We start from the raw sequence: 57,671 nt of genomic DNA on the forward strand, positions 1-57,671 counted from the left end.
AAATTATTCCGTCTGGTATATAATTTTTTTGGGATTTTATATTGATGAGAAGCATAGTTTATATACTAAATCTATAGAATATTTTGTAAATTTATTAGAAATAAACAAGAGCTAAGAAATATAAAAATTATAGAAGAGTATATTATTTTTTGGATATGCTAAGATTATGAGGGACAGTGTGATATGGTCAGCCTTGAGTCCTCAAAAAGCGAAGAAATTTTCTGCTAATAATATGACTTTATGTATAGACTTTTGGGAAAGAGGGTGATGTTATATTTATTAGAGCTTATAGCTTCGTATTCATGAAGTTCAAGTTTTGAATAATTCTATGCGAGATAAAAAAATATTACTTAAAAAAAAGCGGATTGGCGAATCGGTTCAAAAAGAATAAGGCCCTCGCGAGTCAAAAGTTTTGTGGTGGTGGCTATAAATATATTTGGGAGAAAGGGTCCTGCTTTCAAAGCAGTAGAAAAACAACTACCGTATTATCGTTTTATTATCCAACAAATGGAGGTGTTTTGCTAATTGGCTGGCTACAACTTTAGGTTCAGTGATGCAAATAGATAAGTGGTATTCTGGATTTGGAAAGTCTTTTTTTGCCATCAGCAATAACAATGGAATGTGGGCACTTCCTCTTAGAATAATGGTTTATACAATATGTATAAGTTGTTACGTCATTCAGTGTTCAAAATTTCACCATGATTCCTTGGTTTGGAATATAGATTTAGAGCACTACATTTTTCAACTTTTTTGAATGCGAATGAATTAATGCAAGGGCATTTTATAAAAATAAAAACAGTAATATAATATGGAATCACAAAAATTAGAGATCCAGATAAATGAGTTGGCGGATAAGATTGATGTTCCTTTAGGCTTGATCCCTAAGATAAATGAAGCGAACGACTACGCAAAACCATTTATAGATGTAGGCGTCGGTGATATTTTTTATTATGTAATTCGGGAGTGTGGGGTAGAATATGAAAGGATTCTTTACAAAGATAAAGATGAATTATTGTACAGAATATTTAAAGACATCACTTTTGAAATGGTTGCGAATGATGAATTAAAAAACAGAAATAATCATCAGGATTTTAGAATAATTTTATTTAAAAAGCAAGAAGAACTAATGAGATTACTAGACGATCATTGGGGAGGATTAATAAAATCCGAAAATGATAAATACATGGAATAAACCTTTGGTAAGTCTATTCTGGTTTGCTTTTTATAAGGTATTTTGGTCATTACAAAATAGCTTGCGGCTTATTTTGTTTTTAAGGAAGATATTTAGAAGAGTAAAGACAGAAGGTTGATGAGGGCGAGCAGGACCTAAAGTAGGAATGTTAAACCAAAAATAAATATGAACTCTGGTATGCTCAATGACAAATCCTTTAGCCTGTTTGGTATGGGCATCATTATAGGGATCAAAGGTAGAATATGTTGAATAGCAGTTGAGCTGCTGTAGATATATAAAATATGAGCATTCCTTACGGCAAGGAGTAAATCCTTTATATGGGAAAAACACTTTCACATAGTCAAAACTATTTTAAATTTTAATAATGTAAAGCTCACGCACTAATATTTTATATCAGAAAATAAAAAATATAAAAGTTCATATTAGATGATGAATGGTATTTATATATTGAAGCATATGGTATAAAATTGGATAGCTATGTTAAAATTACGATTCATCCTGAAGATAAGACTATGAAAAACATGGTGTTTACATGTATAAAAACCAATCACATTATTGTTTGATAAGTTGATCTGGTACAGGCCTAAATTGGTCTATATTTTATAGTTTTTACAAAAAAAATAATCCATTATCAAGCGATCTTTTACTATAAAAACTACAAGATTGGGCCTTATACAAATAATTAATATCCAGATTTAGGGCAATACCAAAGAGAAAATGAACACAGAGAAGCTAAAAGATTTAGGTTTAAAAGAGCATTTAATTTTTATACATTTATGAAATGTGAACAATGCACTCTCTAAAATATTCAGAGGATGTATTGTTCGTGTAAAAATTGAAAAATCCTGCCCATTCCCATACCCATTCGGGAAAAAGCAAACTATTTTGTTAAAATCTTTCAGTGAATCTCCGATATGCTAAAGTTCGCTATTTTCAATAATTAAAACTCCATCGAGAGCATCATATAAAACTTCAAGGGCGGGATATTCTATGAAAATCTAAAGCCTGATTTTCATAATATTTTATACATTTGTAGCCCGTAGTAATATGGCTAAAATGGAGAAATAAACAATAATCTGGAAGACCGTTTTATAAAATCTTTCTTTATTTTAGAATCTTCATATGGTGTAAATATTAAATTAGTTTTCCAGATTTAATTGAAAAGAGGATTTAGAATGAAAATATATGTGATAGCCATTCTTGGCGTGTGTGCCTTTTCGTGTGCGAAGGAGAAATATTCAGTAAAACATGTTGTAAAACAAACATCACCTAGCGAACTTCGAAATATAAAAGTTTTCAATGCACAAGATCCTATTTGCCAAATGAAGACTGCCGAATTTTTAAAAGATACCGCCATTTATAAAGGCCGAGTGTATGGATTTTGTAGTGACTATTGTAAAAAGGAATTTAAGAAAAATCCTAAAAATTATGCAACCTCCGAAAAATAAAAAATCCAAGTCTTCAAGGCAAACCATCATCAAGATACTCCTACTTATAGGGGGGCTTTTTGTGCTAATAACGGTGGGGGTGGGCTATTTTAAAAAGGATTTATATACCGTGATGAAGGTTCCTGACTTTCAACTCACCGATCAAAACAATCGGCATATATCTAATCGTGATATGTTGGGCAAGGTCTATTTAGTTGAGTTTTTTTACAGTTCTTGTCCTAGTATTTGCCCTATTATGAATAATAATATAAGGTATATTGAAGAGCGAATTAACTGCCCTGATTTCGGGGTCATATCCATTAGTATTGATCCTGCTCATGATACGCCCGAGTTTTTACGTCTGCATGCCCAAAGGATAGGGGTTAAGTCTCCTCATTGGCATTTTTTGACTGGTGACCGGGCTTATATTGAAAAGATAGCAGATCAGTTTAATATTTATATTGGAGACCAATCAGATGAATCAGAGAGTCTAAACCATAGTGGAATGCTTGCCTTGGTCGACAAAAAAGGAAATATTCGCTGTAGATATAAAAAAGATGGAATGCCGATGCTATATTATTCGGGGTTAAATTATCAAGATCCTCAGGGGAAAACTCCCAAACTTAATGGAGAATATCACCCCGATAGAGAATTTTTAATAGAGGATATTAAAAGACTATTACAAGAATAGTTATATTTTCTCAATAGCTTAAAGGGATCTTATAAGTTTAAGAAGTATTCTTGTATAGAAAATAATAGCTTAAAAAAAATGTAGAGGCGATCTATTATATTGCTTATTTTTACGCGAGTTAGATTTGTAGATGCTAACAGAATATAAAATGAATACACCATGTCAAAACTCTTCACACCTATAGAGATTAAAGGAGTAAAATTTAGAAATAGAATTGTAATGTCGCCGATGTGTCAATACTCTGCAAATGAAGGATATGCAAACCATTGGCATTTGGTACATTATACGACAAGAGCTATAGGAGGTGTGGGCGCTATTATAGTGGAAGCTACGGCTGTTAGCCCCGAGGGGAGAATTTCCCTTAAAGATTTGGGGATTTATAGCGATAAACATATAGAAAAGTTACACGAAATAGTTGCCTGCGTGGAAGAGTATGGAGCTGTCCCTGGGATTCAGCTGGCACATGCCGGAAGAAAAGCCGGAGTAGAGGTTTTTCTTCAGCCTGAATCGGAAGGGGAAGAAAGGCCTGTCGCTCCTTCTGAATTAAGGTTTAGTAATCGTGATCCACTGCCCAGAAGCTTGAATAAAAAAGACATAGAAAAGGTGAAGCAAGACTTTAAGTCCGCGAGTATCAGGGCGATAAAGGCAGGTTTTAAAGTAATAGAAATACACGCTGCACATGGCTATCTTTTGCATGAGTTTCTCTCCCCTTTATCTAATAAAAGAAGTGATGAATATGGAGGATCTTTTGAAAACAGAATTCGATTATTATTAGAAGTGGTCGAGGGAGTTAATCAAGCAATAGAAGGTCGCTTGCCTTTGTTTGTGAGGATATCTGCCACAGATTGGGTGAAAGAAGGAGGTTGGGATTTGGAGCAGTCTATAGCCCTTGTTAAAATATTGGAAAATAAAGGAGTAGATGTTATTGATGTTTCCACCGGAGCTATCGTTCCGGACGTTATGATTCCGTCTGGACCAGGTTACCAATTGCCCTTTGCTAGCAGTATTAAAAAATCTGTCGAGAAAATCTTGGTAGGTACGGTAGGGCTTTATACCACAGCCCTCCAAGGCGAAACTATTTTGAGAAATCAGGATGCTGATTTTATTTTCTATGGACGCGAATTACTCAGAAATCCTTACTTCAGCCTACAGGCTGCTCAGGAGTTGAATGAAGAGGTAGAATGGCCCCAGCAATACACCAGATCAAAAACAAGGCATTTTAGAAAATAACCTGCGATCTATGCCGAGGGGAGTATAATCCTTTTACAGATATTACGTTCCAGTAAACACCGTTTTTATGAGAAAAGAATTAAAAGCGCAGCAGAATGTTCGCCGCTTATCAAAATCCCCTCTCAGGAAAATGGCCCCAGCCTATATATAACCGGAGATTAATTTTAAATCAATTTTTAGCTACATTTAAACAAAGGGTTCAACTCTGGTTAGAGTCAAACCCTTATTTACGCGGTTTACACCAAATTCTGGAAACTGTCGAAACTTGAAAAACGTATTTCTTCACTCGAAGATTTGAACACTATTTTTAAAACGCTTTCTTTTACACAGAACAAGGAACTAATTATGGAGTATATAATCGTCTGCAACTTTTTTATTGAGTTATCGTTCCTTGTTACAACTCTACATGACGGCAGTTTCCAGTTTTATTAAGGCTTCATTGTAAATCTTTTCATAGGCTTTGAAGCTTTCTTATTTTTTCAAATAATCAAAGATATACCAACACTCTTTAAGATAAGTGTTGTAAATCTATTATGTATATGCTCAACCCATTTAAGTACCAGAACTATGACAGTATTTATATGCTTCTGCTATGGCGGAATCTTTATAATACTTTCCTTAATAATTGGGTTTTGCACGTTCCCAAGTTATTTTGGCTACTTTCATCTTCCCGTTAAACAGGAGAGGGCCATCCGTTTGAAGGTTAAGTATATTGTTCTCTATCTCCATTAATCTTTTTTGCTTATTTCCCAGCCAGTTTGGAAATAGGCTTACAGCCATTTCATGGGTAAGCGTTTTTTCCTTTTCGTCAACGAAGAAACGGCCCGAATAAGCCAGACAGCCGCTGGCTTCTTCTTGGTATTCGTCAGCTGTTCCCCTAAACATATTTGTTCTCGTAAATTTTTCTCTGTATTCATTTTATATTTAGAATGTTTCTTTATGATATTTTAGTTTGTTCTTCTGCCGGAATAGACTAGTTTATTCATAATATTTATAAGAATTTATTCATAAATATTTTGGAGGCCGCTAATATTACTTCCGGAACTTCCTTGTGTGGGGAATGTCCTGTTTGGGGGACGATATATTTTTCTGAGAAGCCCCTGACCTGGCTGATGGTTTTTTCTACCTGATCTAAAGTGCCGTACTCATCTAATTCACCTTGTATAAAAAGAAGAGGGCAGTTGATTTGAGGTAAAAAATGTTCGATGTTCCAATCTCTATAATCCTCTCGTGTCCAGGTATGTGTCCAGGCTTTGAAGAGTTTATCTACTTTATCTGCATGATATTTTTCTAAGCGCTGCGGTAAATTTGTATTTTCATAAGCGCTTATAGCATTCCGAATTCCGCTTAAAGTTATATCTTCCACGAAAATATGGGCAGCTTCACATATTATAGCCTTTATTCTCTGCGGAAATTTTGCTGCGCTGATTAAAGCGATAGACCCTCCATCGCTATGTCCAAAAAGAATGGCATCATCTATTTTTAGTGCAGATAACAGCTGGTTTAGCGTGTCTGCTTCTATCTCTAAATAGTGTTTGGATCTTTTGTGGCTAGGCAGGGCTTGGGATTTTCCATATCCCCATCTATCATATATCATCAGATTGCATTGAGTGGCTTCTGCAAGTCTTCGAGGGAAATCCCTCCATAGCTCAACGCTTCCTAGGCTATCGTGTAGGAAGACTAAAAAAGGTCGATTTTCATAAAGTGGATAAATCTCTGTATAAAGTTGTTGATTGTCTATCGTAACAAAGTCGATTTTACGGTGTTTCATTATAATTCAATAGGAGATTTTGTTATTTTCTTGATATATTTTATGGATGTTAAGGCAAATAATAGTCCCAAGCATGACCCCAATACCTGTGATCTGAGTTATTGTTACATGCTCTCCCAACATAATGTGGGTGCAAAAAACAGTGGCCGGCAATTCCAAAGCTAATAATATTGAACTCAACCCAGTACCTATTTTAGGAATAACGATGGTAAAGCAAATGGGGGGAATGATGGTACCGAAAAAAGTCAAAAAACCACCCCATTCCACAGGGTGTGTACTAGTGGTAATCGATTTTAGGTTGATTAACAGGAGGATATTATCCGGACCAGTAGAAATGAAAGCACTTTTCTCAAATATAAGGGTTTCATGTTTTAAAGTACGGGTTAATAATATATATAAGGTGTAAAGTAAGGCTGCCAATAAACCCAAAGCAATTCCCCAAAAAGGAAAATTGAAATGCCTTATATTGAAGAAATCTCCCGCTAAAATCGTTCCTACAATAATTAAAGCTGAGGTCAACAATTCCATTGTTGAATTTCTTTTCTGTAATACAACGTGTTCACCAATCATACTCATCCATGTCATTTGCATCAGTAAAACAATGGCTACTGAGGCGGGAATATATTGAACATAGAGGTACTAGGCGTAAGCAGCCATGCCCATTGAGGTTCCTGCCAAAAGAAGTTTTTGCTTGGTTTTTGAAGAGATCTTTTTGGAGGCAGTTTTTTTTAAATAAAAACAAAATCCAGAGGCTTATGGCACCTATAGCGGCTTGAGCGAAAGTGATTTCACGGGCCGTATAGCCTTGTAAATAGGCGATTGTTGTGAAATAAGAAAGCATAGCGTAGCTTAAAGCTCCTAACATTAGGATAATAATATATTTTTGCATATTATTTTTTATATTTAATTAACTATTAAAATAATCAAGTTAATATAATTAATTTATATAAATTTATATAAAAATAATATTATGTAAATTATTTTTTTTAAATATAACTAATAAAAATGGAAGGCCAGAGGAGTTTTATGAGAAATATTTTGAGTAAAAAAATAAAATAACCCGTAAAAATATGATAAAATAGAAATTTGATACTATACGATAGTTTTTAAGATCTTTGCCAATTGACAAAAATAAAGGCTATGATAAAGAGGCTCGTTGTTCAGAAAAGCAGAATGCACAATGAGAGATCAGGGGGTGATGTGAGGTTAATTATTGATATCAAACATTCAGTAGTCCGCTATGGTGTAGGGTGGTTTTAGGCTAAATGTTATAAATTGATTGATAATGGCATACATTCAGGGAGAAGTTTCTAAATATTAATGATGTAAAAAAGAAAAATGTTATTTACAGATATAGATTAGGATATTGGTATTATTCTTGTTTAAAAAATAGATTAATAAATAATTATTTATGAGAGAGAGATTTAATTTAGGCATGGGGATTTTAGTTATTTTCTTTGTATTACAGTGTAGCAAAAAAAATAAGGTGATCGCTGCTGGTCCAAATGATCAGGTACCTCTATCGTCTATGGTAGAAGAAGGTCCATCTCCTCATTCTACAGAAACAGAAGCGACGAAAAAAGATAGTGTACATACCTTGGGGGATGTACAAAATTTAACTAAAAAAACGATCACTTATCGTCCATGGAACATTAAGGGGAATGACTCTTTAAAGAAAGCTTTTTTAAAAACATATACAGGTTTAGATCTTCACAGTATACTGGCGCTTAATCGTTTGGATCGTAAAAACATGTATAGAGCGGATACGCTTATCGTCCCAGATCAGCTCGAACCAGACTTTTTAGCATATTCGCCTTTTCCTTATTCCGTACGTACAATCAATACTATTCCTAAAATAGCATTCTTTTCTTATCCTCTTCAGGCATATGTTCTGTATGAGTATGGAAAACAGGTTAAGTGGGGGCCTACTAGTATGGGATCTAAGATTTATCAGACTCCAAGGGGTTTATATTTTACCAACTGGAAGGGTAAGGAAATTATTAGTACGGTAAGTGACGAATGGAAATTAAAATGGAATTTTAATATAGCCAATTACGAAGGTATAGGCTGGCATCAATATAACTTACCCGGATATCCGGCTTCACATTCGTGTTTAAGACTTTTAGAAGAAGATGCAAAGTGGCTGTATAATTGGGCAGATCAATGGATATTGAATAAGGGGGGGGCAAGTGTAAGAGCCAAAGGTACGCCTGTAGTGGTCTATGGAGAGTATCCATGGGGTAAAAGGAAGCCTTGGAGACAATTGTTGGAAAATCCCACATCCAATGATCTTTCTGAAGAAAAACTCACACAAATCGTCTCTCCTTATCTCATTGAGATAAAAAAAGAACAGAACAATAGGCAAAAAGTTTTGGAAGAAATAAAAGAAGGAGCAGCTAAAAATATACAACAAGATAGTATTAAACCTGAAAAAAAGCTTTTAGGTTTCTTGTTTTATAGATAAGTATTCCGAAATACTCTCGACAAATTTTCTCAGCATTTGCATTTCTTCTTTTGCCAGATTTTGGCCTATTTGGGAAGCCATCCAGGTGAGAAATATGAGGAGAAGACATATAACGCTTATATATAGCGCCCAGGGGTAATTTTCAGTCTTTATTTTCAGTTCCACATAATATAGAGAAATAAAGATCATAAAAAAAATTCCAAAAATAAAATACAGAAACATAAAGAAAGTCCATACAGAGGAGCTGGGGCCAACTATGCAGTGTAGATGCGTATATCCCTGTGTTTCTTCGCTGCTTTCTATTCGTATAGATAGATAGGGCTTCCAATAAGCATCCCTCTGATTATTTACCCATAGCGTTGCTACTTCTCGATTAATTTTTCCACCAATAGTTGGGTTCGCTTTTAGTCTTTTTTGTAAATATATTTCACAATCGGAGGCCGAAAATTGGCTGACGAACTTAAAGCGGGGTCTGTTTCGAATGTTATTTAAGAGGGTTTCTTCCATATTTTTTTTTCAAATTATTAGCGAATTTTCATTACTTCCTGTTTTTTATTTCTTTATAATAGAATAAAGTTTTATTCTTTCATTCATAAAATATAAAAATACGCAAATTATAATATGGACTAGTTTAAGATCCAAAACACATCCTTGCCTAGAGTATTATTCACTCTTTTAAAAGTATGGTTGTCAATATAAATGACATAAAATGATCGATAGATTTTAACCTGTTCAACAACAGCTCCCGAGAAGATGAATAAACGGTAAAATTATTTCAAATAAGGACTGAGAGTCGACCTGGTATGGTTTAGGGACTTTTCTTCTGAAGTAGAAGCACTGTAAAAGTTATATTATCAGTATGGGATTCCTCTTCGTTTTTTAACATGATAAATGTTTTTATATTCTGAAAAGAATTTATTTGTTTAATGTATTACTACAATAACTATTTTTATAGTATTATTTTTAGTATATAAGTTCTTTGTTATAAAAAAATTAATTACTTAGCCGTGAATTAACCAATTATACAATCATGATCATTGATTTAAGACATTTAAATCTTGCGGCCGACACCTTTGTTAAAGATAAACAAGAGGTTATAGACATAGATCTGGAAGGAGAACTGCCCCAAACAAAAACTGAATTGGAAAGTTTAATTAGAGAAGAAAGCTATCCATACTCCAATGGAGATAAAATTGAGTTTTTACCGCTTCCAGGACTTAATTCTCCTCAGGAATTAAGCAGTTCTCTTAAAGCGGTGGAAGCGGTTGCCAAGACTGGAAAATTCACCAGTGGCCCCTATGTAAATTTACTCGAGAAAGAGTTGGAAAGCTTTTATAAGGTCTCTACCTGTGTAGCCACTAGTTCTGGGACAGATGCTCTAATGATAGCACTTAAAGCGGTGGGTGTAGGGGTTGGAGATGAGGTTATTATTCCCCCTAACTCTTTTGCAGCCACTGAAAATGCTGTTTTTGCAGTTGGTGCTAAACCTGTTTTTGTTAATATAGATTTTTCATACAACCTTGATGTGAGCGAAATAAAATTGGCGCTTACCTCTAAAACTAAGGCCATTATTCCGGTGTGTCTTTATGGTTCTGCCAGAAATATTGAGGAGATATGTGATTTTGGGAAAGCGAATAACTTACCCGTTATCGTAGATGCTGCTCAATGTTTTGGAATTGGGTCTTTGGCCGATATGGCGGAAATAGTATGTCTTAGTTTTAATCCCTTCAAAAATTTAGGGGCTTTTGGAAAATCAGGTGCCTTGTTAACTCATCATCAGGAATATGCCCATCAGGCCAGGCAATTTTCCTATCATGGATTTAGAGAAGGAGAAAAAAATGTAAAGTCGATGGATTGGGGGTTTAATAGTAGAATGGATAATTTACAAGCAGCCGTGCTTTTAGCCAAATTAGAATATTTTTCCCGAAATGCTTTAAAGCGATGTTATTTAGCGCATAAGTACCTCCGTGGGCTGGATCTACTCCAAAACCGTAATAAAATAAAACTTCCTTTAGAAACCCGCGACAATACTTGGCACCTTTTTCCAATCTGGTTGGAGGAGGGCGAAGTGTCTGATATGATAAGCTATGCTAAGTCTAAGAATGTTGAACTGGATATTTATTATCCCAGCTTGGGACACGAGTATCAAACTCAGTATGCTGCTAGCTTTTCACCTACGGGGTATTCTCTTCAGCAGAGCGAGCATATTCACGGGAAGCTTATTCATTTACCCCTTTACAATCATATGTCTCTGGAGCAGCAGGATAAAATTATATCTGTTGTTAGGGCTTATTTTAAATTATAGATTATGAAAGAATATCATTATCCCAGACAGATTAAGAAGGTGGTTTGTTCTGATCTCGATGAAACCTTCTTACCCCATAACCCTGCAGAGTATTCATCAAGTGGTGTGGCAGATCTTGAATCCTTCCTTCTAAGAGCAATTGATGAGCAATCTCTTATTTTCGGTTGGATTACGGGTAGCAATTTAGATGCTGCTTTAAGAAAAACCAAAGATTATATTAGCTATTTACCTCACTTTATTGCCAGCAGTTTGGGAACTGAGTTCTATTGGGTGAAGAATGGGAAAATGGTGGAGCCTTTAGAATGGAAGCAAAAGATTGAGAATTCTGGATACAGCAGTAGAGAGGTGAGCAGGGCTTTAGCTATCATCAAATTATCTGGAATAGAATTATTAGAGGAGCCTCAAGACTATCAAGGAAAATATAAATCTACCTTCTATTATTTTATAAGAGCCCAGATGGAGGAAGATTTTCAGATTATTTCTCAGATCGCAGCTGTTCATCATTGTAAAGTGCTTTTTAACAGATGCAATCCTGCGGCCGGAGATCCTGAAAACTGTTATGATGTGGAATTTATTCCCCATTGCTGTGGAAAGGGCGAAGTAATAGATTTTTTAAAGGAAAATCTTTCTTTGTCTTCTGAAGATTTTTATGCATTTGGAGATAGCTGCAACGATTTTTCAATGTTTTCCAGAGCAGGACATGCCTTTCTTGTAGGCAATGCAGAGACATCAGCTAAAGAAGATTATCCCGCTGTACTCAATGAAAATTATTGTGTAGGTATACGAAATAAATTAATAGAATTATTATGAAAGTAGGTATTATAGGATGCGGTAATATCGCAAAAGCACATATTGCAGCACTCACTCATATTGATGAGGTTTCTTCCTTTGTATTATACGATCTCGATGAAGAGAAAATGAACTCAATAGCTTCGGTATGTACTTTACCCGTAGCTAAGGTGAATAGTCTTGCCCAATTGGCCCAATTGGCTGATTGCTTTGTCGTTTGCACACCCAATAGCACGCATAAGAATGTTATTTTAGAAGTGCTTAGGGTACGAAAAATTCCTTTCGTGTGCGAAAAACCTCTATCTTCCACTTTAAAAGATGCGCTACTCATAGCAGAACAAGCTCCCTTAGGGAGCATGATTTCTTTTAATTATAGATATAATTATATTTTTCAGAATATTAAAAAATATATCCGAGAACACCAGCTGGGAGAATGTTTGTTTTTTTCTGCAGAGTTTAATAAAAATTCGGCTATTATCCGCGAAGAGTTTACATGGAGGGACTCGGGAGAAGAAGTATCCAGCTCAGGAGCCTTAGGCGATTTGTCCTGTCATTTATTGGATATGCTTTGTTGGATAGCCGATGATGAGTTCGATATAAATTCCATACGCACGGCAAAAGGAACCAGAGTAAAAGAGAAAAAGGGTCATGAAGTTGCAGTGGATGATAACGGCTATATTTTAGGTACTACCCATAAAGGCGTTTTGTGTAAAATAAAAACTTCAAAATCAGAGTTAGACGAAGAGTCTTTGGGACTATATTTACATTTGATCTGCGAAAATGCAGAAATTATGTATTCGACTAAAAATAGCCGCAGAATTTTTGTAAAATATTTTAATAGTTTTGAAAATGAATTATTAGAAATTAATCAGGGCAGTTGTCTTTCCGATCCTCAGAGAGAGATCCCATTTTGGTCAGATTCCTTCTTGCACATGCATTCAAAATGGATCAGGGGAATTGTTGAGAGTCAGTATGATGCTTTACCTAACATGCAAAATGCCCTGCATATCCAGGAGGTATTATCTCTTATCGCTGATTAAAAATTAAATCTGTCTCTATGATTGGGGCATCAGACATTATAGTATCCTTATTTTATGAAAAATATAGTGTTTTCATAAAATAAAAATCCCTCCAGGAGTGGAGGGATTTTAAAGCCTTAGAAATATTAATACCTGTAGTAGTCTGGCTTAAAAGGACCATTTACGGTTACTCCTATGTATTTAGCTTGTTCCTCAGAGAGCTTTTCCAGTTCTACTCCTAATTTTTTGAGGTGAAGAGCGGCTACTTTCTCATCCAAATGCTTTGGTAGGGTATAAACTTTGTTTTCATATTGATCAGCATTCTTCCAAAGTTCAATCTGGGCCAAAGTTTGATTAGAGAATGAATTAGACATTACAAAGGAAGGGTGTCCCGTAGCACAACCTAGATTAACTAAACGACCTTCGGCAAGGATAATAATATCTTTCCCCTTAAGGTTGTATTTATCTACTTGAGGTTTAATTTCTACTTTTGTATCCCCATAATTTTCATTTAACCAGGCCATGTCGATTTCATTGTCGAAATGTCCGATGTTACATACGATGGTCTTATCTTTCATTTTTTCAAAATGTTCGCCTCTTACAATACCAAAATTACCCGTGGTGGTAATGATGATATCTGCAATTTCAACTACAGAATCTAGTTTTTTTACTTCATATCCTTCCATAGCTGCCTGTAAAGCGCAAATAGGATCTATTTCGGTTACTGTTACAATAGCCCCTGTTCCTCGGAAGGATGCAGCAGTACCTTTACCCACATCACCATATCCGCAAACTACAACGCGTTTACCAGCAAGCATTATATCCGTGGCTCGTCTGATGGCGTCAACGGCGGATTCTCTACAGCCATATTTATTATCAAATTTAGATTTGGTCACCGAATCGTTAACATTGATAGCAGGCATGGCTAAGGTAGCGTTTTGCATTCTCTCATATAAACGGTGAACACCAGTGGTGGTTTCTTCCGAAAGCCCTTTAATATTTTTTGTTAATTCAGGATACTGATCAAAAACCATATTGGTTAAGTCACCTCCATCATCTAAAATAAGGTTGAGGGGTTTCCTGTCTTCTCCAAAAAAAAGAGTTTGCTCAATACACCAATTAAACTCTTCTTCGCTCATTCCTTTCCATGCATATACAGGAATTCCAGCTGCAGCTATAGCAGCAGCGGCGTGGTCTTGAGTAGAGAATATGTTACAAGAAGACCAGCTCACCTCTGCACCTAAGGCCACTAAGGTTTCAATCAGTACAGCGGTTTGAATGGTCATGTGAAGACATCCTGCTATACGAGCACCTTTTAGAGGTTGTTGAGGACCGTATTCCTCTCTAATCGCCATAAGACCAGGCATTTCCGCTTCTGCCAGTTCTATTTCTTTTCTTCCCCAATCTGCAAGAGAAATGTCCTTAACTTTGTAAGGGACATATTGTGTGTTGGTTTCCATTATATAATTAATTCGATTATTAATACTTTTGTAAAGTTACAATTATAATTTTATTAGCAAAATATGGGCTTGTACCAAGATTACTCCAATGATAAAGCCAGGGTATGGATTTGGAAATATGACGAAAATGAAAAAATGGATATTAATAAGCTTCTAACGGCTCAAGAATACCAAAAAACTTCGAGATATCATCCTAAGAAAATAGCGGAATTATTAATGGTGCGTCATATGCTTCATCAGCTTTTACCCGGGTATAAGATTTTATATAAAAAGAATGGAGAGCCTTATTTGGAACCTGCTGATTATGATATCTCTATCAGCCATTCTTTTCCTTTAGTTGCAATTGCTATTTCGGATAGAAAAATAGGCATAGACTTGGAAAGGGTACAGGATAAGATTTTGAAAATAAAACATAAATTTATCTTGGATGAGTTTTCTTTCATAGAGGATGATAAAGAAAAAGATTATCTAACAGCTATTTGGTGCGTTAAAGAATCTTTATATAAACTGCATCATTCTAAATTTTGGTCTTTGAAAAGAAATTATAAAGTAGAGGCTTTCGACTTACAGAATTTAGACTCCGTAGCCTGTAAAGTTTATGATGAAACTTTTTCGGATAATTTTTGTGCCCAACTCATCAGAGTAGAGGATTTTTTCTTTTGCATAGTGATCGACTCTCCAGGTGATTGAGAGAATAATCTTTTTATAACCTTCACTTGTTCTTCGCTTAAGTTATTAATAAGAGCAAAAAGCTCGGAAAGGCTTTTGAGTTCTGTTAAGCGGCTAACATCTTCTGGATTGAAGTTAAAACAAGCCTCTTTCTCTCTAATCTCTCTGCGTCGCTTTTCTAATAATGTTTCTATTTGATCTGAAGGCTCTTTGCAATTTGCATATTCCTTCAGATCATGAGGACTAACACCTTCTATATTAAGTAATAATTGTATTTTGGTAAATTCCAATAAGATTTTTTTCTTCCAGTTGGGAATATCTATTTCTTCATAAGTATCCGCACTTTTTGCATACATAGAAAGGGAGGCTATATAGGCCGTAAGTAGGTGAGTCGTATTCACAAAATGGTGAATACGCTTAATGTGAAGATGTTGTTGGAATTTAGGATCTGAAAGCATTCTCTGAAAGTTATCTGATAGGTTTGCTAACGCAATAAACGAGTCACTTCTCTTTTCTCTGAAAATATGAGAAAAGTCTTTATTTTTCTGCATCAGCATATCACATACCACTTCGAAATAAGCCTTGTTGCTATTTACCGCTTCAATAATATAAGATTTGTTTTGAGTTCTCTCCCATACAGGAAGTACAAAATAGGAAACCAAAAAACTAATGCTTCCCCCAATTATGGTATCAATAACACGATCTATGAAGATGATTTTAGAATTTCCGGGCGAAATAAAATTAAAAGCTATAAATACATAAATGGTCATAAAAAAAATAGCTGTCATATACTTATGCTTAAGAAAAGTGTAGCATAAAGTCATGCTCACCAGCAGAATACTCAGGAGCAGCATACTATTCTCAATGTAGTATAAAATAACCACACTCACTATTGCTCCTGCCAAGGTGCCACCCAAGCGGAGTATATTACGGGATTTGGAGATACTGAATGCAGGCTTTTGTATCGCTAGGATGGTAATGAGAATCCAGTATGAGTGGCCAATTTGTACAAAACCTGTCAGTGAGACCATATAACCGAGTAACAAGGCAATCGTAATACGTAAGGCATGTCTAAAATGGGCTGATTTTAAAGAAAGATTAAATCTTAGCAGTTTTAGACTGATTTTTTCTTTCTCGGGGGCAAATTTTTCAGAGTCTAATCCTACGGATAAACTCTTTGCCAACTTTTCATTATAAGAAGAGGATCTATAAATGGTTTTTATCTTTTTGGTAATTTCGCTCAGGTTTATCATATTTTGTCTGAGCATCATATAATCCTCAAAATTTTCATGATTCATTTCAGCATTGCGAAGGTCATAATACCGGTGGTAGCATTTTAATAGTTCTTTATCTAGGTTGGTGAGAGGAAAAGCTTTTTGATTTGCCTGTACCGAAATACCTATGTTGATCATCTCAGCGGCAAGCACCCTAATATATCGATAGATATGAGATAAGAGATTCTTATTGCCGAAATTTTTATGTAGTGTTTTATAGTCCTGTTGAGAGGTGAGTATTTGCTCAAAAAGATCAATACTTTCCAAAAACATTAAGGTAATAACACGACTGGTGGTAGTAGATTCGTTTACAACCCTACGGGTGGTAAACAGAATCTCGCGTAAGTATTCCTGGTGCTGTTGTAGTTTGATTTGTGACGACATCATTTCTCCAAACACTGCATTGAAATTAGGATTAGATTGGTAGAATTTAGATTTAATGCGTACAAAGTTTCCCAGTTCAATAAAGTTTTCTCCCAGTATCTGTTTGACGAGCATATAGGGATGAATTTTAGCGAGTACCAGAAATAATATAAAAGCCCATGCTCCCCCAAGACCTAAAGCTAAGGATGTTTCTACCACTTTTCCTTTTTCAAAATGACCGTCGATAAGTATCGCGAATATCGCCAGGGTTAGCGAACCCATTACAGATAGTCTTGTTCCATAAATGCCGATAAGAGAAAAGAACATTCCGAATATTATGATCTCTAAGGCGACCAAAAGAGGATATTGATAGGTGAATCCGATGATAAGTGATACAATAAAAAAGCAAATAATGCCAAGGATAAAAGTGTTTCTACGTCTTATAAAAGGACCTGGCTGATCCATAGTAGTCAGAAATACAGTACCTAGAGGAAAGGCAAAATATTCCTTCAACACACCATAATACACCATTATAATACAGGGAACAGCAACGGAAAAAGTCATCCTGATACCATAATAGATATACTGGCTGGTAATAAATTTTTTTAATTCATTCATTCGGTCCATCCCACAAATTTAGAAAAGCTTTATTAAGAATAAAAGCCTTTATACGCGCTTTAGTAATTATTTTCATGGATCTGCATTCGATTTAGAAGAGCGTAGATTTTTTTGTGCAAAACCGAAGAGAAATATAGCGTTAGTAAGTATTTTTTTTAATTTTGGTGTCATGAATAGAGAACACTTATACGCTATCTATAAAACTTGTAATAAAGTGGTTATAGATTCCAGGAAAATAGAAAAAGGGGATTTATTTTTCGCTTTTTCAGGAAAATCCTTTGACGCAGCTACTCAAGCCGAAGAGGCGATAAGAAATGGAGCGAAGGCTGTGGTGGTGGAAAATTCGAATTTTGAGAATCCGGAAAAAAATATTTTTTATTTTCCATCTACTCTCCAAATATTACAGGATTTAGCAAGAGAACATCGAAATCACCTAAAAATTCCCATTATAGGTCTTACCGGGAGCAATGGAAAGACGACTACAAAAGAGTTAATTTATGTTATTTTAGCACAAAAATTTAAGGTTCAGTATACGCTAGGAAACCTCAACAATCATATTGGTGTTCCTTTAACTTTGCTTTCTATAAAGCCTGAACATGAAATAGCAGTGGTGGAAATGGGCGCCAATCACCAAAAGGAAATTGAATTGCTCTGTAGCATCACCCAGCCCGATTACGGCTACATTACTAATTTTGGGAAGGCTCATTTAGAGGGTTTTGGAGGTATTGAAGGGGTGATAAAGGGCAAGTCAGAACTCTATGATTACTTAATGGATCATCATAAATATATTTTGGTAAACGAAGCGGATATACTCCAAAAGCAAAAAACTTTGGAGTATGCTAAAAAAATAACTTTTGGTACAGATACATCCGATTATCAGTACGAGATGTTTTCTGAAAACAACAGAATAGGTATTGGTTTGGAAGGGGAGAGGTGTTTATCCCAATTAACCGGATCTTATAATTTTAGTAACCTTTCCGCTGCGCTTTCTCTGGGGCTATATTTCGGGGTGGAAAGCATACCAATAAAACAAGCCATACAAGCCTATACTCCTACTAATATGCGCTCTCAGGTGGTAGAAAAAGAAGGTAAAGTTTTGGTGCTAGATACTTACAATGCGAACCCCAGCAGTATGGAAGCTTCTTTAGAGAACTTTAATCAATATAAGGGAGCTAAGACTGTTATTCTAGGAGATATGTTGGAATTAGGAGAAGAGAGTAGAGCGGAACATGAGAGGGTTTTAAAATTAGCCAGGCATTTTAATTTTGATGAGGTAATTACCGTGGGAGCCCTTTTTAAAGAAGTAAATCAATCTGAACTTGCCTTTGAAAGTACGGAAAGAGCGGGTCAATATTTAAGAAAAAATCCTGTTCAGACTCAAAACATTTTGTTGAAAGGTTCCCGAGGCATAGCTTTAGAAAATTTGATAGACCTTTTATAAATCTAGTGTTTCTTGTAAAATAAGATGTATGTTTTGAAAGGTATTGGGAAGAATCTTTGTCTTTATGTCTCTTTGAGGAACCCATTCCGCTTTTGTAATTCCTTCGATTTCTTGAGGGTGAGGTTTTTGGAGGCCGTGGTGTAGCATTTTATACCAATAGGTGATCTTAAGAATTCTATTTCCAACCTGATCCATGTACATATGGTAAGTAGGACTAATAAATTTCTCTATACTCAGATCGCTGATGGAGCATTCCTCTTCAACTTCTCTAAGAGCAGTTATTTCAGAAGATTCTCCTTCTTCCATTTTACCCTTAGGAAGATCCCATTTGGATAAGCGATGGATAAATAGAATGTCGTTGTTCGAATTCAAAACGATCCCGCCTGCTGCTGTTATATTTTTGAAAGTTGCTAAAAAAATACGCCATACCTCTTCAGTATCTCTTGCATAGATATTTACAGAAGAGGTTGGGCTATTTTCCAGGAGATCAATCGCCGTATGGAAGGTGTTATCATTCACAAATTTTAAATTTTTATCCGTTTTTTGCTGTGTATTTGTAAAGGATAATTTTCTTTCATTGATAAAAACTTTATACATTTGTTTGCTGTTTAAAAAGTAAGTACAAAAATATAAAAAATGAATTTAGAGGGAAGAAAAATTATCGTCAATAAATCGGTTTCAGAATTGAAAGAAATATTAAAAAAACCCAACGATTACAGATCCTTAATGCCCGATAACCTAAAAGCTTTTGAAGCAAAAGAAGGAGAGTTTAATTTTGAATTAAGTGGTATGCCTAAAATAGCGCTAAGGATTCAGGAAGTCAACGATCAACAGGTTGTATTATCTTCAGCCAGCTCTTCTTTAAACTTTTCTTTGAGGGGTACTATGAATGCATTGAATACGACTCAAACAGAAGTGCAATTATTATTCGATGGAGCTTTTAATCCCCTCATTAAAATGATGGTGGAGAAACCCCTGCAGAGTTTTATTAATTCAGTAACGGATAAAATAGAACATTTGTAAAAAACTCCATTCGGAGTTTTTTTTATGTTTTACTCTTACTAGAGGATTTTTATCTTCTTCTCATCTCATTCCCCAGGGATTTTTCTTACCCCATTTTCATAGCAATCAAAGTGTTTTGAGGTTTAATTATATGCTCAGAATAAAAAGCCACAGTTTTTATGAGCTACTGGTTAAAAGGCTATCGCGAATCAGAAAATGAAGAATATATGCTTTCAGATTATTTAGGGGGATAAGAAAATATTTTTCAGGGTATCAAACTACTCCTACCTCTAATCGTTTTAGACTTCGATAAACAAGAGGGAAAGAAAAAATATTCTCATCAACATAAGATTTCTTTATTTTTTAGCTTGCTGATCGGGGATGGCCTGGGCATTGCCTTCACCAAAACTACTATATAGGCTATATTCGCTAAAATCATCTTTTGCATTCATTCCATTAGCACCTATTAGAATATTGCCTTCTTTATCGGTTATGTATACGGTATCTTTGGTATACATTCTCTTGTTTTTTTTGTCCCAAAAAATACTTTGCATTTTAAAGGTTTGCCCCTCAGGATTGATGATTTTTACATCTCCTTTGGCAAAGTAAAATCCTTTTTCTTCAATCATCTTGGCATAATTCGCCCATAATTTCCCAGGTGTATTGGGTTTCCTTTTATCAATAAGTTCAATGTAAAGCCCTTTTTTGGTTTCAGCATAGGGCGTATCCACATATTCGTATTCTTCTATGAGCGGGGCATTGAACTTTACAGAAATCTTACCCGAATCTCGTTTGATAATCTGTGCATTATAAACAACTTTAGAAGGGAAGTTTGTTTTCTTTTTAGTATTCATACTAATAACATTCTCCTCACAGGATATGAATAGAAAAAAAATAGCCAAAGGAAAGACTCCGGCTAATTTTTTTAAAAACACTTGATATGTTTTTTTCATTTTAGTTATACAAATTTTTGATGAACCAACGATCCGCAAAATTAAAGCCAACTTTTAAATTGATAAATCCTTGTTGTACCAAATTATTTTGTGTAGTGCCTCTTTTTCCCAATTCTACTGAAACATCAATACTATTAAAAGAGTTTGAGGTCGGCTTTAAAGGAAAATTGGCACCTAAACTTAGTCCATATGAATCAATATTTTTACCATTAATATTTAAGTCTCCTTTTTCGTAAAACCCACCATATTTGTAGGTCACTCGAGAAAAATAATTTCTAAAATCATTGGAATTAGGTAAAAACCAGCCACCTGCAGAAATTTTGTAAGCATCCTGATACTCAAAATTTTGAAGTACATAGTTTAATTTTCGTCCTTTGGTATATTCCACCTGAGCAGAGGTAAACCACCGGTTATCCTTACCATAACCTAGACCCGCTGTAAATACTTGTGGAATTATATTCTTAGATTCACTATTTTTTTTCTCTATAATATTTATATCTCTTCGTACATTTTTAGTATAGAAATATGTACTGTTGGTATAAGTAGATTCCATAGTACCACTATTCCCGAATTGATAAGTAGCACCCAGCGTAAGTTTATTATCGGAAGGTGTTTTATATTGATATACCGATCCGAAGGTAAAATTAAAACTTTTGATTTTGCTGGAAGTTTCAAAACCGTTTATCAGTTCTGAATTAGAGAAGAAACTTTCTTCTATATCCGATATTTTACCAAAATGGAATTTTGTTTTAAAACCTAATCCAAAACCTTGAGCCACCTGATAAGATAAAGCCCCTTCTACCATATTGATGCTACCCTCTCCTCTGAATAAATTAAATTGTTGGTTCTCCTCTCCTAAATTCTTCTGGGTCATAATATTATAAGATTTAGTGCTGTAGGGTTGATAGGACAAGCCAAATTTAACTTTTGAAGATAATGGTAAAGCTATCGATATATTAGAGAGGTAGTTGGAATGTTTTGTTTTGTCGTATCCGGTTTGGTTAGATTTATAAAAATTATTTTCATTGCTTACCTGTCCCCTCAACGAGGTCAGTTCAAGATTGAAATTGGCAGCCGGATTAGCGAAATTAAAAGTATTAGAAAAATCTGGAATATAGGCAGAAGAGATACCTCCCATAGCGCTGATATTAAGGTCGTTATCATATTTAACATCTCCTAGTCCAAAGGAGGCATAGGGTGAATTACCTATAGACTGAGCACCAAGACTTGTTCCTAATGCAATAAAAGCGAAAACAAAAATTTTGTTCATGTAGTTTACTTAACAAAGCGCAAATATCATAATAAATAATGAAAGCTAAAAATTATTTAGGACTTAAAATAAGTTAAATAATGTAAAAAAGTCTTCATGAAAGCTTTTTCTATTCTGATTTTATAGTAGAGAAGGGTATAGATGAATAAGTTTATCTGGCTTGTATGGTGTTGGTATACGACCTATATTTGTACTATGCACTGGAACGATATTATAGGGCAGGAAACGATAAAAAAAACACTTCGAGATTCGGTAAAAGAAAATCGAATTAGCCACGCTCAGTTATTTGTAGGAAAAGAAGGCTATGGAGGGCTTCCACTAGCTTTGGCTTATGTAAAGGATATCTTGATGAAAGAGAACCCTTCTGTAAAGCATAAAATAGAAAATCTTAATTATCTAGATCTCCATTTTAGCTTTCCTACTTATACAGAGGGAGGAAAGGCATTGAGCAAGAATTTCCTTAAGCAATGGCGCGAGATGATTTTGGCAAATCCCTATGCCAGTGATGCGGATTGGATAGCCAAGCTTGATTCGGAGAAAAAGCAAATGATTATTTCTGTACATGAGGTGGAAGAAATTATAGAGAAATTCAAACTTAAAAGTTTTGAGGGTACCTATAAGATTCTGATTATAAGTAAGATTGAAAAAATGAACGATCAGGCTGCTAATAAATTCTTAAAATTTTTGGAAGAGCCTCCGGAAAAAACGATTATATTGCTTTTGGCAGAAAACATAGATTTTGTTTTACCCACTATTTTATCCCGTTGTCAGCTATTAAGCATACCCAATATACCACCTGATACGATACAGCATGCTTTGGTACAACGTTTTGCTATTTCGTTAGAAAGCGCTAGAACATTAGCTTTTCAAGCTCAAGGCGATTGGAATTTAGCGCTTAAACTCCTCTCAAAGGATACGGGAAATGATGAATTTGAAGCTTTATTTGTACAATGGGTGCGCAATGCTTTCCTGGCTAAAACGAAACCTGCTGTCATCAGGGATTTAATTCTATGGGCAAGGGAGATCGCTTCCTGGAATAGAGAAAAGCAGAAGCGCTTTTTAGATTATTGCGCTGAGATTTTTCGTTTGGCCTTACTCCATAATTATGATGCAGAGGATTTGGTATACAACTCTATTCGTAAAAATGGATTTAAATGGGAAGGATTTAGCCGTTTTATTCACGGGGCGAATATAGAGTCTATTTTGGAAGAGCTATCAAATGCGAATATGCATTTATACCGTAATGGAAATGCTAAAATTATTTGGACGGATATGGGAATTAAACTCACCCGATACATCCACAGGTCAGCAGTATAAGAATATGCATGAAGCTTTATTTTATTAAGGAGGCTGGTAATTACGAAGTGGGTGTCACATCTTTTTTCTTCGAAAATAAATAAATGTAAAAAGAGCGATTAGCGCCATCACGCCAAGGCAAATGTAGTAGGCATATTCTTGCTCTAGTTCTGGCATATTACGGAAGTTCATTCCGTATATACCGGCAATAAAAGTGATAGGTAAGAAGTATACCGAATACATGGATAGAAGCTTCATAGCCTCATTGTTCTTTTGATCACTAAGCGCCAGGAATAGTGATATAGTATTCGAAATCTCCTGATTAAGGTGTTCGAAATTTGCTATGGCATTCTTCTGTTTAACTATCAAATCCATTACTTCTACAGGGTCTAGAGATAATTTATCAAAATTATGCACCCAATCCGTAGAGATGTTGAGAATGCGAAGGTTTAGTCCCGTTTTTCGCTTTAACTTATACAAGTGCCTTATCGGATTGGGTTGCAATTTTTTTTTTAGAAATATGTCGGATTCAATTTTATCGAGCACATTAAGAATATGTTCACTTTCATGATCAAATGACTTAATGACTTTATAAGCGATCTTCAGCGCAATTTTATCGGGAGTAATCTGGTCCTGATTTTTAAGACTGTCTAATTCTTTTTTTGTATGAGTAATACTTTCCCTAGGTTGGAGGTGAATGGTAATAATCGTTTCATCCGTAATAAATATGCCTATTTTAGTACTGATGTCACTGATAGATTTTAGATTAGGTCGTTCTTGTATTGTATTTTCGCGAGTGAGAAAAAATTTTACATGTTGGGTTTCTTCATATTTAGGGAGGTGGTTGGAGGCGATGGTGTCTTGAAGTAAGAGTTTATTAATGTTATAAAGCGTTTGTAAAGATTTCAAATCCTCATCTGTAGGGGATGAGACATCTATCCATTTACAATTATCCTGTTGAAATAATACTTTAGTCGGCATAAAGCAAATGTAAATAAAATTTATTTTCTAAGAAATTGATTAGGCTTGTATATTTTTTTCTTTTTGTAATAGAGGAATATACCCCCCGATTTCTAAAATAAAATATAGAAGAGTTACCAATTAAGTAAAATGCAAAGAAGTTTTATGTTTTTTTGAAAATAAAATTTTAGACAGGGCCTAGAGTTCATAGGTTTTTAAGTTATCGTAATATTTTATAGTATTATTCAAACCAGGACGCCAAATATCCCTTGATCACTTGCCAGAAGTTTTTACCAAGAAAATAGATCAGTGTAGAGGTAATAATACCCTTTACGGTAAAGAAAATAATACCTCCGATACCAAATCTTTTAATCCATCTCTTCCATCGAGACGTTGTAGCTTCCGAATCTTGATACTTCATGGCTTGAATCTGTTTTTAACAAAAATAGGCAAATATTACCATATCGCAGTGCTGGTTTATGGTACATCTGTAAAAAAAATGTTAAAATTAATCCAATGTGAGTTGATTATATTCACTAATCTATAAAAATGATTATATTGGTTAATAAATACTTAACTATTATTTACAGGTATGACTAATAAGCATCAAAAATTTAAAATGGACCAAACGCTGCAACGGCTTGGCATTAGTAGAGACAACCAAGGGGGCTCTTGTGGAACACAGTTCTTTGCGTCGGGTGCATCAATAGGCTCTCATTCTCCGGTAGACGGTGAGCTGATTGCGAACCTTACAAAAGTATCGGAAGGGGATTATGATAAAATTCTTCATCAAGCCCGGAAAGCCTCAGCTGAATTTAGGCTATTGCCGGCTCCTAAGAGAGGGGAAATTATTCGGCAATTAGGCTTAAAACTTCGGCAATATAAGGATGATTTAGGTAAGCTAGTTTCGTATGAGGTAGGCAAGAGTCTTCAAGAAGGTTGGGGAGAGGTGCAGGAGATGATTGATATATGTGATTTTGCGGTGGGACTCTCCCGACAATTGCACGGCTATACCATGCATTCCGAACGAGTGGGACATCGTATGTACGAGCAGTATCACCCCTTGGGGATTGTAGGCATTATATCCGCCTTTAATTTTCCAGTTGCAGTATGGAGTTGGAATGCCGCTTTGGCTTTGGTATGTGGTAATGTTACTATTTGGAAACCCTCTGAGAAAGCACCTCTATGTGCCTTAGCCTGTCAAAATATAATGGCAGAGGTACTAAAGGAGAACCAATTGTCAGAGGGTGTTTGCAATTTGGTAATAGGTGGGGCAGAAATTGGTGAAAAAATTGTAAATCAACCAGAAATTCCTTTGGTTTCCTTTACAGGGTCTACAGCCGTAGGGAGACAGGTAGCTTCTAAGGTGGCAGCACGCTTCGGCAGGTCAATACTGGAGTTGGGTGGAAATAATGCGATTATTATTACCGAAAATGCAGATTTAGATATGGCCATAATAGGCGCTGTGTTTGGAGCGGTCGGCACAGCAGGGCAGCGCTGTACTTCTACCCGCAGGCTTATTATTCACCACAGTATCTACGCTCAAGTTAAGGAGAAGCTGGTAGAGGCCTATAGACAATTGAAAATAGGAAATCCTCTCGAGCACCAAAACCACATGGGGCCTTTGATTGATGTTCAGGCGGTCAAGCAATATGAAGATGCCATTGCCCAATGTAAAAACCAAGGGGGGCATTTTATTGTGGAAGGAGGGGTTTTAGTGGGGGAAGAATATAAATCCAAATGTTATGTAAAACCTTGTATCGCGGAAGTCGAAAATTCTTATCCCATAGTTCAGCACGAAACTTTTGCTCCTATTCTCTATCTTATAAAATATAAAGATATGGAAGAAGCCATTGCCCTGCAAAACAATGTTCCCCAGGGGCTTTCTTCAGCCATTATGACGCAGAATCTCAGGGAAGCAGAATTATTTCTTTCCTCGGCAGGATCTGATTGTGGAATAGCAAATGTTAATATCGGAACCTCCGGAGCTGAAATTGGAGGCGCTTTTGGGGGAGAGAAAGAAACAGGGGGAGGCAGAGAGTCCGGATCAGATGCCTGGAAATACTATATGAGGCGGCAGACCACTACGATAAATTATACCAAAGATTTACCTCTGGCCCAGGGGATTAAATTTGATATCTAATCTCAGAATAAAGCTTATTTACAAAATAAAAAATAAAAATCTATGATTACAAAAGAAAACAGTGTAAAGAAAACCTTACAGAAGCATATGCTTGCTGATGGATTAGATATTGTAATGGATTTCGAGAATTCTAAAGCTTCCCGAATTGTCGATAAACTTACGGGTAAAACCTATTTGGATATGTTCTCAATGTTTGCCTCTGGAGCCGTGGGATATAATCATCCCTATATCCTGCAACATCAGGCATGGCTGGCTAAGTATGCTACTTATAAGCCTACGCTCAGCGATATTTATTTTGAGGAATATGCTGATTTTTTAGAGGTATTTTCCCGGGTGGTCATTCCTCAAGAACTCCAGTATTGCTTTTTTATTGAAGGAGGAGCTTTAGCTGTCGAAAATGCACTAAAAACAGCATTTGATTGGAAGACTCGTAAAAATAGGCAACAGGGAAGCCGAATTCAGGCCTCTATGGTGATCCATTTTGAACAGGCTTTTCATGGGCGTTCAGGGTATACCCTATCGCTCACCAATACATCTGATCCTCGGAAATATGAGTACTTCCCTAAGTTTAATTGGCCCAGAATTATCAATCCAAAATTAAAATTTCCGATTTCCGAAGAGAGTTTAGCAACTACGCTGGAGCAGGAAGCTAAAGCATTAATGCATATTCAGGAAGTTATTTTAGCAAACCCCTATCAGGTAGCTTGTATTATTATAGAACCTATCCAGTCGGAGGGAGGGGATAATTATTTTCGCCCTGAGTTCTTTCAGAATCTGAGAAAAATATGTGATGAAAATGATATTCTGCTCATCTTTGATGAGGTTCAAACGGGAATAGGAATCACGGGGAAGATGTTTGCTTTTCAGCATATCAATGTTATTCCGGATATACTAAGTTTTGGAAAAAAAACTCAAGTTTGTGGCATTTTAGCCAATAAGGAGAAATTGGATCAGGTGGAGCAACATGTCTTTAAAGAGTCTTCTCGAATAAATTCCACTTTTGGGGGAAACTTTGTCGATATGCTGCGTTTAAAGCTGATTTTAGAAATTATTGAAAATGAAAATCTAGTGCAAAACGCACAAAAACAAGGTGAATTTTTACTCTCAGGTTTAATAAAGTTGCAAGAAAGCTTTCCAGACTATATTTCTAATGCTAGAGGTTTAGGTTTAGTGTGTGCCATAGACCTTCCTTCCACGGAGTTAAGAAATGAAATTCAAAACCAATTATTTATCGAAAAGCAAATCCTAATCTTACCCTGTGGTGAGAAATCGCTAAGATTTCGTCCGCATCTAAATATCCAAGAACCCGATTTAGAGGAGGTTCTAAGTGCTATAAGCGCAGTTGTAACAAAGGACCATTTATAAAATCACAATTGAAGACTGTGTATTTGCTGGTCATACAGAGGACAGAACTTGGCGAAAAACTATCCGGATCTGGAGGAATGTCATGAACAGTGAATTCAGGTCTTATGGGTAAATGTTTATGATTTATTCTGTTTTAAGACAATACTTGCTTTCAGCAATGCATTAGTTGTTACAATTATTTTGTTTATTCGATTGCGGATAATATTTTAGCCCATCTTTATGTATGCTGAGAAAAATAGGGAATATATAGGAAAATTTTAAAATCGCTACTCTAAGGGAGCCATCAAAGAAAAACATCATTTATCGGGCACTTGAGCTCAAAAAGGATGTATGCGAGCAATTAACCGCTTAAACCTTAAACAGGGGGCGTTGTGTGATGATATACATTCACAAATGAATTAGGTTTTGATGGCTTATATTTGATTAGAATAAGCATGATGAAAAGAAGCATTTTTTTATATAAGACTATTCTGTTTGCATCAGGTCCAGCTGTGTTGGCATTCAGCAAGGATTTTTAAAAAGAAACAGCTAGTATTCAGAAACAATTATCCTTTTTAACGAAATATATTGAGGTATATTTATTAAGAATAAAAAGATCTCCATCCATCAAGATTCCTTTGTTTTCAATAACTGACACTTGATCAATTCGGATAAAAACTTTAACCATTTAATTCAGTATATACTGTTGCATAATTTGCATTGTATTATGAGTAATTAACATTTTATTGCATTGGTGAATATCGTACTTTTGCGAAGTAAAGTAAAAGCTATACAGATATCATTAATGATAAAAAAACTATGAAAATCGAATATTTAGTAAAAGCATTTAGAGAATTGGATAATACAGAGCTTTATGAGATACTGAAATTAAGAAACGAAGTATTTGTGGTAGAGCAAAATTGCGCCTATCAGGATTTGGATGATAAAGACCAAAGATGTTATCACTTAATGTGTTTCGTTGATCATAAATTTGCAGGATATACAAGAATACTTCCAGGGGGTGTATCTTATCCGGAAACTTCTATTGGGAGAGTGGTTATTCGTTCTGATTATAGGGCATTAAAGTTGGGAAAGAAACTTATGGAGAAGTCTATGGAAGTCTGCGAAGATCTATTTAAAAGTTCTACCATTCGTATTGGAGCACAACAATATTTACTAAAATTCTATAACTCACTAGGATTTGTAGAAGTTGGTGAGCCATATGATGAGGATGGGATACCTCACATACAAATGATCAGGAAATAAATAAGGGACTATATAAATTCCAAGATCTTTTTCAAGATAGGGTTTGGATCGTCTTTTCTCCAATGTATATAAAGATCAGTTACAAATGGGATGGGAATAAATCTCACTGCCTTGTTTTCATGAAGTTGGTATGAATGCGGTAAAATCGAAATACCCAAGCCTTTTTTGATCAAGGAAATAATAGTTGAACCAAATTCACAATGTATATAAGTGTCCTGCGGTATTTTGTAAGATTGGAGAACTTCCTGGATGAGTTTATTATAACTACTGCTATGATCCTCGGTTGTGAGAATGAATTTTTGTCCCTCGAAAGTACTTTCAGAAATATCGGTTAAAGTTTTGAAATGGTGATTTTCAGGAACTACAAATGAAAGGTTTTCATAATGAATTTTTTTTGCATCTATAGTAACTGATTTACTTGCATCACGGCCAAAAACTAAATCTATTTTGAAATTTTTAAGATATTCTTCCTGAATTTTATAAGGAAGCTGTACCAGTTCTAATTTAAGTTTTGGAAAAACTTCAGAAACTCTTTTTATGAAATCAGGTATAATTGATGAAGATATGGAATCTGGATAAGCTATCCTTATTGTTCCCCTTTCTCCCAAGTGAATTTGTTGGGCAATCTGCTGGTACGCATGAAGCTGAACCAATTCGTTCCCCAACTTTTCCTGTAAAAATTTTCCTGCCGGAGTTAGTTTGACATTTCGCTTATCACGGTAAAACAACTGTACACCGAGTTGGTTTTCTAAAGATTGGATTTGACGGCTGAGAGCGGATTGGGTAATATTTATTTTTGCTGCTGTATTCCAGAAGTGCAATTCTTTAGCCAGTTCCAGAAAATATTTTAATTGCTGAATGTTCATTGATGCATATTCATTATTAGTTGGACAAAAATAAACATTTTATTGTATTTATATATGATGAACCTAATCTCTTTTTTTAAATATTAACTTTAGAATAATATGGAAAATAAAAACTTGTATTTAATCCTGCTAATATTAGGAACTGCATTTTGGGGGATTTCATTTCCTGTTACTAAACTATCAATAGGTCATTTTTCTCAATCAACATTTCTTTTCTACAGGTTTGTACTGGCTACAATTTCGGTAGCTATAATTTTTTCAAAACACCTGAAAAGCATTGATAAACTGGCAATTAAAGCTGGGGTCTCTCTAGCGATTCCGCTTACATTTGCAATTTATTTTCAAACCTTAGGTCTGGTAAAGCACACATCTGCATCACAATGTGCTTTTGTAGCTGGTATGTGTGTGGTAATTATCCCTTTTATAAAAACCATCTTTTATAAAACAAAAATCGAAATAAAGATTTGGCTCGCTGCTATACTAGCATTATTGGGGCTGTTTATTATCACTATTAATGGCCATTTGGTAATAAATATAGGCGATGCTTATGTTTTATTCGGAGCTATAGGCTTTGCGTATTATCTGATTAAAGTAGAACAATATGCAGGTAGAAAAAATATTATTCCAACACTGGTTCCAATGTTTGCAACGGCTGCATTAATAATGCTCATTTTATCTTTATTTGATGGTTCATCTGATTGGACTCCTCAGAATCATAAATTTTGGATAGGTATTATTTATTGTGCCCTATTTTCCACTGCATATATGTACTCTGTTTCAAATATCTCTCAAAAATATATTAGTTCAGAGAAAGTAGCGATCATCTATCTTTTTGATCCTATTTTCGCCGCTATAGCAGCATTTTTTATTTTAAATGAAAGTCTTGATGGACGATTATTATGCGGAGGTAGTTTAATATTGATGGCGACAATAATTACAGAAATAAAATTTAAGAAAATGCATTAAAAAAAACGATTTAAAACATAAATAAGTTAACGAGAATTTTTATTAGGAATATATCATTCTGCCATATTCAGCAGTGTTAGGAAATGATATGAAATGGATAAATGTACAAGAGACAAACCACAAAAGAATATTATGTATGAGCAAATGTTTCAACAAAACCTATTGTGAAGATATTCTGGATGCATAGCTGTTCATAAAGCTTCATCAATAAAACATCCGAAACAAATATGGATCTCAGATTACCATACAGACCTAATGGTAAATCCATCTCTCTTAGATTACGCATAGGAAGAGCCTAATTTCGTTTTCGTTAATCCGTGTAAATAATTGTATCCGTCTACAAAACAGGAACTGATATTACCGGTTAAAACTCTGTTTTTGAATATACAAAAAACTTCCGCAATAATAGGAACTATTGATCTCCACGAAAATTAACTATATGGAAGCTTAGATATTTATTGTCTAACGAATCAAGATATGCAGATTAAATAAAACGCTCATTTTTTATCTATCCGATATTTGCAAATCCAATATTTATTGCATGAAAATTGGGAGTTATCTATTTTTTTTATAACTTTAATATCGTTTTAATAAGAAATTTACTATGGAATTAAACACTAGAGTATCTGTTTTTGAAGGAGATAATCCCCAAGAAATACAATTAATAAAAGCAAAATTGGAAGAAGCAGGTATAGAAGCTGACGTTGAAAACTCCTATATGAGCTTTCTCTCTACACCTACAGCGACCAATTTACAAGTTAAGGTAGATCTTAAAGATGAGAAAAAAGCTTTTGACATTATAGATAATTATTTAAAAGAAACAAGAGAGAGTTAAACTCTCTTTACTCACATTATTTAAAAATATAAAATTAAATAATGAATAGCTCAGATGGTTTGTGTCATTTTATAAGTTCATTAGGATGCTGTATGCTTATCTAAGCAAAATCCTTTATGTTGAGAAAAAATAAAATATATTTCTGCAGGGCATAACTTAGCCTAGGTGATGAATGAGATTTATTGAAATACAACGTATTACAAGGTTTATAGGTAACCTGTATTTTTTACGTTGTAATTTCCGTACGATTTTTTATTTTGTACTACTGCTTTGAATGTAGCCATAAATATATGTCAACAATTGAATAATAAATGTATTTAAAAGTGTGGACAATTGAAAATAATAGGAGAGACTTAATATAAAAAAACACCCATAAATATGCGCTAAAACTGTTTTAATTAGGCTTATCCTAATGGGATTCTGATTTATTTATTGTCATTCTCTCTTTTTCATGTAGCTTTTAAGAGTTGTTTTTTTATAGCTTAAAAACAACTCTTCTGGGTTATAAAAGTCATAGACTACTCTTTCTGCATCAGTAGAGAGCTAGCTAATTATTCTTACCGCCCTTCTTTATAGCCGCTGGTCTTAAGAGTGTTTCGCATGGGTAGATACCTAAATATTTGCTTGAGAATACTTAGGTTTATAAAAGATCATTGCATCAATCCCCAATCTATTCTCAGCAAATAAATTCAGTAACATGTTAATCTCTGTTTTATAAAGTACAAGAATAAGTATCCGAATAGCAATCTATTCAGTGTTGGAAAGGTTACATATCAGTGGATTAATGTTTTAAATGAAGGTTTTTTCATTAAGAAAACTTGGTCAAAACTAATGTTGGATACCCGTATTTGTTTGGCCTCAATAGACTTACCCGATCATCTACACTCTAAATTTTATGGCAGACTCCATAGGTCTTATCCAATTATCTTGTTCAAGATTTTTTTATTGTTTTTTAGCACCTTATTTAAGAGTTCATCATTCCTCTCGAGGATTTTCTTTGGTTAATTTGCGTCTATATCTTTTTCTTTGGTTATATGGTTTAATCGTTTAATATCTTCAGCGTCCAATGATAATTGAGGAGCTTCTAGTAGCGTCTTCAATTGTTTTTCATTCGTAGCACTAGCAATAGGGGCTGTGACCAGAGGATGAGAGAGTAACCAGGCTAGAGCAATAGTGGCTGGTTGACTTTTATGCTTATCGGCAAGCTGATCCAGAGTCGATAAAATAGCTTTTCCCTTTTCATTAAAATATTTCTTTAATGAAGCTCCTCGTGTAGTTTTCTCAAAGTCAATTTCATTTTTATACTTCCCTGTTAAGAAACCAGCGGCCAGAGACCAGTAGGGAAATACGCTCAAATGGTATTGTTCGGCCAAGGGAGCATAAGTTTTTTCAAAACTCTCTCTCTCAACTAAATTGTAAAGAGGCTGTAACGCTACGTATTTAGGAAGATTGTTTTTCTCTGCCACTTCAAATGATTCTATCAGGCGCTCTGGTGAAAGGTTAGAGGCTGCGATATAACGCACTTTTCCCGCTCGTATAATTTCATCGTATGCACTCAGTGTTTCTTCTATAGGGGTTATCTTATCATCAAAATGGGTATAATACAAATCTATATAGTCGGTACCTAAGCGCTTTAAAGATTCATCAACAGACTTGATTATATGCTTTTTACTAATATCATAGCCATGTTCTTTGGTTTCGGAGCCTACTTTTGTAGCGATGATTATATTTTTCCTGTTGTTGCGGGATTTTAACCATTTTCCGATAATTTCTTCCGATAAGCCTCCGGTACCATTTGACCACCATGGATAGGTATCGGCGGTATCTATAAAATTGAAACCAGCAGCAGTAAACTGGTCCAAAATATCAAAGGACTGTTTCTCATCTATGGTCCATCCAAATACATTCCCTCCCAAATTAATAGGCGAAATCTCCAAATCGGTGTTTTTAATAATTTTTTTCATGTGTTTTTATATTGAGATTATAATAGTTTTCCCATATTTAGGAACTTTTTTCAATAAGAGACTTATATTAAGAAGAGCAAGACACCTCCGTTTATTTTTAGAAGTTTTCTGGAAAAACAAAAATAAATATATGCAAATATTTTTATTAAAAAAAGACAAAGCGCCTAAAATTTATATAAAACTAGCATAGAGACTTGGACGTAGCATTGTTATTTTTTCGAATGCTGGGAAAGCATATTGATAATAAGGTCATCAAAATTCCATCCAATTTTGCGAGCAGCTAAAGCGGTTAAGCTATCCTGGTCTTGACGGTGAGGTCTAGAAGCCCCAGTCATATTGGGCTTCATATTGAGGTCAAATAAAAGATATTCCCCCATTAGCATTTTCGCGGCAATCAATGCGAATAGGCGCTTTAGCACCTACTAAAAAAGCTGTCGTCTCACAATCTTTACATAGTTTTTTAAAGAGGGGAGATCTTAGCTTTTCATCCTTTACGACTTCGTTATTATGAATGATGGCAACCGTTCCATTATAAGGAGCTATCCCTTTTTGGTGATTAAATCTCCTTACTGGAGGCAGAGACCAGTATTCTTCTTTGATAACAGATTGGTGATGTATTGTGTATATACCTAGTGGCATCACCGAGATAGTTATTTCTTCACCCGGCAAAAATTCTTCTACATAAAGTGGATTTCCATATTGGTGGGAGGCGAACATTTCTTTCAATATTTTTGTAAGTTGAGCATGTGTCCTGACCACTGATACGCCCTGACGGTCTCTGCCTCTAACAAGTTTTATTACTGTGGGAAGAGGAAAATAATGTTTGCATTTATTTTTTATATTATAATGAATCATCAGGCTATTAGGAATAGTTAAAGAATATTTTCGTAATAATTCATTGGTCAGGCATTTATCGTCAAATATATCTACGTTTCTGCTATTTGCCCTACAATATAAATCCCCTTAAAGGATTCAATGGGATGCACTTTATAGAGAACCGTGTTTAGCCAGATCACAGAGGTTCCCTTGTCAATGGCCTCTTGTATACCTTGCTTTGTATCGGGGAAAACCCAATCAAATCGTTTTTTATATCAGGGTGATTTACAGGGCTTACGATGTCTGTTTTTTGACGTTGCAACGAGTAGGCGATATCTGCTCCACTGTCAGAATAGCAGCAAGGTTTCATGGGTTTTATAATGCCATTTTGTTCAGGGGGGTGTGTGATTGATAGACAATGGCTACTTTTTTGTTGGTTATTGTCATTTTGATAGAAATATTAATATATAAATTTAATAATAAAAGCGAAGCAAAAAAAATGCTTTTTCCTAGATATATAGTAGGTGGAGCTAATGGGGAAACCCTAATTATTCTACCAGTTGGTGAGATAAATAAAATTGTAGATATATTTTTCTATGAGCTCATTATTTCCAAAAATAAATGTAATTTATCTGACCCTATCCAAAATTTATAAGATGGATTTATTATTTATTACAGCTTCATGCTTTGTTCAAATAGAATTAAAAACAGATTTAAAATTGTATCCATTATATAGATTGGGGATACTTTCTTGAGTCTTTATCGGAGAACCTGAACCCGATTTTTCAAAATATTATGTAAGGGAAATTATTTTATTTTTGGATTTTTTCATTGAGCTCTGCCATTAAATTGGCAGCTTAAGTAATTTTCCTGAGTTGAAGGGACAAGTCAAAAATAGGATTAGTTATTTTATGACTGAGGGGAATAGGGATCTTCTTTATGGATTCCATTCCGGTGGACACCGCTGCTATTCTGTTATTTCTTTATTGGAAGCGCTGTAAATAAGTTTCATATTGGGAATCAATTTTTTTATACAGCCGACATCAATAGGCCGCGTTTCGGATTTGATATACTACGCATATTGGCATTTGTAAAAACTTTGTTGCGTAAAAATTTATTACAGTTAAAGTTTTTTAATTCAAAGTTTTGCTGAATCAATATAGACTTGATCAGCTCCTGGATTATATTTTGTAATATGGAGAGAATTGAAAATGAGATGTTTCTATTTTAAAAATTTACCTTGTCTGTCGAATCTCAAATTACGATTACTTTTTAGAGTGATGTCATATCGATCGGGTGTCTGCATTATTTTTATCATGACATCTTCTGGATAATGGGTATTAATATAACTAATCATTGCCGGAGGTATAAAGCTTGTAGGCATCTGGGTTTCTTTAGCACTTATTTCTTTCCATCCACCATCGCTTTGAAAAGTTATTTCTACACCATTATTATATTTTACTGTATAATTTATATCGTTAGGGTTTTCAGCATTTTTAATATAAATAAAAGGTCTGCCATTAATATGCTGATTTAAAAAAGACTGGGCTGAAGAAGGTAGTTGTGATTTGGGAATACTTTGCTTTTGCGCTATCATAAGATTGATAGCCATTAAGGCTAAGGCAATCAAAGATTTTTTTAAGTGAATGATTCTCATAATATAATGTTATAGTGTAGTGAAAAGGTAAGCTTTTTTTTCTAAAGAAAAAAGTATAAAAAAAGTCCCTAAAAGGGACTTTTAAAAATATATTATATTATGCTTGATCTTTGGCTATTCTCTCTGCACGTTTCCGCTCTTCTTCGGTGAGAATTTTTTTTCTCATGCGTATAAAATTTGGTGTTATCTCAATACACTCATCTTGTTGAATATATTCCATACATTCTTCTAGAGAGAGCAAGACTTTAGGTGCAATATTTCCATCCTTATCCTTTCCTGAGGCACGCATATTGTTGAGCTGTTTACCTTCTACAATATTGACAACCAAATCTCCAGGTTTATTTTGTTCTCCTACGATCATTCCGGTGTAAACATCTTCTCCTGGATCTACAAAAAACTTACCTCTATCCTGTAATTTTTCAATAGAATAGGCGGTTGTCATTCCTTGAGCTTTGCTCACCAAAACGCCGTTATTTCTCCCTGCAATGGAACCTTTAAAGGGTTTGTAATCAACAAAACGATGGGCCATAATAGCTTCACCAGCAGTAGCGGTAAGCATCTGTGAGCGTAGTCCGATGAGTCCCCTAGAAGGAATTTCAAATTCTAGATGCTGCATTTCTCCTTTAGTTTCCATGATATGAAGGTCACCCTTGCGTTGGGTAGCCAGATCGATCACTCTAGAGGCATATTCTTCGGGTACATCGACAACGAGTGATTCATAGGGTTCACATTTTTCGCCGTCAATATCTTTATAGATGACCTGAGGTTGCCCAATGGTTAATTCGTATCCTTCTCTTCTCATCGTTTCTATGAGTACAGATAGGTGTAGAATACCTCGTCCAAATACTAAAAAAGTGTTGGCGTCATCGGTTTGCTGAACCCTGAGCGCAAGATTTTTTTCTAACTCCTTTTCTAGTCGTTCTTTCAGGTGATTAGAGGTAACATATTTTCCATCTTTTCCAAAGAAAGGGGAGTTGTTAATCCCAAAAGTCATATTTAAAGTAGGTTCATCAATCGCGATTCTTTCTAAAGGTTCTGGATTTTCAAGATTTACAAAAGTATCTCCAATTTGGAAGCTTTCAAAACCTACAATAGCACAGATATCTCCGGCTATCACTTCTTGGGTTTTCTTCTTGCCAAGTCCTTCAAAAACATAGAGTTCTTTTACTTTACCTTTTAGAATTTTACCGTCGGCTTGTGATAGACCTATCCATTCTCCTTCTTTAACACTTCCTCGGATAATTTTACCAACGGCTATTCTTCCTAAGAATGAAGAATAATCTAAAGATGTAATCTGCATTTGTAGATTGCCCTCAGTTACTTGAGGAGCAGGAACATGTTTTAATATACCGTCTAATATCGGTAAAATATTATCTGATTCTTCTAATGAAGTATTAAACCATCCTTGTTTGGAAGATCCGTAGAAAGTAGGAAAATCTAATTGCTCTTCAGTAGCGTTTAAGTTAAAGAAAAGATCAAATACTTGATCGTGAACTTCTTCTGGACGACAGTTAGGCTTATCTACTTTATTGATCACCACAATAGGTTTTAAACCCAGTTCCAAAGCTTTCTGAAGAACAAACCGGGTTTGTGGCATTGGGCCTTCAAAGGCATCTACCAATAAAAGTACGCCGTCTGCCATTTTTAATACCCGTTCTACCTCGCCTCCAAAATCAGCGTGTCCAGGAGTGTCTATAACGTTTATTTTTATATCCTTATAAGTTACGGATATATTTTTTGATAAAATGGTAATACCACGCTCTCTCTCCAAGTCATTGTTATCCATAATCAGGTCTCCTGACTCTTGGTTTTCTCTAAAAACATGAGTAGCATGAATAATCTTGTCTACTAATGTTGTCTTTCCATGGTCTACGTGTGCGATAATGGCAATATTTCTAATTTGCTGCATAAAGGATTTTTACGGAGGCAAAGTTACAATTTTTCTATTTTTTATTTTTAATATAAATAAAATTTATTTTTAGACACTCTATTACAAGGTATACAACTGGTGTTTATATTTTTTTACTTATCCTATAGAAGGCTTTATTTTAGATACCATTGTATTTTTTCTAAATGCTCGGGTTTGGCATTTAGTTTTTTTAACAAATCGCTTCGTTTGGGAAATGAGAGGCGATAAAATAATATTTTTTGAGCGTAAGATCTAAAATAGGGATGTTTTTTCAGAGCTACTTCATTTGTGGTTAGAAGATCTATTTTCTGAACCTTTTTAGGGTTTAATTCCATTGTTTGAATTAACTTTTGGGCTAAATTCTCATCAATATCATAGATCTCCCATACTTGTTCTTTTCGTACAAATCCCCCCAGGCTTCTCCTGAAGCTTATTAGTCTTGCGGCTGTTTTTTTGTCAAAACCAAAATCCCGTAATTGTTGAAAAGAGATGGAATTGAGATCTAAGTTTTCATTAATGGTTGAAATTACGTCTGTATCTGTAGTTTCTTTAAAATGAATCCAAGATTTTAATAGACTAAACTTTTCTGATGAAATGAGATAGCATTTTTGAACATCCTCTAAGGATTTGAATTGGCCTTTGAGGATTTTTTCTTTATAGCTTAAAATCCCTCGGGCTTGCTTTTCTGAAAAGCCTAATCTTTGCCAAGATGCTAAGTCCAGGTCATTGGGGTCGAAAAGTTTATTCAGTTTAGTCGAGCTATTTAAAGGCTGAGGCTTATTTATACGCTCAGGTAGCAGTAAAAAGGGGGCTAATTGTTGATATTCATGTTCGTTTATTATAAAGCATTTTCTGAATTTCTCTTTAGATAGAAAGCTATTACCCAAGGATTTCTTGTATTTTAAAATAAATTTTGCCTGTCGTTCTGAAAAGCCTAAGTTCATCCAATCTCTTATAGTGTAGAGATCCGGATTAAATGGAGTTGTAACCTTCAAACTTCTATTTTTATGAAGAGTGGTAGGAGGCTTGTTGAAGGAATTGTGTAAAGGGAGTATGAGGTAGGGTTTTAGTTCTGCAAACTTTTCACTACTAATAGCAAAGCATGCTTCCAATTGTTTTGGGGAAATAAAGGAGCCCTTACAAGCTTTTTCTTTATAATTCAGAATACTTTGCGCTTGCTTCGGTGTAAATCCTAACTTTATCCATTCTTTGTAGGTAAGATCATTGGGATTAAATTTAGAAAGTAGAAGAGGTTCTGCAACTAAAGGGATCAACTTTGCTTCTTCTTCTGGCTGGAGGATTTTAGATTTTTTGTAACAATAGAAGCAAAGCTCCAGTACAAGTATAAAAAAGCCTATTGCAGTTAAACCTAGCCACTGCTTCTTCCTCATCTGTATGGATAGCTGAGATCTCATAGATTACTATATTAATTGCTACCAGTTTGCATTATAAAAATTAAAATGCTTTTTTCATAAGTTTTTTTCCTTTTAGATTTTTTCTATATCGGCTAAGGAATTCTTAATTTTTAACAACTCCGCTTTTACAAACTCCAATCGATCAATTATTTCTACCGTCTTTTCTAGCTTAGAATTGGTATTTAATGCAATTTTTGCACCTTCCAACGTATATCCTTTTTCTTTTACCAGATGGTAAATTATTTTTAAATTTTTAATATCCTCACTCGTAAAGTAGCGGTTTCCTTTTTTGTTTTTCTTGGGTTTTATAATACTGAACTCTTGTTCCCAATAGCGTAGTAAAGAAGTATTAACTTGGAAGGCTTTGGCTACCTCCCCAATAGAATAATATAGTTTTTCTGGTAATTCTATTTTCATGGTTTTGTTCTAAGCAAAGTTAACTATTTTTAATGATTCAACATTAAGATAGTTTAAATTTTTGCTAACTCTAAAAGTGTATTTTTTAAACTAATTTTTAGTTTTAAATTATTTAATTATGTTAAATTTACATAATACTATATTTTGTAACTTGTTACGGTTTAAAAAAAGAAATCAATATGCTTAAAAAAAAATGTAAAACTTTGTGTTTTTGCTTACTATCCGTAGGGACGGGTTTATGTGCTCAGAATAGACTTAAACTCGATTTGGATGCAGGCCCTATTTATAGTGTACTCAATACCAACCGCTCCAATTTAACACAAATAAAAGATGTGGGGCAGTACGGAGTGGGGGTCAATCTGGGAGCAGAATATAAAATTTGGAAAACACTTTTCGTATCCAGTGGAATTTCTTTTCATCAAAAAAACTTTAAAATTGAAGGGTTTGAGAGAAAAGAAGGAAAGTATACCAAAGAGACGAATAACTTTCTTAGTTTTCCATTATTAGTAGGAGGATATATTTTAGAGGTCCCACAGGGGAACTCTGGGGTATGGCTTAAAGTAGCAGGAGGTATGTACACTGATTATTGGTTAACCAGAAAACGTACAGGAAATTATATGGTGTTTACAGAATTGCAGGAAGATGGTAGTTTTAATGAAACTGTGGTGACCGAAAAATATAATTTTAAAGAGAATGAGAATCAGCTTAACCGTTTCGGATATGGATTGCAAGGACAAGCTCAGCTGGGATACTCTTTTAAAAGTATGAATATCTATGCGGCCTATAACGGATATTATGGGCTTTCGGATATCAATAAGGCCAATAGAGATACAGATCAGGAAACGAAGATTCGAAGCTATATGCTTTCCATAGGGGTTTCATGTAAGTTGAATTAAATAAACTAATAAATTATGACTAAAATAAATTTTAATAAAAAAATAATTTTTGGGCTAGGACTTTTTTTTATTCTGGGGTCGTTTAGCTCTTCTTGTGTAAGTGATGAAGATGTTACTATTACCCAACCTGAACTATATAGTGATGATGATGTGAAATCCTATGCTGATTTGTTTAAGATTTTTTGGACGGCCATGGATCAGCGTTATAATTATTTTTATGAACAGAAGCGAAAAGATGGGATGAATTGGAATGATATATACAGTAAATACTATCCTAAATTTCAAGCTTTAAAATCTTTTCAAAGAGGAGATAATTTTACAGATAAAGAAATTTCGGAGGATTCAAAAAAAGCGATACAATACTTTACCGAGATTATAGATCCTATTATAGATAGGCATTTTTCTGTGGATATACTACTTAATGGATCCAAAACAACCTATATAAAAAAGAACTTCAGAGGAGGAATGAGTGAAAAACCTCATAACATTTATAGATTTGATAAGAAGTATGCCTATATGAAAGATCGTCTTCAGACAACCGCTAAGCTGCAGGTGCCTGAGTTATTATTGGCGGGTAATTTAAAATCAAATCCGGATATTTATTATTTTAGCTTTAGTGAATATGTTTTGTCTAAATATTTCCAAATCAAACTTGCTGATAAATATCTGAGTCCAGACCCAGGTAATATTTATTTACTAACAGAGGCTGAAATTGAGAAAAATCCGCGTTTAAATGCAATTAAAGACATAAATTTCAGAAATAAGGTCAAGAGTTTCACCCTCAATATATGGAGGAAGTGGAATTCCCTCGCAAAGGCCGAAGAGGTTAAGCGTTTTAATGAGCAGGTCGATATCTTTAACAATACAGAAGAGGTAACAGATCAGCTTTTATATACTGCTGAAGAAGCTCTTAAAAAGTACTACAGCATGCCACTTTATGATCAAAAATTTAATTATCAGCCAGTTTATAACAGTGAAAGTAGAGACTATATACAATGGTTCATGCATCGTATGGATGAATATGTAAAATTCGCATATGAAAAAATAAATTTTGGAAGGGCGGTTTTTGAAGTTAATGAAAAAGGTCCTTTTTATAAAAACTTTCTTAATCCTCTACATCAAGGGAAAATAAAAAAACTCATTCTAGATTTAAGAGGTAATGGGGGAGGAAATGTAATGGATGCCAGATTTTTTGTAGATCGATTGATTACCAAAAGTGCAGTATGGGGCTATCAAAGAACTAAACAGGGGAATGGTCGATTTAATTATACCCCGTGGATACCGATGCACACGAAAACACATAAATTTGGGCTACCATCTAACATTCCTATAGTGGTATTAACCGATAAAGGGAGCTTCAGTATGGCGGAGATAACGACTTTAATGTTAAAGAGCCAGGGCTCACAAGTGATTTCAATGGGAGACTATAGCGGCGGAGCAACTGCAGGTTTGGGATCTTCAGATCTATTTAATGGAGGGCTTACTTCTAAAGTAACCTCTTATCTTGACTTTTATATGCCTATGATGGCTACGAAAGATGTGAGTGGCAAAGTAGTGGAAGGAATTGGCGTGAAACCTAATGTTTATATAGGACCACCTTCAGACGCTGAAGTAGAGCAGATGAAAGCCTCTCCCAAAACCTTTGTGGATAAAGTAATGTTAAAAGCCATAGAACATCTTTCTTCAAAATAATAGAATTTTATGAATTAAAATATACGGATGAATCTGCATATTTTTTTATAGTCTCTAGCGACTATTTTTATATTCTCCTAAACAATATAGTTGAAAAATTGTATATTTGCACCGCTTTTTGTGGATAAGCTTTGGCAAAGTATATATTTTATCATTAACATCTTCCGGATCCTTTGGATACATTGAGCCAAAGAACAGAGGTAAACGGAATACAAACATTTTAGAAAATGTCAAAAGAGACAAATTCAGCAGAGGTTCTTTTGAACCAAAACGTAACGCCAGAACAATTTGATTGGGAATCTTTCGAAAGTGGTCTAAATGCAGAGGATAGAAAAGAAAAGAACGAATTAGAGGAAATCTACAAAGGTTCTCTTAATGATCTTGAGGACAATGATGTTCTTGTAGGAAAAGTTGTAAGATTAACAGACAAGGAGGCTATTGTAGATATTAACTTCAAGTCTGAAGGGGTTATATCTCTTAATGAATTCCGTTACAATCAAGGCCTTAAAGTAGGAGATGAGGTTGAGGTAATGGTGGACAGAAGAGAAGATAAGTCTGGACAGTTACAGCTTTCTCATAAAAAAGCCAGAACGCTTAGAGCGTGGGATAAAGTTAATGAATACCACGAGTCTGGTGAAATTGTAAACGGTTTTGTGAAATCCAGAACTAAAGGGGGTATGATTGTAGATGTATTTGGCATTGAAGCTTTCTTACCTGGTTCACAAATCGATGTTAAGCCTATTAAAGACTATGACCAGTTTGTAGGTAAAACTATGGAATTCAAAATTGTTAAAATCAATCATGAATTCAAGAATGTGGTAGTTTCTCATAAAGCGCTTATCGAAGCGGATATCGAAGGTCAGAAAAAAGAAATCATCGCACAATTAGAGAAAGGTCAGGTTCTTGAAGGGACGGTTAAGAATATCACTTCTTATGGTGTGTTTATTGATCTTGGAGGTGTGGATGGTCTTATTCATATTACTGATCTTTCTTGGTCTAGAGTGAATCACCCTTCTGAAATCCTTGAAGATGGACAAACCGTTAAGGTGGTTATTCTTGACTTTGATGATGAAAAAACCAGAATTCAATTGGGTATGAAGCAGCTTGAAGCTCATCCTTGGGATGCACTGGATGCCAATCTTAAAGTAGGAGATAGAGTAAAAGGTAAGGTTGTCGTGCTTGCAGACTATGGTGCTTTTGTTGAAATCGCTCCAGGAGTGGAAGGTCTTATCCACGTATCGGAGATGTCCTGGTCTACACATTTAAGAAGCGCTGGTGATTTTGTGAAAATCGGAGATGAAGTTGAAGCTGAAGTACTTACCATCGATAGAGAAGACAGAAAAATATCTTTAGGTATTAAACAATTAACTCAAGATCCTTGGGCGAATATTCAGGAAAAATACCCTGTGGAATCTCAACATAAAGGTACAGTAAGAAACTTTACTAATTTTGGTGTATTTGTAGAATTAGAGGAGGGGATAGATGGCTTAATTTATATTTCCGATCTCTCTTGGACAAAGAAAATCAAACACCCATCTGAGTTCTGCAGTGTAGGAGATGTGCTGGATGTTGTAGTATTAGAGCTTGATTTGGATAATAGAAGAATTTCATTAGGACACAAGCAGTTACAACAAAACCCTTGGGATAAATTTGAAGTTAAGTATGTAGAAGGAAGCGTACATACGGGTAAAGCGGTAGACGTTTTTGATAAAGGGGCTAATGTTCAATTTGAAGATCCGGAAGTAGAAGCTTTTGCGCCTGCAAGACTTTTAGAAAAAGAAGATGGTTCTAAAATTAAAAAAGGTGAAGAAGCCGAATTCAAGGTAATTGAATTTAATAAAGAATTCAAGAGAGTAGTCGTTTCTCATACTGGAATTTTCAGAGAAGAAGAGAGAAAGAATGTTAAAGAAACTAAAACTTCTTCTTCAAATAACGAAGAGAAAGCAACTTTAGGAGATATTGATGCGCTTGCAGAATTAAAAAGAAAAATGGAAGAAGGTAAATAATCCCGGTATTCATTTTATATAAAAAAGCTGTCTCGTTAGAGACAGCTTTTTTATAGAATAGGGATTTAATTAGCAATTTTATTGTACCTTTGCCGCCTGTAAAAATAGAGTAAATAAAGAGCGGTGCAGAAAAAAAATATACTAAAAGGTGTTTTATTTGTAGGATTAGGAGCTGGGATCTATGGGATGCTGGCCACTTTTGTAAAATTAGCCTATCATAATGGATATACTACAGCAGAGATTACTACCTCACAGTTTGTATGGGGTATCATTGGTCTCTTTATACTGAATTTAATACAAGGCCTATTTCAAAAGACACCAGCAGAAAAAGCTCAGAAGAAAGATCTGAAAAAATTATTACTGGCCGGAACTTCATTGGGGTGTACGAGCTTATTTTACTATCTTTCAGTACAATATATAAATGTATCGATAGCGATTGTTTTATTAATGCAATCGGTATGGTTTAGTGTAGTAGTAGAGAGTGTGTTAAATAAAAAATTACCTGGTCTGGGTAAAGTGATGGCCGTTATCATGGTACTAATAGGAACTGTACTGGCTACTAATCTCATCAATATGGAGATTAAGCTAGATATTAGGGGAATTGTTTGGGGATTATTAGCTGCCGTTTCCTATACAGTGACGATGTTTACTTCTAACACCATCGCCACCTATTTGCCTGTTTTTCGTAAAAGTCTTATACAGCTTTTAGGGGGGAGCATTATCATTTTAATTTTCTTATTATTCTCTCAGATAGGACCTTATTATTCAGAAGTCTTAAAAAACTTTTATTTGCATTTTAGCCACAATTTAGAAGGTGTTCATGATTTCAATTTCTCCATATTATGGACCTATGGTTTATTTTTAGCCATTTTTGGCACCATTGTTCCGCCTATATTTTTTAATTTAGGATTTCCAAATGCGGGATTAGGTTTAGGAAGTATAGTTTCTTCTCTTGAACTTCCGATCTCTGTAGGTATGGCATTTATAATTTTAGGTGAAAAAGTAGCGTTTATTCAGTGGTTAGGAATTGTATTGATACTATTGGCTATTGTATTAATGAACTTACCGGCTCTCCTAAAAAAGAAATAAGTTTTAGATAGCATTATTCTCTATTTATTTAAAAATGAATAGGAAGAAGAAATGAGGCTAACGAGAGCTGAATACACTTATTGGTTTTATTTTGTAGCTACGAAATTGTTTTTCAGACAATATAATTTAACCCATTAGATTAGGTAAGCAAAAATAAGTTTAAAGTAGATTGTAACATTTCTGTGCAAAGATATTTTATGCCAAATATTTTTAAGTTGCTAAAAAACATTCTTTACCATCATTGTTTTTCGTAACCTAAGTATGCATGATTAAAAATATGAGAAGCAAGATTAGAATAACAAGAGCCTGACTAAAAAAGGTGTATTCACACCTTATGACCGCACTGTTAAAACCGAAAAAAAAGAGCATAGCCAATGACCGTATTTGCTAGACTATTGTGAGGGGTATTCCTAACTTCACAATATTCAAGTTTTCTTTAAAAATGATAATCTCATCACCAGGATGGTGCTATTAAACAATATCCTGTAGGTGAATACTCTTCTTTCAATATAAATATTATTTATTTTAAATAGAATATATTTTAAAGTTACGGCCCATTATCATAACGGGCCTACAACTACAAAGATGAATAAATTCTTTCTACTGGATAGAAAGTAGGGCTGCTTTTACAGCATCGCCTAAGGATTCCAGATGTCCGCCTATTAATTCAGCAAGCCTATTATCGTTTGTTTCCAAGGCCCCATTATTTACTTCTGCATCTACACTGGCAAAAAATTGTGCAGTAGGAGCAGGCATATGGGCTTTTTCTTCTAGTACTTTCGCATATTCTTCCACAGAGAGGTCTATATATTGAATATCTTTCCCTGATTGCTTAGAGATTTCAGCAGCATAATCGCTCATTGTAAAAGCATTTCCGCCTAATTCATAAATTTTGTTTTTATGACCTTCACCTGTCAGTACCCTTACAGCAGCTTTTGCATAATCATTACGTGTGGCAGCAGATATTTTTCCGTTGCCAGCACTGCCATAAACAGCTCCTGATTGAAGCACTCCGCTAAGAGAAGCGGTATAGTTTTCAATATACCACCCGTTTCTCAATAGGGTATAATCCAAACCGCAGCTTTTTAGATAATGCTCTGTTTCTTTATGTTCGGCTGCCAAACCAAGTGGGGAAATATCTGTCCGCAAAAGACTGGTATAGGCAATGGATGAAACTCCAGCTTTCTTAGCCCCGTCTATTACGTTTTTGTGTTGGGGAAAACGCTTTCCGATTTCATTGCTGGAAATCAACAACAATTTTGAAATCCCCTTCAATGCTTCGCAAATTTGCTCGGGATGGTCGTAGTCGAATGCTCTTGCCTCCACGCCTAAATCCTGTGCTTTTTCCGGATGGCGTACCAATGCTACGATTTGGCTTGCATCCACTTCTTTTTTCAGGTTTTCAATTACTTTCCTTCCTAATTGTCCCGTTGCTCCGGTAACGCCTATTTTAATTTGTTCCATTGTTCTGAATTTAAATTTTTATAATACAAAATTAACTACATTTGCTATACTTTTTATACAACTATATGATTGTATAGCGCTATACTTTTATATAGTGAATGACTGCAAAACCGGATAAAATATTTGAAAGAATAAAAACGATAAAGATGATGACTTGTGATAAGAGTTTTATTATGGCCCTAAAAGATTCCCTCAACGTGGTAAATGGAAAGTGGAAACTGGCAATAATATGTGTATTGCTTAACGGAAAAAGGCGTTTTTCGGATATTCAGAACGCCATTTCCAATATTTCTCCTCGTATGGTTTCCAAAGAATTAAAAGAATTAGAAATTAATGGTGTCATCAAAAGGAAAGTAACGGATTGTGTACCGGTATTGATTGAGTATGAATTGACTCCTTCTGGGCAACGACTCAACGAAGTAATTGAAAAAATGGTAGAATGGGGAATTAGGCACCGTGAAGATGCTGTTGGTGAAACGATAAAACCGACTAAGCCTTAATCGAAATCAAAACCTAATATCGATGCTTGGTGTGCGTTTCCTATTTTTAATGTTTTTTCACTAAAACTGTCAATAGCGTGTTTATGAGGTTCTCCTATTCAATCATCAAATTTTGAATAGCGGATGTTTGTACATATTCCAGACATTTTACGTTCCCGTTTTTAAATTCTCAAAAACGTCTATAAAGTATTGAAGGTGAATCTCCATTATAAATAAATATCAACCATGACAAGTAAGTTGACATAAACCGTTTCTCATATGGATTTTATTTATTTTATATCATATAATATAAACTGGATTTAACTTGTGATGAAGTGCTCGTATTTATACATAAACCCGTCATGGGCATTGTTTAAGCAATTAAACATATGGGTGGCATGTGTTAATTAAAAAACAGATTATTTCCATTTATAAAAAATATTGGTCAAAAGATCTTTCAGTTTATGATTATGGATCAGGAGTAATCATATCACCGACAGTATATTTTTAGCTATGGGTAAACGAGAATATCAAAGCTCTCGAAGCAAGGTTTCTTGCGTCTCAAAAAGTTTGGTATTGTGGGATATCAGTTTTATTCTATTTGTATTGTCAAGGTATATTTAGGAGTTTTTTGATCTGAGTAGACTTCAGTTCCTAACATGCACAATTGGTAGAATATAAAGTTAAAATGTTTGATTGGGCGCTGATAGATGATAAGGGATATCCTTCACAAAGCATCCGTTCAATTTATTTAGCCTGACAAAATTTATATTTATTAAAAACAAACTTAATTTTTTGTATTTATAAATAATCATCAGTAGGTATATGCGTTTTTTAAGACTCGTGAAATTTTGATCAAATAGATTTTGAAATTTATTCTAGCTTTTTATGGCTTTCAATTCACATCTTTTGTTAAGAATTTAGCATATATCCAGTGAAAGCTGCTTTTTTAAAAATAAACTTTTCTGTGTCTTCAAAAAAGTGGTTTTAAGTAAAGGAAGTACTAATGATTATTTTTATTCTATAAATTCTAAATCCTTATCATGTGTTTCTGAAATACTTAATGTAGCGTAAAAGGCAAGTCCGAATACAATAACCCCTATAATGCCGGCACTGAGAATAACTGAAAAATCTTTTTTCAAGTAATCAAAAGCAATAATCATCAGCGGAACACAACCCCGTACCATATTCGGGATAGTGGTGGTAGCTGTATTTCGTATATTGGTGCCAAATTGCTCTGCTGCAAGGGTTACAAACATCGCCCAATATCCAGTACTGACTCCTAGCCAAATGCAGACCGCATAATATTGTTTTTCAGTATTAAGCTTGCTAAATAAGAGTACACCAACTCCGATGATCGTTAGAACAAGCATATAGAAAATAGCCATTTTACGGGATTTCAATGCGTGGGATATAAATCCACTTATAAAATCGCCTACTGAGACCCCTACATAAGCCCACATAATCGCTTTACCTGGATTGATTTCTTTAATTCCCAATTCTGGAGCAAATTGATTGGCCAGAACGGCTAAAATCCCAATACAATACCATGTAGGCAGGCCAATAGCAATACACTTGCAATATCTGATAAAGCGATCTTTATTTGTGAAGAAAGATATAAAATTACCTTTAGAGACATTCTGCTGCCCCACATTTTTATAAATTCCGGATTCCGATACACTTATGCGTAGAAACAAAAGTAAAAGCCCTAAAATTCCTCCGATAATATATGAGATATTCCACCCACCCGCTAATTCTACCGTTAATTGAGCGACTACCGCTCCCATCAATCCAAAACCGGCGACAAGAGAAGTTCCGATGGCTCTTAAGTTTTTAGGTAAACTTTCAGATACCAATGTAATACCTGCTCCTAGTTCTCCTGCTAAACCTATTCCGGCAATAAAACGCAAGAGTGCATAAATATAGGCCAGATTATTTTTTGGAAAATAGGGGAGAAATCCACAAGCTATGTTGGCTAGGGAATACACCAAAATAGAACCGAACAATACTGACAGGCGGCCTTTTTTATCTCCTAAAACGCCCCAAAATATTCCACCTAGCAAGAGACCTACCATTTGACAATTGAGGATAAAGGTACCATCTATGTCAGGCCTCAAACCCAGATCTTTTAAACTCGGAATTCTTACAATTCCAAAGAGTAATAAATCATAAATATCTACAAAATAGCCTAGTGCCGAAATGATTACAGGAGTTGAAAAGATGTACCTTAAGTTAGTGGAGAGGGCGGTTTTTTCCATTTTTAAATTTTAACAAAAATATAAATAATATTAGTTCCTATAACTTTTTATGAAAAAAAGAAAAGACAGAGATCAATAGAGGAGATGATTTTTATTAAAGATCAAAGACGGGTTATCAGTAATGAATTTTCAGTTTCATTAAAAAAAACCTTCTCAACATGTTGAGAAGGTTTTTTACTGTATAAGCTTTGATTACTTAGCGCCGTGGGCTCTATCTTTAATTCTGGCTTTTTTACCTCTAAGGTCGCGGAAGTAGTAAATTCTTGCTCTTCTCACTTTACCTCTTCTGTTTACCTCGATTTTCTGAAGGGCAGGCATATTGATAGGAAAAACTCTCTCTACTCCTACATCTCCACTCATTTTACGGATGGTAAATGTCTTCGTAGCACCGGTACCTCTTAATTGAATTACCACACCTTTAAAGAACTGTGTTCTTGTTTTGTTCCCTTCTTTAATTTCGTAATACACAGTGAGGGTATCTCCTGCCTTGAATTCAGGAAATTCTTTTTTTGTAATGTACTTATCTTGTACGTACTTAATTAAATCCATTTTAATTAAAAATAAAAAGTTGATATCAAACAACATACACGTCTTTCGTCAGAGGTTGATTAACAGTGTGCAAATTTAAAACATTTTTCTAGGTTTTACAAATGTTTGGAGAGGATTCCAGATTAAAAATACCAAGAGATCCTCCATATGGCTTAAGTTTAAGGGGTAAATACTTCAAATTTTCCATCCTCAAAGAAGAAGATGATTTTCTTGATGCGTTTTTCCTGACAATCAGTCTTTTGCGACATACTGTCTGTTTTCTCAGTTCCTAAAGGCTGAGAATCGGATAAAATTTTTGTTGCCGAATCTTTGATTGAAGCATTCGATTCTGATGGCTCAGACTGTTTGTTTATTTCTTCGATATCACTTAATAAAGGTCCTCCAAAATTAGAGGCCCATGTAAACAAATCTGGGCGAGGTAAGGAAGTCTCTTGATAGGCGTGCGGCTTTTTTTCTTCACGGGTAGGGGGGAGCTCTTTTTCTTTCGGGATTTGGGAGTCTTGCTCTATCATCTCTCCTTTACCGTATATCAGCCAATCCCATGCTATTTCGGGAAAACGATTTTTAATCTTAATAATAAAATCCAAAGAAGCTTTGTTTCGCCCCGACGTAATATGTGAAATACTAGAACGGGGGACCTCAATGCTATCCGCAAATTCTGAAGGTGAATAGCCGAAGTGATCGATTACTTTTCTAATTCTATCTGAGATTTCCATAATTACAAATGTAAAAAATATTTTTTTAAAATTGTGAATTCAGATTGGAAAAAATAAATTTTTAGTTTGTTTACAAATGTTAAATGTTAATTATTGAGCTTATTTCCAGATCGTTATCATCTTAATAAAATGCGATTATACTCAGTCTTGATGAGGCTTTCGTTTATTTACATTTTTAAACTTTTATTTCTAATAATAGAATATATAGGAAACTTTCTTCCTTCCGGACCTATAAAAGACTAAATTAAAATTCATGCTACCTGTTGTGTATTTAGAATTAAAAAAGGCTAATCATCTAATAAAGATATGTTTATAATTGATTACTAATTAATTAGTAATCTTATTCAAATTACAAAATTATTTTAAAATGATGAATAAACATATGTAAACACATAGATAAACTGTTGTATAGAGAAAATAAGAGAGACACGAAGTTGTAAATTTTCAGATTTCACGGAGATTTTAGTCGTGGGTGCACGTCTATTGCAATTTGTAAAATCAACTGGTTAAAATGTTTAACAATTTGTTTCACCGATCCAATAAAACCCGAATATGGATGGGTACGGTGCAGAAAACAAGGTGCTTTGGCTTTAAACTTTATGCAGTTTGATAAAATGAAATCTTAGATTGGTTTGATCTTTCACCGGCAAATGCTCCTGATGTAAATGACCTACACCATAGAAAGGAGACCTTTTAAAACTGCATTTTAATACGAGATAGGGGTGGGGTTATCAGGTTGATTTACATGATTCTTTCAGTACCTATGCGTAAGAACCAACATGATTTTGTCGACTTTTCTACGAAAAAATCAAAGATACGAAGGCAAATAGAAATCAATATCTCACCACAATGCGGAGCATTTTTAAATCATATCTATTTTGTGAAAACCTTTCAGGGTTTAGCCACCAGAATAGCTTCAAAAATAACTTCTTTTACTATGATTCAATACCTCAATTTTTTTGTCTTTAATAGAGGTTTGAATAGGTGAAAGTTAATTTTTTTAATGCAAAATGGTATAGCTTTTCTATTTTCCTTCCCCTGCTATAGGCTTATTAGAAGGAGGAATTAATAGAGACGCGATAATACTACCCCCGAGTATGATGAGAATAATGATCAAAGAATGAACCGTCTTAAAGCCCCACGCATCCAAGAAGTGGTGAAAGATCATTTTCAGTCCTATAAAGCTTAGAAGAAAGGCAAGTCCTGTTTTTAAATATCTAAATTTGCCCACAATATTAGCCAATAGGAAAAACATAGAACGAAGGCCCAGGATCGCAAAAATATTCGAAAAGAAGACAATATATGGATCTTTAGTGACAGAAAAAATAGCAGGTATAGAGTCTACAGCAAATATCAAATCAGTAAATTCTATGATAAGCAAGACGAGAAATAAAGGGGTAATCTTTCTTACACCATCTATCACAACAAAAAATCGACCACCTTCAAACCGGTTGTGTACCATAAAATATTTATGGGCAAATTTAACCACCGGATGTTTTTCTGTATCGAGCTGTTCTTCCTCTTTACTAAAAAACATACGAATACCCGTAAAGATTAAAAAAGCCCCGAATATATACATAATCCACTCAAATCGGTTGAGAAGAGAAGCCCCTACAAAAATAAAGATAAAACGCATCAAAATAGCGCCGAGTATGCCCCAAATTAGCACTTTATGGTAGTTGGTCTTAGCAACTTTAAAAGAGCTGAATATCAATAATATCACAAATATATTATCAATTGATAAGGCGTATTCTACAATATATCCGGTTATATATTCAAGAGCAATATTTTTATTATAAAGCTTGAGACTGGCCTCTAAATCTCCTGGTATTACCTTTAAAGAGAGATGGTGCTTGTTAATAGTCTTTTGTAGACTTTCTATACTATCTATGTTGTGTAAGTAGTTTCCATAATTCGCCAGAAAAAAATAGAACCCTAAAGCGATGCCTATGACCAAAAGGCTCATAGTCAGGGCTTTTTTGGGAGATACCTCATTGGCATTTATACTGTTTTTATTCCTTTTGGATAATAGCCCCAAATCAACAACCAATAGGAATACGATCAGGGCTAGAAAAGCTATGATAAATAAAAGTTCTCCGTTCATCTGTTAGTAATATTGAATACAAAGGTAGTATAAAAAGCGAATAAAATAACATATTTACAAATGTAAACAAATAGGTAATCAAAAAACATCTTTAAACCCCTTCGTTTAATCTTTTTTTCCACACATATTAGAATTTAAGCTTATTAATAGCTTAAAGTAAATGTAAATCTAAGCTATAGATAAACAAAATTAAGCACTGATATACAGTAATTTATAAGTGCATATTATTAAAAACATAAGACTTAAATTTATCAACAGACAAAATGGCATAGTCTGAATGTTTAACTATTTACAAAAGTGAATTAGAAAAAGAATTTAAAATGTACTATCTTTGAGAAATTAAAATAAAAGCAAAATGGCATCAGTTTTTAAGTATTTTACAAATGTTAATTTTCCAAATCGCTATGTAGCCCCTCAAAAACTATTTTCTTACCTTGAATCCTATTATCAACATTATATTACTCAGATAGGAAAATCTGTTTTAGGTCAGCCTATTTATAAATTTTCAATGGGAAAGGGAAAAGTTCATGTACTTGCCTGGTCTCAGATGCACGGCAATGAGTCGACGGCTACTCTGGCTATGTTGGATTTGATGTATTCATTAGAAAGAGATGAATCGCTGCGAGATAGACTATTTAGTAAAATTACATTAGATTTTATTTTTATGTTGAATCCTGACGGTGCCGAAAGATGGACCCGACGAAATGCTCTAGATATAGATGTTAATCGGGATTTCTTAAAAGAATCTAGTCCTGAAATTAAGATACTTAAAAAAATAGTGAAAGAGAAAAAATATAATTATGCTCTTAATTTACATGATCAGCGAACTATTTTTACTACTGATGGTATCCATCCAGCTACTTTATCTTTCCTTGCACCTTCTTATGATCAGAACAGAAGCCTTAACACGAATAGAAAGATCAGCATGTCCGTGATCGCCCATATTTATTCGGATTTAAAGAACAAAATCCCTCATCGTATCGGTCGTTATTCTGATGAATTTTATCCCAGCTCTACGGGTGATAATTTTATGTTAGCGGGTATTCCTACTCTTTTATTTGAAGGAGGGCATTCTGAAAATGATTACTTAAGAAAGGAAACCCGTAAATACTACACCTTAGCCTTATATGACGCTTTGGCCATTATGTCTATTATACAGGGACAAAGCTTAGTTTATAATACCTATTTTGATATTCCGGAAAACCAACAGACGCATTATGATCTTATCTATAGAAATGTAAAGCTAAATACTGATTTCCATTGTGTGCTGGATATAGCGGTTCAGTATAGGGAAGTTATACAACCAGGAGAGGAGGAAATTACCTTTATACCTATGGTTGTAGAGGTGGGAGATCTTGCCAATAAAAAAGCATGGAAGGAAGTAGATGCCACAGGGAAAAAATTTATTTCCGAGTATAAATTTCCTAAATTGGATCAAGTAGTCAACTTTAGTATAGAATAGAAAGTAAGGCTTAAAAACAATATCGTTTACAGGATACGCTGTTTAATCTTGTCACTCATTTAGATTTTGTAAGTCTGGATTGCAGAAAAAAGAAAATGCGCTTACTTCATCAAAAAGCCGTATTTTAGTGGTCCAAAATTATTCTGTAAATAAAAATTATAATATGAATCAATTCGATGTAGCCGTTATAGGTTCGGGTCCTGGGGGATATGTTTCAGCAATTAGATGTGCACAATTGGGTTTTAAAACTGTAATTATAGAGAAATATGATAAACTGGGAGGTACTTGTCTTAATGTAGGTTGTATTCCTTCTAAAGCTTTATTGGATTCATCTGAGCATTTTGAAAACGCAAAGCATAATTTTGCTGCCCATGGTATTAAAATCGATACCCCTAAAGTGGACCTCACACAAATGATTAACCGCAAAAATGAAGTTGTGGATCAGACGACCAAAGGAATTAATTTTCTAATGGATAAAAATAAGATCACTGTATTACAGGGGAGGGCCAGTTTTGAATCGGCTACGGAAATTAAAATAACAAAAGAAGATGGTACTTCAGAGGTTATTGAAGCTAAAAATAGCATTATAGCAACAGGTTCTAAGCCCTCTACATTGCCTTTTATTAATTTAGATAAAGAGAGAATAATCACGTCTACAGAAGCTTTAAATCTACAAGAAATACCAAAACACCTTATTGTTATAGGTGGAGGGGTTATTGGTCTTGAGCTAGGTTCTGTATATTTACGTTTAGGCAGCCAAGTTACTGTAGTCGAATATTTGGATAAAATTATTCCAGGAATGGATGCTACTTTATCTAAAGAGTTGCAGAAGACATTGAAAAAACAGGGGATGAAATTTATGCTGTCTACAGCGGTTTCCGGTGTAGAGAAAAATGGGAAAACTGTAAGCGTAAGTGCAAAAGATAAAAAAGGTGAAGAAATTAATATTGAAGGAGATTACTGCTTAGTCTCGGTAGGACGCCGCCCTTATACAGAAGGCTTAGGTCTTGAAAAGGCTGGAGTGGAACTCGATGAAAGAGGAAGAGTGAAAGTAAATGATCACTTACAAACCAATATCTCCAACATATACGCTATTGGAGATGTCGTGAAAGGTGCTATGCTAGCCCATAAAGCAGAAGAAGAAGGCGTTTTTGTAGCGGAAACTTTAGCAGGCCAAAAACCTCATATCAATTATAACCTGATTCCGGGGGTCGTTTATACATGGCCTGAAGTAGCAGGCGTAGGAAAAACAGAAGAACAATTAAAAGAAACAGGAGTAGCTTATAAAGTAGGTTCTTTTCCTATGCGCGCATTAGGACGTTCCCGCGCGAGTATGGATACCGACGGTCTTATTAAAATTTTGGTAGATGAAAAAACAGATGAAATTTTAGGCGTGCATATGATTGGAGCCAGGGCTGCCGATATGATTGCCGAGGCGGTGGTAGCTATGGAATTTCGTGCTTCGGCAGAGGATATCGCCAGAATTTCTCATGCTCACCCTACCTATACAGAGGCCATAAAAGAAGCCGCTTTAGATGCTACAGGCAAGCGGGCTATACACATGTAAAGTAAAATCCTGAAAGGTGAAAATAAAAAAAAGCGATCACTCTTGATCGCTTTTTTACTTTAGTAGCATAATAAAATTTTACTTCGCTAAATAAAAGCCTATTTTTGTAAAAAAATAGTATGCAAATAGGAAAGAGCCAATACCTAAAAGTTTCCAGAAAGTCAGAAGCAGGGTTTTACTTAAAGGATGAATCGGGGAATGAAGTTTTTCTTTCTAAACTTTTTGCCGAAGCAGATACCGAAGTCGGAGACGATGTACAAGTATTTATTTACCAGGAAGAGGGGGAGCTAAAAGCGACCACGGAAACTCCTTTTTGTGAAGTAGATCAATATGCTGTACTCCGTGCGGTGCAGACCTTACCCAGTGGTGCTTTTATGGATTGGGGGATTATCAAAGATTTATTTATACCTTATAAACAGCAGAAAGGTAAAATCGTAGAAGATAAAAAATATCTGGTATACGTATACATTAATGAAGAAACCGGACTGATTACTGGAACTACGAAATTTAAGCGCAATCCACAATATACCCATATCGATCTTAAAAAAGGGCAGAAAGTAGATTTAATATTAATGAACGAAACAGAATTAGGATGGAATGTAGTCATTAACCAGCAATATATTGGATTAATCTACAGTTCTGATGTTTACAAAAAGTTATATCCCCTCAATGAAGAAGTAGGCTATATCAAATCGATTCGAGAGGATGGAAAAATAGATGTCAGCCTCCAACCTGATGGTTTTGAAAATATAGATAACTTCCGTCAAAGTGTTTTGGACGCGTTGGAAGAAAATGGCGGCTTACTTTACTTATCCGATCAATCTTCTCCAGAAGAAATAAAGAATGAACTCCACATGAGTAAAAAGAATTTTAAAAAGGCCATTGGAGGTCTCTATAAAGATCAAATTATTGAAATTTTGGAAGATAAAATCAGACTTAAACACTAATTTAATTCCAGATCCATTCTTAAGGACTAGAGAACAACATAGAGTTTCCGGAATAGGGAGCTAAATGTAAAACAAAATTTAAAATTATCAAACCACAGTTTAAACTGTGGTTTGAGTTTTTATAATGAAAATCATCAAGGGTTAAAAGTTTGTTTTCTTATTCCAAAAATTGAAGAGCCTATTCTTACCGAAGTAGCTCCGCATTCAATGGCTAAGAGATAATCTCCACTCATTCCTATAGAGAGGGTTTCTAATGGTTTTTGTGTAGATAGCTGGTCGAAGAGATGTTTTAGAAATAAAAATTCCCGACGTGTTTTTTCACAATCCTCTGTTAAGGTCCCAATCCCCATAAGACCGGTGATGGAGATATTTGTGAAATGACCTTGAAGATATTTAAAAAAAACTTCCTTAGCCTCGGAGACTTCCATACCTGTTTTAGAGTCTTCTTCTGCAATTTTTACTTGAAGTAATACTTTTATAATGCGCTGGTGCTTAATAGCTTGTTTGTTTATTTCTATCAAAAGTTTTTCGGAGTCTACACTCTCTATAGTATCTACAAAGCCAGCTATATATTTTACCTTATTGGTTTGGAGGTGCCCAATTAAATGCCATTTTATATCATCAGGTAATAAAGCTTGTTTGGTCACCAT

Annotated in this window: 51 protein-coding genes and 2 pseudogenes (1 of these 53 running past the window's edge); 27 read left to right on the forward strand and 26 right to left on the reverse strand. The window is 34.7% G+C overall.

The annotated features are described in order from the left end of the window. Window positions 1–808 precede the first annotated feature (808 nt). From GNY06_RS12315 to GNY06_RS12330, 4 genes are all read left to right on the forward strand, one after another. Complete coding sequence (locus GNY06_RS12315) at window positions 809–1,192, forward strand: Imm63 family immunity protein (RefSeq protein ID WP_166520354.1); 384 nt, start codon at window positions 809–811, stop codon at window positions 1,190–1,192. Window positions 1,193–2,367: 1,175 nt separating this feature from the next. Continuing rightward, window positions 2,368–2,640 (forward strand): YHS domain-containing protein, encoded by a 273-nt coding sequence (locus tag GNY06_RS12320; protein WP_166520355.1) that lies wholly within the window; start codon window positions 2,368–2,370, stop codon window positions 2,638–2,640. Then, window positions 2,621–3,310, forward strand: coding sequence for an SCO family protein (locus tag GNY06_RS12325; protein ID WP_244614434.1), 690 nt, complete (start codon window positions 2,621–2,623; stop codon window positions 3,308–3,310). The genes GNY06_RS12320 and GNY06_RS12325 overlap by 20 nt, the downstream gene beginning before the upstream one ends. Window positions 3,311–3,469: 159 nt before the next feature. Further along, on the forward strand, window positions 3,470–4,540 hold the full coding sequence (locus GNY06_RS12330) for an NADH:flavin oxidoreductase/NADH oxidase (protein WP_166520357.1): 1,071 nt from the start codon (window positions 3,470–3,472) through the stop codon (window positions 4,538–4,540). Between the two features lie 618 nt (window positions 4,541–5,158). Here GNY06_RS12330 and GNY06_RS12335 read toward each other — a convergent pair. The 4 genes and pseudogenes from GNY06_RS12335 to GNY06_RS12350 form a co-directional block, all read right to left on the reverse strand. After that, window positions 5,159–5,440, reverse strand: a pseudogene (locus tag GNY06_RS12335) (lipocalin-like domain-containing protein); the annotation flags it as partial. Window positions 5,441–5,531: 91 nt separating this feature from the next. After that, window positions 5,532–6,311, reverse strand: coding sequence for an alpha/beta fold hydrolase (locus tag GNY06_RS12340; protein ID WP_166520359.1), 780 nt, complete (start codon window positions 6,309–6,311; stop codon window positions 5,532–5,534). Window positions 6,312–6,317: 6 nt separating this feature from the next. Further along, window positions 6,318–6,839, reverse strand: coding sequence for an EamA family transporter (locus GNY06_RS12345; protein WP_166520360.1), 522 nt, complete (start codon window positions 6,837–6,839; stop codon window positions 6,318–6,320). Between the two features lie 31 nt (window positions 6,840–6,870). Continuing rightward, on the reverse strand, window positions 6,871–7,200 hold the full coding sequence (locus GNY06_RS12350) for a hypothetical protein (RefSeq protein ID WP_166520361.1): 330 nt from the start codon (window positions 7,198–7,200) through the stop codon (window positions 6,871–6,873). Window positions 7,201–7,722: 522 nt separating this feature from the next. On the opposite strand from GNY06_RS12350, the gene GNY06_RS12355 reads away from it, so the two are divergent. Next, window positions 7,723–8,775: a L,D-transpeptidase gene (locus tag GNY06_RS12355; RefSeq protein ID WP_166520362.1), complete on the forward strand. Its 1,053-nt coding sequence runs from the start codon at window positions 7,723–7,725 to the stop codon at window positions 8,773–8,775. On the opposite strand, the gene GNY06_RS12360 is transcribed toward GNY06_RS12355, so the two are convergent. Beyond that, window positions 8,752–9,282 (reverse strand): hypothetical protein, encoded by a 531-nt coding sequence (locus GNY06_RS12360; RefSeq protein ID WP_166520363.1) that lies wholly within the window; start codon window positions 9,280–9,282, stop codon window positions 8,752–8,754. The two genes, GNY06_RS12355 and GNY06_RS12360, sit on opposite strands and share 24 nt — an antisense overlap. Window positions 9,283–9,805: 523 nt before the next feature. On the opposite strand from GNY06_RS12360, the gene GNY06_RS12365 reads away from it, so the two are divergent. The 3 genes from GNY06_RS12365 to GNY06_RS12375 are packed head-to-tail and all read left to right on the forward strand — an operon-like array spanning window position 9,806 to window position 12,909. After that, on the forward strand, window positions 9,806–11,080 hold the full coding sequence (locus GNY06_RS12365) for a DegT/DnrJ/EryC1/StrS family aminotransferase (RefSeq protein WP_166520364.1): 1,275 nt from the start codon (window positions 9,806–9,808) through the stop codon (window positions 11,078–11,080). Between the two features lie 3 nt (window positions 11,081–11,083). After that, window positions 11,084–11,890: an HAD-IIB family hydrolase gene (locus GNY06_RS12370; RefSeq protein ID WP_166520365.1), complete on the forward strand. Its 807-nt coding sequence runs from the start codon at window positions 11,084–11,086 to the stop codon at window positions 11,888–11,890. Then, complete coding sequence (locus GNY06_RS12375; protein ID WP_166520366.1) at window positions 11,887–12,909, forward strand: Gfo/Idh/MocA family protein; 1,023 nt, start codon at window positions 11,887–11,889, stop codon at window positions 12,907–12,909. The genes GNY06_RS12370 and GNY06_RS12375 overlap by 4 nt, the downstream gene beginning before the upstream one ends. Before the next feature lie 125 nt (window positions 12,910–13,034). Here GNY06_RS12375 and ahcY read toward each other — a convergent pair whose 3' ends face one another. After that, entirely contained in the window at window positions 13,035–14,348 is a 1,314-nt protein-coding gene (gene ahcY / locus GNY06_RS12380; protein ID WP_166520367.1) for an adenosylhomocysteinase, read from the reverse strand. A gap of 63 nt (window positions 14,349–14,411) precedes the next feature. Between ahcY and GNY06_RS12385 the strand changes: the two genes are divergently transcribed. Next, on the forward strand, window positions 14,412–15,038 hold the full coding sequence (locus GNY06_RS12385; protein WP_166520368.1) for a 4'-phosphopantetheinyl transferase family protein: 627 nt from the start codon (window positions 14,412–14,414) through the stop codon (window positions 15,036–15,038). On the opposite strand, the gene GNY06_RS12390 is transcribed toward GNY06_RS12385, so the two are convergent. Further along, window positions 14,945–17,272 (reverse strand): FUSC family protein, encoded by a 2,328-nt coding sequence (locus tag GNY06_RS12390; protein ID WP_244614435.1) that lies wholly within the window; start codon window positions 17,270–17,272, stop codon window positions 14,945–14,947. The genes GNY06_RS12385 and GNY06_RS12390 overlap by 94 nt on opposite strands. A 169-nt stretch (window positions 17,273–17,441) precedes the next feature. Here GNY06_RS12390 and GNY06_RS12395 point away from each other — a divergent pair, with 169 nt between their 5' ends. Continuing rightward, window positions 17,442–18,713 carry a UDP-N-acetylmuramoyl-tripeptide--D-alanyl-D-alanine ligase gene (locus GNY06_RS12395; RefSeq protein WP_166520370.1) on the forward strand — a complete coding sequence of 424 codons (1,272 nt, stop codon included), beginning with the start codon at window positions 17,442–17,444 and terminating at the stop codon, window positions 18,711–18,713. On the opposite strand, the gene GNY06_RS12400 is transcribed toward GNY06_RS12395, so the two are convergent. Beyond that, window positions 18,708–19,310: an NUDIX hydrolase gene (locus tag GNY06_RS12400; RefSeq protein WP_166520371.1), complete on the reverse strand. Its 603-nt coding sequence runs from the start codon at window positions 19,308–19,310 to the stop codon at window positions 18,708–18,710. The genes GNY06_RS12395 and GNY06_RS12400 overlap by 6 nt on opposite strands. A gap of 39 nt (window positions 19,311–19,349) precedes the next feature. Between GNY06_RS12400 and GNY06_RS12405 the strand changes: the two genes are divergently transcribed. Next, window positions 19,350–19,736, forward strand: a complete 387-nt coding sequence (locus GNY06_RS12405; RefSeq protein WP_166520372.1) for an SRPBCC family protein — start codon at window positions 19,350–19,352, stop codon at window positions 19,734–19,736. Window positions 19,737–20,071: 335 nt separating this feature from the next. Here the strand turns inward: GNY06_RS12405 and lptC are convergent, their stop codons facing one another. Continuing rightward, window positions 20,072–20,668, reverse strand: a complete 597-nt coding sequence (lptC, locus tag GNY06_RS12410) for an LPS export ABC transporter periplasmic protein LptC (protein WP_166520373.1) — start codon at window positions 20,666–20,668, stop codon at window positions 20,072–20,074. Window position 20,669: 1 nt separating this feature from the next. Continuing rightward, window positions 20,670–21,938 (reverse strand): hypothetical protein, encoded by a 1,269-nt coding sequence (locus GNY06_RS12415; protein ID WP_166520374.1) that lies wholly within the window; start codon window positions 21,936–21,938, stop codon window positions 20,670–20,672. Between the two features lie 195 nt (window positions 21,939–22,133). On the opposite strand from GNY06_RS12415, the gene GNY06_RS12420 reads away from it, so the two are divergent. Next, complete coding sequence (locus tag GNY06_RS12420; protein ID WP_166520407.1) at window positions 22,134–23,255, forward strand: DNA polymerase III subunit; 1,122 nt, start codon at window positions 22,134–22,136, stop codon at window positions 23,253–23,255. Window positions 23,256–23,309: 54 nt separating this feature from the next. Here GNY06_RS12420 and GNY06_RS12425 read toward each other — a convergent pair whose 3' ends face one another. Beyond that, a complete protein-coding gene (locus tag GNY06_RS12425) occupies window positions 23,310–24,215 on the reverse strand; it encodes a CorA family divalent cation transporter (protein ID WP_166520375.1) in 906 nt (301 codons plus the stop codon). 220 nt (window positions 24,216–24,435) lie between these two features. Continuing rightward, window positions 24,436–24,615, reverse strand: coding sequence for a hypothetical protein (locus GNY06_RS12430; protein ID WP_166520376.1), 180 nt, complete (start codon window positions 24,613–24,615; stop codon window positions 24,436–24,438). Window positions 24,616–24,786: 171 nt separating this feature from the next. Here GNY06_RS12430 and amaB point away from each other — a divergent pair, with 171 nt between their 5' ends. The 3 genes from amaB to GNY06_RS12445 all read left to right on the forward strand — a co-directional run bounded on the left by amaB (window position 24,787) and on the right by GNY06_RS12445 (window position 28,947). Continuing rightward, window positions 24,787–26,337, forward strand: coding sequence for an L-piperidine-6-carboxylate dehydrogenase (gene amaB, locus GNY06_RS12435; RefSeq protein WP_166520377.1), 1,551 nt, complete (start codon window positions 24,787–24,789; stop codon window positions 26,335–26,337). 42 nt (window positions 26,338–26,379) lie between these two features. Next, window positions 26,380–27,702, forward strand: a complete 1,323-nt coding sequence (gene lat / locus GNY06_RS12440; RefSeq protein WP_166520378.1) for an L-lysine 6-transaminase — start codon at window positions 26,380–26,382, stop codon at window positions 27,700–27,702. A gap of 798 nt (window positions 27,703–28,500) precedes the next feature. Beyond that, window positions 28,501–28,947 carry a GNAT family N-acetyltransferase gene (locus GNY06_RS12445; RefSeq protein WP_166520379.1) on the forward strand — a complete coding sequence of 149 codons (447 nt, stop codon included), beginning with the start codon at window positions 28,501–28,503 and terminating at the stop codon, window positions 28,945–28,947. 8 nt (window positions 28,948–28,955) lie between these two features. Here the strand turns inward: GNY06_RS12445 and GNY06_RS12450 are convergent, their stop codons facing one another. Then, window positions 28,956–29,813 (reverse strand): LysR family transcriptional regulator, encoded by an 858-nt coding sequence (locus GNY06_RS12450; RefSeq protein WP_166520380.1) that lies wholly within the window; start codon window positions 29,811–29,813, stop codon window positions 28,956–28,958. A 99-nt stretch (window positions 29,814–29,912) separates the two neighbouring features. Between GNY06_RS12450 and GNY06_RS12455 the strand changes: the two genes are divergently transcribed. Then, entirely contained in the window at window positions 29,913–30,779 is an 867-nt protein-coding gene (locus GNY06_RS12455; protein WP_166520381.1) for a DMT family transporter, read from the forward strand. Window positions 30,780–31,383: 604 nt separating this feature from the next. Continuing rightward, entirely contained in the window at window positions 31,384–31,614 is a 231-nt protein-coding gene (locus GNY06_RS12460; protein WP_166520382.1) for a putative signal transducing protein, read from the forward strand. Window positions 31,615–32,615: 1,001 nt separating this feature from the next. Here GNY06_RS12460 and GNY06_RS12465 read toward each other — a convergent pair. The 3 genes from GNY06_RS12465 to GNY06_RS14415 form a co-directional block, all read right to left on the reverse strand. Then, entirely contained in the window at window positions 32,616–33,578 is a 963-nt protein-coding gene (locus GNY06_RS12465) for an aldo/keto reductase (protein ID WP_166520383.1), read from the reverse strand. Between the two features lie 209 nt (window positions 33,579–33,787). Further along, complete coding sequence (locus GNY06_RS14410) at window positions 33,788–33,955, reverse strand: hypothetical protein (protein ID WP_244614437.1); 168 nt, start codon at window positions 33,953–33,955, stop codon at window positions 33,788–33,790. Further along, window positions 33,933–34,433: an ATP-grasp domain-containing protein gene (locus GNY06_RS14415; RefSeq protein WP_244614438.1), complete on the reverse strand. Its 501-nt coding sequence runs from the start codon at window positions 34,431–34,433 to the stop codon at window positions 33,933–33,935. Before GNY06_RS14415 ends, GNY06_RS14410 begins: the two co-directional genes overlap by 23 nt. A gap of 379 nt (window positions 34,434–34,812) precedes the next feature. On the opposite strand from GNY06_RS14415, the gene GNY06_RS12475 reads away from it, so the two are divergent. Continuing rightward, window positions 34,813–35,049 carry a hypothetical protein gene (locus tag GNY06_RS12475; protein ID WP_166520353.1) on the forward strand — a complete coding sequence of 79 codons (237 nt, stop codon included), beginning with the start codon at window positions 34,813–34,815 and terminating at the stop codon, window positions 35,047–35,049. A gap of 567 nt (window positions 35,050–35,616) precedes the next feature. Here the strand turns inward: GNY06_RS12475 and GNY06_RS12480 are convergent. The 4 genes from GNY06_RS12480 to GNY06_RS12495 all read right to left on the reverse strand — a co-directional run bounded on the left by GNY06_RS12480 (window position 35,617) and on the right by GNY06_RS12495 (window position 39,792). After that, entirely contained in the window at window positions 35,617–36,051 is a 435-nt protein-coding gene (locus tag GNY06_RS12480) for a PepSY-like domain-containing protein (RefSeq protein ID WP_166520384.1), read from the reverse strand. A 97-nt stretch (window positions 36,052–36,148) separates the two neighbouring features. Next, window positions 36,149–37,960, reverse strand: a complete 1,812-nt coding sequence (typA, locus tag GNY06_RS12485; protein WP_166520385.1) for a translational GTPase TypA — start codon at window positions 37,958–37,960, stop codon at window positions 36,149–36,151. A gap of 134 nt (window positions 37,961–38,094) precedes the next feature. After that, entirely contained in the window at window positions 38,095–39,375 is a 1,281-nt protein-coding gene (locus GNY06_RS12490) for a ComEA family DNA-binding protein (RefSeq protein ID WP_244614439.1), read from the reverse strand. Window positions 39,376–39,447: 72 nt separating this feature from the next. Beyond that, window positions 39,448–39,792 (reverse strand): MerR family transcriptional regulator, encoded by a 345-nt coding sequence (locus GNY06_RS12495; RefSeq protein WP_166520386.1) that lies wholly within the window; start codon window positions 39,790–39,792, stop codon window positions 39,448–39,450. 179 nt (window positions 39,793–39,971) lie between these two features. Between GNY06_RS12495 and GNY06_RS12500 the strand changes: the two genes are divergently transcribed. From GNY06_RS12500 to GNY06_RS12515, 4 genes are all read left to right on the forward strand, one after another. Beyond that, window positions 39,972–40,688 (forward strand): porin family protein, encoded by a 717-nt coding sequence (locus GNY06_RS12500; protein WP_166520387.1) that lies wholly within the window; start codon window positions 39,972–39,974, stop codon window positions 40,686–40,688. Window positions 40,689–40,703: 15 nt separating this feature from the next. Continuing rightward, complete coding sequence (locus GNY06_RS12505; RefSeq protein ID WP_166520388.1) at window positions 40,704–42,380, forward strand: S41 family peptidase; 1,677 nt, start codon at window positions 40,704–40,706, stop codon at window positions 42,378–42,380. A gap of 227 nt (window positions 42,381–42,607) precedes the next feature. Next, window positions 42,608–44,386 (forward strand): 30S ribosomal protein S1, encoded by a 1,779-nt coding sequence (rpsA, locus tag GNY06_RS12510; RefSeq protein ID WP_166520389.1) that lies wholly within the window; start codon window positions 42,608–42,610, stop codon window positions 44,384–44,386. Window positions 44,387–44,509: 123 nt separating this feature from the next. Continuing rightward, window positions 44,510–45,475 carry a DMT family transporter gene (locus tag GNY06_RS12515; protein WP_166520390.1) on the forward strand — a complete coding sequence of 322 codons (966 nt, stop codon included), beginning with the start codon at window positions 44,510–44,512 and terminating at the stop codon, window positions 45,473–45,475. 600 nt (window positions 45,476–46,075) lie between these two features. On the opposite strand, the gene GNY06_RS12520 is transcribed toward GNY06_RS12515, so the two are convergent. After that, window positions 46,076–46,939: an SDR family oxidoreductase gene (locus GNY06_RS12520; RefSeq protein ID WP_166520391.1), complete on the reverse strand. Its 864-nt coding sequence runs from the start codon at window positions 46,937–46,939 to the stop codon at window positions 46,076–46,078. A gap of 146 nt (window positions 46,940–47,085) precedes the next feature. Between GNY06_RS12520 and GNY06_RS12525 the strand changes: the two genes are divergently transcribed. Continuing rightward, a complete protein-coding gene (locus GNY06_RS12525; RefSeq protein ID WP_166520392.1) occupies window positions 47,086–47,439 on the forward strand; it encodes a winged helix-turn-helix transcriptional regulator in 354 nt (117 codons plus the stop codon). A gap of 995 nt (window positions 47,440–48,434) precedes the next feature. On the opposite strand, the gene GNY06_RS12530 is transcribed toward GNY06_RS12525, so the two are convergent. The 3 genes from GNY06_RS12530 to GNY06_RS12540 form a co-directional block, all read right to left on the reverse strand. Then, entirely contained in the window at window positions 48,435–49,676 is a 1,242-nt protein-coding gene (locus GNY06_RS12530) for an MFS transporter (RefSeq protein WP_166520393.1), read from the reverse strand. A gap of 192 nt (window positions 49,677–49,868) precedes the next feature. Beyond that, on the reverse strand, window positions 49,869–50,225 hold the full coding sequence (gene rplS / locus GNY06_RS12535) for a 50S ribosomal protein L19 (protein WP_166520394.1): 357 nt from the start codon (window positions 50,223–50,225) through the stop codon (window positions 49,869–49,871). Between the two features lie 158 nt (window positions 50,226–50,383). Next, window positions 50,384–50,941, reverse strand: a complete 558-nt coding sequence (locus GNY06_RS12540; RefSeq protein WP_166520395.1) for a helix-turn-helix domain-containing protein — start codon at window positions 50,939–50,941, stop codon at window positions 50,384–50,386. 880 nt (window positions 50,942–51,821) lie between these two features. On the opposite strand from GNY06_RS12540, the pseudogene GNY06_RS15805 reads away from it, so the two are divergent. Continuing rightward, a pseudogene (locus GNY06_RS15805) lies at window positions 51,822–51,929 on the forward strand (IS982 family transposase); the annotation flags it as partial. Window positions 51,930–51,965: 36 nt separating this feature from the next. Here the strand turns inward: GNY06_RS15805 and GNY06_RS12545 are convergent. Beyond that, window positions 51,966–53,045 carry a TerC/Alx family metal homeostasis membrane protein gene (locus GNY06_RS12545; RefSeq protein WP_166520396.1) on the reverse strand — a complete coding sequence of 360 codons (1,080 nt, stop codon included), beginning with the start codon at window positions 53,043–53,045 and terminating at the stop codon, window positions 51,966–51,968. A gap of 355 nt (window positions 53,046–53,400) precedes the next feature. Between GNY06_RS12545 and GNY06_RS12550 the strand changes: the two genes are divergently transcribed. The 3 genes from GNY06_RS12550 to GNY06_RS12560 all read left to right on the forward strand — a co-directional run bounded on the left by GNY06_RS12550 (window position 53,401) and on the right by GNY06_RS12560 (window position 57,021). After that, a complete protein-coding gene (locus GNY06_RS12550; protein ID WP_166520397.1) occupies window positions 53,401–54,507 on the forward strand; it encodes a M14 family zinc carboxypeptidase in 1,107 nt (368 codons plus the stop codon). 163 nt (window positions 54,508–54,670) lie between these two features. Next, window positions 54,671–56,074, forward strand: a complete 1,404-nt coding sequence (lpdA, locus tag GNY06_RS12555) for a dihydrolipoyl dehydrogenase (RefSeq protein ID WP_166520398.1) — start codon at window positions 54,671–54,673, stop codon at window positions 56,072–56,074. 119 nt (window positions 56,075–56,193) lie between these two features. Continuing rightward, entirely contained in the window at window positions 56,194–57,021 is an 828-nt protein-coding gene (locus tag GNY06_RS12560) for a CvfB family protein (RefSeq protein WP_166520399.1), read from the forward strand. A gap of 134 nt (window positions 57,022–57,155) precedes the next feature. Here the strand turns inward: GNY06_RS12560 and GNY06_RS12565 are convergent, their stop codons facing one another. Continuing rightward, on the reverse strand, window positions 57,156–57,671 hold the 3' portion of the coding sequence (locus GNY06_RS12565; RefSeq protein ID WP_166520400.1) for a YggS family pyridoxal phosphate-dependent enzyme. The gene runs 150 nt beyond the window's last position; only the last 516 of its 666 coding nucleotides appear in the window; the start codon falls outside the window, past its right edge; it ends in the stop codon at window positions 57,156–57,158.

The organism is Elizabethkingia argenteiflava, assembly GCF_009904105.1.
Taxonomy (GTDB): Bacteria; Bacteroidota; Bacteroidia; order Flavobacteriales; family Weeksellaceae; genus Elizabethkingia; species Elizabethkingia argenteiflava.

Coding starts and splice junctions, on each gene's coding strand:
- GNY06_RS12315 (WP_166520354.1), top strand. CDS start 809: ATGGAATCACAAAAATTAGAGATCCAGATAAATGAGTTGGCGGATAAG.
- GNY06_RS12320 (WP_166520355.1), top strand. CDS start 2,368: ATGAAAATATATGTGATAGCCATTCTTGGCGTGTGTGCCTTTTCGTGT.
- GNY06_RS12325 (WP_244614434.1), top strand. CDS start 2,621: ATGCAACCTCCGAAAAATAAAAAATCCAAGTCTTCAAGGCAAACCATC.
- GNY06_RS12330 (WP_166520357.1), top strand. CDS start 3,470: ATGTCAAAACTCTTCACACCTATAGAGATTAAAGGAGTAAAATTTAGA.
- GNY06_RS12340 (WP_166520359.1), bottom strand. CDS start 6,311: ATGAAACACCGTAAAATCGACTTTGTTACGATAGACAATCAACAACTT.
- GNY06_RS12345 (WP_166520360.1), bottom strand. CDS start 6,839: ATGGAATTGTTGACCTCAGCTTTAATTATTGTAGGAACGATTTTAGCG.
- GNY06_RS12350 (WP_166520361.1), bottom strand. CDS start 7,200: ATGCAAAAATATATTATTATCCTAATGTTAGGAGCTTTAAGCTACGCT.
- GNY06_RS12355 (WP_166520362.1), top strand. CDS start 7,723: ATGAGAGAGAGATTTAATTTAGGCATGGGGATTTTAGTTATTTTCTTT.
- GNY06_RS12360 (WP_166520363.1), bottom strand. CDS start 9,282: ATGGAAGAAACCCTCTTAAATAACATTCGAAACAGACCCCGCTTTAAG.
- GNY06_RS12365 (WP_166520364.1), top strand. CDS start 9,806: ATGATCATTGATTTAAGACATTTAAATCTTGCGGCCGACACCTTTGTT.
- GNY06_RS12370 (WP_166520365.1), top strand. CDS start 11,084: ATGAAAGAATATCATTATCCCAGACAGATTAAGAAGGTGGTTTGTTCT.
- GNY06_RS12375 (WP_166520366.1), top strand. CDS start 11,887: ATGAAAGTAGGTATTATAGGATGCGGTAATATCGCAAAAGCACATATT.
- ahcY (WP_166520367.1), bottom strand. CDS start 14,348: ATGGAAACCAACACACAATATGTCCCTTACAAAGTTAAGGACATTTCT.
- GNY06_RS12385 (WP_166520368.1), top strand. CDS start 14,412: ATGGGCTTGTACCAAGATTACTCCAATGATAAAGCCAGGGTATGGATT.
- GNY06_RS12390 (WP_244614435.1), bottom strand. CDS start 17,272: ATGAATGAATTAAAAAAATTTATTACCAGCCAGTATATCTATTATGGT.
- GNY06_RS12395 (WP_166520370.1), top strand. CDS start 17,442: ATGAATAGAGAACACTTATACGCTATCTATAAAACTTGTAATAAAGTG.
- GNY06_RS12400 (WP_166520371.1), bottom strand. CDS start 19,310: ATGTATAAAGTTTTTATCAATGAAAGAAAATTATCCTTTACAAATACA.
- GNY06_RS12405 (WP_166520372.1), top strand. CDS start 19,350: ATGAATTTAGAGGGAAGAAAAATTATCGTCAATAAATCGGTTTCAGAA.
- lptC (WP_166520373.1), bottom strand. CDS start 20,668: ATGAAAAAAACATATCAAGTGTTTTTAAAAAAATTAGCCGGAGTCTTT.
- GNY06_RS12415 (WP_166520374.1), bottom strand. CDS start 21,938: ATGAACAAAATTTTTGTTTTCGCTTTTATTGCATTAGGAACAAGTCTT.
- GNY06_RS12420 (WP_166520407.1), top strand. CDS start 22,134: ATGCACTGGAACGATATTATAGGGCAGGAAACGATAAAAAAAACACTT.
- GNY06_RS12425 (WP_166520375.1), bottom strand. CDS start 24,215: ATGCCGACTAAAGTATTATTTCAACAGGATAATTGTAAATGGATAGAT.
- GNY06_RS12430 (WP_166520376.1), bottom strand. CDS start 24,615: ATGAAGTATCAAGATTCGGAAGCTACAACGTCTCGATGGAAGAGATGG.
- amaB (WP_166520377.1), top strand. CDS start 24,787: ATGACTAATAAGCATCAAAAATTTAAAATGGACCAAACGCTGCAACGG.
- lat (WP_166520378.1), top strand. CDS start 26,380: ATGATTACAAAAGAAAACAGTGTAAAGAAAACCTTACAGAAGCATATG.
- GNY06_RS12445 (WP_166520379.1), top strand. CDS start 28,501: ATGAAAATCGAATATTTAGTAAAAGCATTTAGAGAATTGGATAATACA.
- GNY06_RS12450 (WP_166520380.1), bottom strand. CDS start 29,813: ATGAACATTCAGCAATTAAAATATTTTCTGGAACTGGCTAAAGAATTG.
- GNY06_RS12455 (WP_166520381.1), top strand. CDS start 29,913: ATGGAAAATAAAAACTTGTATTTAATCCTGCTAATATTAGGAACTGCA.
- GNY06_RS12460 (WP_166520382.1), top strand. CDS start 31,384: ATGGAATTAAACACTAGAGTATCTGTTTTTGAAGGAGATAATCCCCAA.
- GNY06_RS12465 (WP_166520383.1), bottom strand. CDS start 33,578: ATGAAAAAAATTATTAAAAACACCGATTTGGAGATTTCGCCTATTAAT.
- GNY06_RS14410 (WP_244614437.1), bottom strand. CDS start 33,955: ATGGGGGAATATCTTTTATTTGACCTCAATATGAAGCCCAATATGACT.
- GNY06_RS14415 (WP_244614438.1), bottom strand. CDS start 34,433: ATGATTCATTATAATATAAAAAATAAATGCAAACATTATTTTCCTCTT.
- GNY06_RS12475 (WP_166520353.1), top strand. CDS start 34,813: ATGGCTACTTTTTTGTTGGTTATTGTCATTTTGATAGAAATATTAATA.
- GNY06_RS12480 (WP_166520384.1), bottom strand. CDS start 36,051: ATGAGAATCATTCACTTAAAAAAATCTTTGATTGCCTTAGCCTTAATG.
- typA (WP_166520385.1), bottom strand. CDS start 37,960: ATGCAGCAAATTAGAAATATTGCCATTATCGCACACGTAGACCATGGA.
- GNY06_RS12490 (WP_244614439.1), bottom strand. CDS start 39,375: ATGAGATCTCAGCTATCCATACAGATGAGGAAGAAGCAGTGGCTAGGT.
- GNY06_RS12495 (WP_166520386.1), bottom strand. CDS start 39,792: ATGAAAATAGAATTACCAGAAAAACTATATTATTCTATTGGGGAGGTA.
- GNY06_RS12500 (WP_166520387.1), top strand. CDS start 39,972: ATGCTTAAAAAAAAATGTAAAACTTTGTGTTTTTGCTTACTATCCGTA.
- GNY06_RS12505 (WP_166520388.1), top strand. CDS start 40,704: ATGACTAAAATAAATTTTAATAAAAAAATAATTTTTGGGCTAGGACTT.
- rpsA (WP_166520389.1), top strand. CDS start 42,608: ATGTCAAAAGAGACAAATTCAGCAGAGGTTCTTTTGAACCAAAACGTA.
- GNY06_RS12520 (WP_166520391.1), bottom strand. CDS start 46,939: ATGGAACAAATTAAAATAGGCGTTACCGGAGCAACGGGACAATTAGGA.
- GNY06_RS12525 (WP_166520392.1), top strand. CDS start 47,086: ATGATGACTTGTGATAAGAGTTTTATTATGGCCCTAAAAGATTCCCTC.
- GNY06_RS12530 (WP_166520393.1), bottom strand. CDS start 49,676: ATGGAAAAAACCGCCCTCTCCACTAACTTAAGGTACATCTTTTCAACT.
- rplS (WP_166520394.1), bottom strand. CDS start 50,225: ATGGATTTAATTAAGTACGTACAAGATAAGTACATTACAAAAAAAGAA.
- GNY06_RS12540 (WP_166520395.1), bottom strand. CDS start 50,941: ATGGAAATCTCAGATAGAATTAGAAAAGTAATCGATCACTTCGGCTAT.
- GNY06_RS12545 (WP_166520396.1), bottom strand. CDS start 53,045: ATGAACGGAGAACTTTTATTTATCATAGCTTTTCTAGCCCTGATCGTA.
- GNY06_RS12550 (WP_166520397.1), top strand. CDS start 53,401: ATGGCATCAGTTTTTAAGTATTTTACAAATGTTAATTTTCCAAATCGC.
- lpdA (WP_166520398.1), top strand. CDS start 54,671: ATGAATCAATTCGATGTAGCCGTTATAGGTTCGGGTCCTGGGGGATAT.
- GNY06_RS12560 (WP_166520399.1), top strand. CDS start 56,194: ATGCAAATAGGAAAGAGCCAATACCTAAAAGTTTCCAGAAAGTCAGAA.